Origin of the sequence: Streptomyces sp. NPDC052687 (assembly GCF_040678395.1) — a bacterium.
Lineage (GTDB): Bacteria > Actinomycetota > Actinomycetes > Streptomycetales > Streptomycetaceae > Streptomyces.
In genome coordinates, this window is the sequence record NZ_JBFATR010000001.1 from 412,775 (window position 1) to 468,724 (window position 55,950).

The 55,950-nt window shown below is 72.2% G+C and carries 52 protein-coding genes and 1 pseudogene (1 of these 53 running past the window's edge); 29 read left to right on the top strand and 24 right to left on the bottom strand.

From position 1 onward, the window contains the following. Positions 1-636 precede the first annotated feature (636 nt). The 8 genes from AB0K92_RS01995 to AB0K92_RS02030 all read left to right on the top strand — a co-directional run bounded on the left by AB0K92_RS01995 (position 637) and on the right by AB0K92_RS02030 (position 9,631). A complete protein-coding gene (locus AB0K92_RS01995) occupies positions 637-1,686 on the top strand; it encodes a BMP family ABC transporter substrate-binding protein (protein ID WP_365918444.1) in 1,050 nt (349 codons plus the stop codon). A 295-nt stretch (positions 1,687-1,981) separates the two neighbouring features. After that, the gene (locus AB0K92_RS02000; RefSeq protein WP_365918446.1) at positions 1,982-3,028 is read left to right on the top strand and encodes a BMP family ABC transporter substrate-binding protein; all 1,047 of its coding nucleotides are present in this window, start codon (positions 1,982-1,984) and stop codon (positions 3,026-3,028) included. Positions 3,029-3,190: 162 nt separating this feature from the next. Next, on the top strand, positions 3,191-4,813 hold the full coding sequence (locus tag AB0K92_RS02005; protein WP_365918763.1) for an ABC transporter ATP-binding protein: 1,623 nt from the start codon (positions 3,191-3,193) through the stop codon (positions 4,811-4,813). Then, positions 4,813-5,934, top strand: coding sequence for an ABC transporter permease (locus tag AB0K92_RS02010; protein WP_166001847.1), 1,122 nt, complete (start codon positions 4,813-4,815; stop codon positions 5,932-5,934). Before AB0K92_RS02005 ends, AB0K92_RS02010 begins: the two co-directional genes overlap by 1 nt. Further along, on the top strand, positions 5,931-7,196 hold the full coding sequence (locus tag AB0K92_RS02015; protein ID WP_365918449.1) for an ABC transporter permease: 1,266 nt from the start codon (positions 5,931-5,933) through the stop codon (positions 7,194-7,196). Before AB0K92_RS02010 ends, AB0K92_RS02015 begins: the two co-directional genes overlap by 4 nt. Then, positions 7,193-7,582, top strand: a complete 390-nt coding sequence (locus AB0K92_RS02020; protein ID WP_365918451.1) for a cytidine deaminase — start codon at positions 7,193-7,195, stop codon at positions 7,580-7,582. Before AB0K92_RS02015 ends, AB0K92_RS02020 begins: the two co-directional genes overlap by 4 nt. Before the next feature lie 91 nt (positions 7,583-7,673). Continuing rightward, positions 7,674-8,951 carry a thymidine phosphorylase gene (locus AB0K92_RS02025; protein ID WP_365918453.1) on the top strand — a complete coding sequence of 426 codons (1,278 nt, stop codon included), beginning with the start codon at positions 7,674-7,676 and terminating at the stop codon, positions 8,949-8,951. Between the two features lie 95 nt (positions 8,952-9,046). Beyond that, positions 9,047-9,631, top strand: coding sequence for a Uma2 family endonuclease (locus AB0K92_RS02030; RefSeq protein WP_365918455.1), 585 nt, complete (start codon positions 9,047-9,049; stop codon positions 9,629-9,631). Positions 9,632-9,638: 7 nt separating this feature from the next. On the opposite strand, the gene AB0K92_RS02035 is transcribed toward AB0K92_RS02030, so the two are convergent. Next, positions 9,639-10,559, bottom strand: coding sequence for an AEC family transporter (locus AB0K92_RS02035; protein WP_365918457.1), 921 nt, complete (start codon positions 10,557-10,559; stop codon positions 9,639-9,641). 137 nt (positions 10,560-10,696) lie between these two features. Here AB0K92_RS02035 and AB0K92_RS02040 point away from each other — a divergent pair, with 137 nt between their 5' ends. Continuing rightward, entirely contained in the window at positions 10,697-11,083 is a 387-nt protein-coding gene (locus AB0K92_RS02040; RefSeq protein WP_365918459.1) for an STAS domain-containing protein, read from the top strand. Here the strand turns inward: AB0K92_RS02040 and AB0K92_RS02045 are convergent. Together AB0K92_RS02045 and AB0K92_RS02050 are read right to left on the bottom strand one after the other, a co-directional pair. Further along, entirely contained in the window at positions 10,967-11,980 is a 1,014-nt protein-coding gene (locus tag AB0K92_RS02045; protein WP_365918461.1) for a sigma-70 family RNA polymerase sigma factor, read from the bottom strand. The genes AB0K92_RS02040 and AB0K92_RS02045 overlap by 117 nt on opposite strands. A 214-nt stretch (positions 11,981-12,194) precedes the next feature. After that, positions 12,195-13,466: an MFS transporter gene (locus AB0K92_RS02050; protein WP_365918463.1), complete on the bottom strand. Its 1,272-nt coding sequence runs from the start codon at positions 13,464-13,466 to the stop codon at positions 12,195-12,197. Between the two features lie 63 nt (positions 13,467-13,529). Between AB0K92_RS02050 and AB0K92_RS02055 the strand changes: the two genes are divergently transcribed. Then, positions 13,530-14,480: a LysR substrate-binding domain-containing protein gene (locus AB0K92_RS02055; protein ID WP_365918465.1), complete on the top strand. Its 951-nt coding sequence runs from the start codon at positions 13,530-13,532 to the stop codon at positions 14,478-14,480. Positions 14,481-14,561: 81 nt separating this feature from the next. Here the strand turns inward: AB0K92_RS02055 and AB0K92_RS02060 are convergent, their stop codons facing one another. After that, positions 14,562-15,326, bottom strand: a complete 765-nt coding sequence (locus tag AB0K92_RS02060; RefSeq protein WP_365918467.1) for an alpha/beta hydrolase — start codon at positions 15,324-15,326, stop codon at positions 14,562-14,564. Between the two features lie 113 nt (positions 15,327-15,439). Here AB0K92_RS02060 and AB0K92_RS02065 point away from each other — a divergent pair, with 113 nt between their 5' ends. Both AB0K92_RS02065 and AB0K92_RS02070 read left to right on the top strand, forming a co-directional pair. Further along, positions 15,440-16,603 (top strand): adenosine deaminase, encoded by a 1,164-nt coding sequence (locus AB0K92_RS02065; protein WP_365918469.1) that lies wholly within the window; start codon positions 15,440-15,442, stop codon positions 16,601-16,603. A 160-nt stretch (positions 16,604-16,763) separates the two neighbouring features. After that, on the top strand, positions 16,764-17,120 hold the full coding sequence (locus tag AB0K92_RS02070; RefSeq protein WP_365918471.1) for an ATP-binding protein: 357 nt from the start codon (positions 16,764-16,766) through the stop codon (positions 17,118-17,120). Positions 17,121-17,199: 79 nt separating this feature from the next. Here AB0K92_RS02070 and AB0K92_RS02075 read toward each other — a convergent pair whose 3' ends face one another. The 5 genes from AB0K92_RS02075 to afsQ1 all read right to left on the bottom strand — a co-directional run bounded on the left by AB0K92_RS02075 (position 17,200) and on the right by afsQ1 (position 21,063). Beyond that, the gene (locus AB0K92_RS02075) at positions 17,200-17,412 is read right to left on the bottom strand and encodes a PspC domain-containing protein (protein WP_365918473.1); all 213 of its coding nucleotides are present in this window, start codon (positions 17,410-17,412) and stop codon (positions 17,200-17,202) included. A 71-nt stretch (positions 17,413-17,483) separates the two neighbouring features. Further along, entirely contained in the window at positions 17,484-18,059 is a 576-nt protein-coding gene (locus AB0K92_RS02080; RefSeq protein ID WP_365918475.1) for a VanZ family protein, read from the bottom strand. 129 nt (positions 18,060-18,188) lie between these two features. Then, a complete protein-coding gene (locus AB0K92_RS02085) occupies positions 18,189-18,803 on the bottom strand; it encodes a hypothetical protein (protein ID WP_365918477.1) in 615 nt (204 codons plus the stop codon). Continuing rightward, a complete protein-coding gene (locus tag AB0K92_RS02090) occupies positions 18,803-20,389 on the bottom strand; it encodes a HAMP domain-containing sensor histidine kinase (RefSeq protein ID WP_365918479.1) in 1,587 nt (528 codons plus the stop codon). The genes AB0K92_RS02085 and AB0K92_RS02090 overlap by 1 nt, the downstream gene beginning before the upstream one ends. Next, positions 20,386-21,063 carry a two-component system response regulator AfsQ1 gene (gene afsQ1 / locus AB0K92_RS02095; protein ID WP_166001883.1) on the bottom strand — a complete coding sequence of 226 codons (678 nt, stop codon included), beginning with the start codon at positions 21,061-21,063 and terminating at the stop codon, positions 20,386-20,388. The genes AB0K92_RS02090 and afsQ1 overlap by 4 nt, the downstream gene beginning before the upstream one ends. A 230-nt stretch (positions 21,064-21,293) precedes the next feature. On the opposite strand from afsQ1, the gene AB0K92_RS02100 reads away from it, so the two are divergent. Further along, a complete protein-coding gene (locus AB0K92_RS02100) occupies positions 21,294-22,037 on the top strand; it encodes a SigE family RNA polymerase sigma factor (protein ID WP_365918481.1) in 744 nt (247 codons plus the stop codon). A gap of 133 nt (positions 22,038-22,170) precedes the next feature. Here the strand turns inward: AB0K92_RS02100 and AB0K92_RS02105 are convergent, their stop codons facing one another. Beyond that, positions 22,171-22,773, bottom strand: a complete 603-nt coding sequence (locus AB0K92_RS02105) for a uridine kinase (protein ID WP_365918765.1) — start codon at positions 22,771-22,773, stop codon at positions 22,171-22,173. A gap of 158 nt (positions 22,774-22,931) precedes the next feature. Here AB0K92_RS02105 and AB0K92_RS02110 point away from each other — a divergent pair. Next, positions 22,932-23,346 (top strand): annotated as a pseudogene (locus AB0K92_RS02110) (hypothetical protein). Positions 23,347-23,425: 79 nt separating this feature from the next. On the opposite strand, the gene AB0K92_RS02115 reads toward AB0K92_RS02110, so the two are convergent. Genes AB0K92_RS02115 through deoC form a run of 3 tightly spaced genes read right to left on the bottom strand, consistent with a single transcriptional unit; the run spans position 23,426 to position 26,713 of the window. Next, the gene (locus tag AB0K92_RS02115) at positions 23,426-24,319 is read right to left on the bottom strand and encodes an aldehyde dehydrogenase family protein (RefSeq protein WP_166001889.1); all 894 of its coding nucleotides are present in this window, start codon (positions 24,317-24,319) and stop codon (positions 23,426-23,428) included. Continuing rightward, positions 24,312-25,748, bottom strand: a complete 1,437-nt coding sequence (locus AB0K92_RS02120; RefSeq protein ID WP_365918484.1) for an aldehyde dehydrogenase family protein — start codon at positions 25,746-25,748, stop codon at positions 24,312-24,314. Before AB0K92_RS02120 ends, AB0K92_RS02115 begins: the two co-directional genes overlap by 8 nt. Before the next feature lie 5 nt (positions 25,749-25,753). Beyond that, a complete protein-coding gene (gene deoC, locus AB0K92_RS02125; protein WP_365918767.1) occupies positions 25,754-26,713 on the bottom strand; it encodes a deoxyribose-phosphate aldolase in 960 nt (319 codons plus the stop codon). A 122-nt stretch (positions 26,714-26,835) separates the two neighbouring features. Between deoC and AB0K92_RS02130 the strand changes: the two genes are divergently transcribed. Then, the gene (locus AB0K92_RS02130) at positions 26,836-27,504 is read left to right on the top strand and encodes a PH domain-containing protein (protein WP_365918485.1); all 669 of its coding nucleotides are present in this window, start codon (positions 26,836-26,838) and stop codon (positions 27,502-27,504) included. Positions 27,505-28,562: 1,058 nt separating this feature from the next. Here AB0K92_RS02130 and AB0K92_RS02135 read toward each other — a convergent pair. The 3 genes from AB0K92_RS02135 to AB0K92_RS02145 all read right to left on the bottom strand — a co-directional run bounded on the left by AB0K92_RS02135 (position 28,563) and on the right by AB0K92_RS02145 (position 31,861). Next, positions 28,563-30,197 carry a phospho-sugar mutase gene (locus tag AB0K92_RS02135; RefSeq protein ID WP_365918487.1) on the bottom strand — a complete coding sequence of 545 codons (1,635 nt, stop codon included), beginning with the start codon at positions 30,195-30,197 and terminating at the stop codon, positions 28,563-28,565. A 275-nt stretch (positions 30,198-30,472) separates the two neighbouring features. Next, entirely contained in the window at positions 30,473-31,297 is an 825-nt protein-coding gene (locus AB0K92_RS02140) for a purine-nucleoside phosphorylase (RefSeq protein ID WP_365918489.1), read from the bottom strand. A 126-nt stretch (positions 31,298-31,423) separates the two neighbouring features. Then, positions 31,424-31,861 (bottom strand): gamma-glutamylcyclotransferase, encoded by a 438-nt coding sequence (locus AB0K92_RS02145; protein ID WP_365918491.1) that lies wholly within the window; start codon positions 31,859-31,861, stop codon positions 31,424-31,426. A 106-nt stretch (positions 31,862-31,967) separates the two neighbouring features. Between AB0K92_RS02145 and AB0K92_RS02150 the strand changes: the two genes are divergently transcribed. Beyond that, the gene (locus AB0K92_RS02150) at positions 31,968-33,416 is read left to right on the top strand and encodes an NAD(P)H-quinone dehydrogenase (RefSeq protein ID WP_365918493.1); all 1,449 of its coding nucleotides are present in this window, start codon (positions 31,968-31,970) and stop codon (positions 33,414-33,416) included. A gap of 166 nt (positions 33,417-33,582) precedes the next feature. Next, the gene (locus AB0K92_RS02155) at positions 33,583-34,563 is read left to right on the top strand and encodes a DeoR/GlpR family DNA-binding transcription regulator (protein WP_365918495.1); all 981 of its coding nucleotides are present in this window, start codon (positions 33,583-33,585) and stop codon (positions 34,561-34,563) included. Positions 34,564-34,923: 360 nt separating this feature from the next. On the opposite strand, the gene AB0K92_RS02160 is transcribed toward AB0K92_RS02155, so the two are convergent. After that, entirely contained in the window at positions 34,924-36,699 is a 1,776-nt protein-coding gene (locus AB0K92_RS02160) for a biotin carboxylase N-terminal domain-containing protein (RefSeq protein ID WP_365918497.1), read from the bottom strand. A gap of 372 nt (positions 36,700-37,071) precedes the next feature. Here AB0K92_RS02160 and AB0K92_RS02165 point away from each other — a divergent pair, with 372 nt between their 5' ends. Next, entirely contained in the window at positions 37,072-37,515 is a 444-nt protein-coding gene (locus AB0K92_RS02165; RefSeq protein ID WP_365918499.1) for a hypothetical protein, read from the top strand. Positions 37,516-37,555: 40 nt separating this feature from the next. Here AB0K92_RS02165 and AB0K92_RS02170 read toward each other — a convergent pair whose 3' ends face one another. Both AB0K92_RS02170 and AB0K92_RS02175 read right to left on the bottom strand, forming a co-directional pair. Beyond that, the gene (locus tag AB0K92_RS02170) at positions 37,556-38,164 is read right to left on the bottom strand and encodes a nucleoside triphosphate pyrophosphatase (RefSeq protein ID WP_365918501.1); all 609 of its coding nucleotides are present in this window, start codon (positions 38,162-38,164) and stop codon (positions 37,556-37,558) included. A 126-nt stretch (positions 38,165-38,290) separates the two neighbouring features. After that, complete coding sequence (locus AB0K92_RS02175; protein WP_365918503.1) at positions 38,291-38,419, bottom strand: hypothetical protein; 129 nt, start codon at positions 38,417-38,419, stop codon at positions 38,291-38,293. A 124-nt stretch (positions 38,420-38,543) separates the two neighbouring features. On the opposite strand from AB0K92_RS02175, the gene AB0K92_RS02180 reads away from it, so the two are divergent. Beyond that, positions 38,544-39,800 (top strand): SGNH/GDSL hydrolase family protein, encoded by a 1,257-nt coding sequence (locus tag AB0K92_RS02180; RefSeq protein WP_365918505.1) that lies wholly within the window; start codon positions 38,544-38,546, stop codon positions 39,798-39,800. Positions 39,801-40,034: 234 nt separating this feature from the next. Here AB0K92_RS02180 and AB0K92_RS02185 read toward each other — a convergent pair whose 3' ends face one another. After that, on the bottom strand, positions 40,035-40,244 hold the full coding sequence (locus tag AB0K92_RS02185) for an acyl-CoA carboxylase epsilon subunit (RefSeq protein ID WP_365918507.1): 210 nt from the start codon (positions 40,242-40,244) through the stop codon (positions 40,035-40,037). Between the two features lie 15 nt (positions 40,245-40,259). Then, complete coding sequence (locus tag AB0K92_RS02190) at positions 40,260-41,843, bottom strand: acyl-CoA carboxylase subunit beta (RefSeq protein ID WP_365918509.1); 1,584 nt, start codon at positions 41,841-41,843, stop codon at positions 40,260-40,262. A gap of 110 nt (positions 41,844-41,953) precedes the next feature. On the opposite strand from AB0K92_RS02190, the gene AB0K92_RS02195 reads away from it, so the two are divergent. Then, positions 41,954-42,826, top strand: coding sequence for a biotin--[acetyl-CoA-carboxylase] ligase (locus tag AB0K92_RS02195; protein WP_365918511.1), 873 nt, complete (start codon positions 41,954-41,956; stop codon positions 42,824-42,826). A 211-nt stretch (positions 42,827-43,037) separates the two neighbouring features. Then, positions 43,038-44,156, top strand: coding sequence for an adenylate/guanylate cyclase domain-containing protein (locus AB0K92_RS02200; RefSeq protein ID WP_365918512.1), 1,119 nt, complete (start codon positions 43,038-43,040; stop codon positions 44,154-44,156). Positions 44,157-44,231: 75 nt separating this feature from the next. Here the strand turns inward: AB0K92_RS02200 and AB0K92_RS02205 are convergent, their stop codons facing one another. Further along, positions 44,232-44,738, bottom strand: coding sequence for a hypothetical protein (locus AB0K92_RS02205; RefSeq protein ID WP_365918513.1), 507 nt, complete (start codon positions 44,736-44,738; stop codon positions 44,232-44,234). A gap of 890 nt (positions 44,739-45,628) precedes the next feature. Here AB0K92_RS02205 and AB0K92_RS02210 point away from each other — a divergent pair. From AB0K92_RS02210 to hutH, 3 genes are all read left to right on the top strand, one after another. Further along, positions 45,629-46,429, top strand: a complete 801-nt coding sequence (locus tag AB0K92_RS02210; protein WP_365918769.1) for an enoyl-CoA hydratase-related protein — start codon at positions 45,629-45,631, stop codon at positions 46,427-46,429. Positions 46,430-46,564: 135 nt separating this feature from the next. Next, entirely contained in the window at positions 46,565-47,710 is a 1,146-nt protein-coding gene (locus AB0K92_RS02215) for a GGDEF domain-containing protein (RefSeq protein ID WP_365918515.1), read from the top strand. 68 nt (positions 47,711-47,778) lie between these two features. Beyond that, positions 47,779-49,317 (top strand): histidine ammonia-lyase, encoded by a 1,539-nt coding sequence (gene hutH, locus AB0K92_RS02220; RefSeq protein WP_365918771.1) that lies wholly within the window; start codon positions 47,779-47,781, stop codon positions 49,315-49,317. 54 nt (positions 49,318-49,371) lie between these two features. Here the strand turns inward: hutH and AB0K92_RS02225 are convergent, their stop codons facing one another. Both AB0K92_RS02225 and AB0K92_RS02230 read right to left on the bottom strand, forming a co-directional pair. Then, on the bottom strand, positions 49,372-50,160 hold the full coding sequence (locus AB0K92_RS02225; protein ID WP_365918517.1) for a hypothetical protein: 789 nt from the start codon (positions 50,158-50,160) through the stop codon (positions 49,372-49,374). Positions 50,161-50,216: 56 nt separating this feature from the next. Beyond that, positions 50,217-50,651 (bottom strand): cell wall protein, encoded by a 435-nt coding sequence (locus tag AB0K92_RS02230; protein WP_365918519.1) that lies wholly within the window; start codon positions 50,649-50,651, stop codon positions 50,217-50,219. Positions 50,652-50,760: 109 nt separating this feature from the next. Here AB0K92_RS02230 and AB0K92_RS02235 point away from each other — a divergent pair, with 109 nt between their 5' ends. The 5 genes from AB0K92_RS02235 to AB0K92_RS02255 all read left to right on the top strand — a co-directional run. Continuing rightward, positions 50,761-51,117 (top strand): hypothetical protein, encoded by a 357-nt coding sequence (locus tag AB0K92_RS02235; protein WP_365918521.1) that lies wholly within the window; start codon positions 50,761-50,763, stop codon positions 51,115-51,117. Positions 51,118-51,360: 243 nt separating this feature from the next. Then, the gene (locus AB0K92_RS02240; RefSeq protein WP_166001931.1) at positions 51,361-52,605 is read left to right on the top strand and encodes an Ig-like domain-containing protein; all 1,245 of its coding nucleotides are present in this window, start codon (positions 51,361-51,363) and stop codon (positions 52,603-52,605) included. A gap of 170 nt (positions 52,606-52,775) precedes the next feature. Next, positions 52,776-54,239, top strand: coding sequence for an ABC transporter permease (locus tag AB0K92_RS02245; protein ID WP_365918523.1), 1,464 nt, complete (start codon positions 52,776-52,778; stop codon positions 54,237-54,239). 58 nt (positions 54,240-54,297) lie between these two features. Next, positions 54,298-54,978 carry an ABC transporter ATP-binding protein gene (locus AB0K92_RS02250; RefSeq protein WP_365918526.1) on the top strand — a complete coding sequence of 227 codons (681 nt, stop codon included), beginning with the start codon at positions 54,298-54,300 and terminating at the stop codon, positions 54,976-54,978. 200 nt (positions 54,979-55,178) lie between these two features. After that, on the top strand, positions 55,179-55,950 hold the start of the coding sequence (locus AB0K92_RS02255; protein WP_365918528.1) for a S8 family peptidase. 2,531 nt of this gene lie beyond the right edge of the window; the window shows 772 of its 3,303 coding nt (coding positions 1-772); it begins with the start codon at positions 55,179-55,181; its stop codon lies beyond the right edge, outside the window.

The window sequence follows — 55,950 nt, forward strand, 5'->3', positions numbered from 1 at the left end:
GTGCGGCCTCGGCTGCGCCATCGGCCGCCGTGTTTCCCATCCGCACCGCCCGTGCGGGGTGCGTGGCCGGGTGCGGGTGGCCCCGGTGGGGTGCCCTCGACGTGGCGGCTTTCTGTGCCAGGCGTGCGGGGTGTGTCGGTGTGGGAGCGGCGGCCCGGTGGTCGCCCTCGTTGGCGGGTGGCTCGCCGGTCGGTCCGGGTCGGGTGCCCTTCGCGGGCTGGTGATCAGGTCTCGAGCGCCCGGCTGCTGATGTGACCGGCTGGCTGGGGGCCCAGCCCCCAACCGTCCCCCCGGAGCCGCGGACGCCAACGGCGGAGGCGCCCCACGGGGGCCACCCGCACCCGGCGACGATTGCCGCACGGGTGGTGCGGGTGGGAAACACGTGGGGCGATGGCGCAGCCGAGGCGAGACGCACCGCACCCCACCCACCCCACCCCGCTTGTGCCCAGCGCAGCGCCGTTGCAGCCTGGAAGTGCCCGAGCGCACCTTTCGAGCACGTGGTTCACCTGCACGTAACGACCACCGGCACGAATGGATAACGGCCACAAGGAACCCCGTTCCCTGGAGTGTCTACGCGCGTTAATGTGCGCCGAACCGAGCACCCACTGCGGGGCTTTGGAGAATGGGGAACTTCAGATGCGTCGGATATCCAAACTGACCCGCGTCGCGGTGGGCGTCGCGTCCCTCGCCCTCGCCGCCACCGCCTGCGGCGGCACCAGCGGCGAAGGCGGCGGCGACGGCGAGAAGGAGAACCTCGGCCTCGCCATCGCGTACGACATCGGCGGAAAGGGCGACCAGTCGTTCAACGACGCCGCCTTCGCCGGCCTGACCAAGGCCAAGGACGAGTTCAAGTACAAGACCGCCGACATCGAGCCCACCGAGGGCGAGACGGACGCCGACAAGGAGCAGCGCCTGGCGTCCCTCGCCAAGCAGGGCTACAACCCGGTGATCGGCGTCGGCTTCGCGTACGGCCCCGCGATGGAGGCCGTGGCGAAGGACTACCCCGACACCACCTTCGGCATCGTCGACTCCGTCGTCGAGGGGGACAACGTCACCTCCCTGGTCTTCGCCGAGGAGCAGGCCTCCTACCTCGCGGGCGTCGCCGCCGCGAAGGCCACCAAGACGAACACCGTCGGTTTCGTCGGCGGTGTGGACATCCCGCTGATCCACAAGTTCGAGGCCGGCTACAAGCAGGGCGTCGAGGACACCAGCGGCGGCAAGGTCAAGGTCATCTCCCAGTACCTGACCCAGACCGCCGAGGAGGGTGGCTTCTCCAGCCCGGACAAGGGCAAGGCCGCCGCCGAGGGCCAGATCGAGAAGAAGGCGGACGTCGTCTACCAGGCGGCCGGCCTCTCCGGCCAGGGCGTCATCGAGGCCGCCGCCAAGGCCAAGGTCTGGGCGATCGGCGTCGACTCCGACCAGTACCGGCAGGAAGCCCTCGCGGCGTACAAGGACTCCATCCTCACCTCCGCCCTGAAGGACGTCGGCGGCGCGGTCTACGCCCTCGCCAAGTCCGTCGAGGACGGCAAGCCGCTGACCGGCACCCAGACCTTCGACCTGAAGGTGAACGGCGTCGGCCTGTCCGAGAGCAACCCGCAGTACGCCGAGATCCCGGGCCTGAAGGACGCCGTGGAGAAGGCCAAGGAAGGCATCACCGGCGGCCAGATCAAGGTCAGGACCGAGTAACGGCACGCGTCACGGCCGTACCGCCCACCTGAACGGGCGAATCCGGTCGTACCGGCTCTAAGCGGGTGGGCGCCTCACGCGCCCGCCCGCTTTCCCGTTCCCCCCAGGTCACCCACCGCCACCCCTTGTTTGCGGTCGGCAAGCCTCGGCCCGCGGCTTCCGTGGCGTTGGCCACGGGCGGATAACAAGGTGGACAGAAGGGGTTTTCAGGCAGGTCTACGCGCGTTAATCTGCGGCGAAGCCAGCGCCGATGCTGAACCTCTCGCGGCGCGTTGTACGACAGGAGCACCACACCATGCGCCGGGTTTCCCGCATCGCGGTCGCAGGCGCAGCGACCGCCTCCCTCGCCCTCGCCCTGTCCGCCTGTGGCGGCACCTCCACCGAGAGCAGCTCGTCCTCCGACAGCGACAAGGGCCTCGCCATCGCGTACGACGTCGGCGGCAAGGGCGACCAGTCCTTCAACGACGCCGCGTACGCGGGCCTGGAGCAGGCGAAGAAGGAGTTCAAGTACGAGACGGCCGACATCGAGCCCACCGAGGGCGAGACGGACGCCGACAAGCAGCAGCGCCTGGAGTCCCTGGCCAAGCAGGGCTACAACCCGGTCGTGGGTGTCGGCTACGCGTACGCCGCCGCCGTCAAGGGCGCCGCCGAGAAGTACCCGGACACCACCTTCGGCATCGTGGACGACTCCACGGTCCAGGCGAAGAACGTCGCCGACCTGGTCTTCTCCGAGGAGGAGGCCTCGTACCTGGCCGGCGTCGCCGCCGCCAAGTCCACCAAGTCCAAGGTCGTGGGCTTCGTCGGCGGTGTGGACATCCCGCTGATCCACAAGTTCCAGGCGGGCTTCGAGCAGGGCGTCAAGGACACCGACCCGAAGGTCAAGGTCCTCTCCCAGTACCTGACCCAGACGGCCGAGGAGGGTGGCTTCTCCAGCCCGGACAAGGGCAAGACGGCCGCCGAGGGCCAGATCGAGAAGAAGGCCGACGTCGTCTACGCGGCCGCCGGTCTGTCCGGCCAGGGCGTGATCGAGGCCGCCGCCGCCAACAAGGTGTGGGCGATCGGCGTCGACTCCGACCAGTACAAGCAGGAAGCCCTCGCCAAGTACAAGGACTCGATCCTCACCTCGGCGATGAAGGACGTCGCCAAGGCGGTCTACAACCTGGCGAAGTCGGTCGAGGACGGCAAGCCGCAGACCGGTATCGTTCGTGGCGATCTGAAGTCCGGCGAGGTGAGCCTGTCGAACTCCAACCCGAAGTTCGCCGGTGACGCCGAGGTCCAGGAAGCCGTCGAGACCGCCAAGGAGAAGATCGTCAGCGGCGAGATCAAGGTCAAGAGCAGCTGATCATCCGCTACACCCTGAGCAGCGTGTAACCACGGGGTCGCGCCCGCTCGACGGGGTACGGGGACCTGCTCCCCGTACCCCGTTGTCGCGGTGCGCCGGTCCCCTTGTATGCCGTAGGGGCGCTACGCGCGTAGACGACCCCCGTCCCCAGGAGAGTGCGCCATCAACGCGTCCAGCAGCCCTCCGGCCGGAGCGGCGGTCAACGGTCAGGCGACCGCCGTCGAACTCGCCGGGATCACCAAGCGATTCCCCGGTGTCGTGGCCAACCACGACATCCACCTCACCGTCCGCAAGGGCACCGTCCACGCCCTCGTCGGCGAGAACGGCGCCGGCAAGTCGACCCTGATGAAGATCCTCTACGGCATGCAGAAGCCGGACGAGGGCACCATCGCGATCGACGGCGAGCAGGTCTCCTTCTCGTCCCCGGCCGACGCCATCGCCCGCGGCATCGGCATGGTCCACCAGCACTTCATGCTGGCCGACAACCTGACCGTGCTGGAGAACGTGGTGCTGGGCAGCGAGAAGCTGTACGGCATCGGCGGCAAGGCCCGGCGCAAGATCAAGGAGATCTCCGAGCGCTACGGCCTCGACGTCCAGCCCGACCTGCTGGTCGAGGAGCTGGGTGTCGCCGCCCGCCAGCGCGTGGAGATCCTCAAGGTCCTCTACCGCGGCGCCCGCACGCTGATCCTGGACGAGCCGACCGCCGTGCTCGTGCCGCAGGAGGTCGACGCGCTCTTCGCCAACCTGCGCGAGCTGAAGGCCGAGGGCCTGTCGGTCATCTTCATCTCCCACAAGCTGGGCGAGGTCCTCTCGGTCGCCGACGACATCACCGTCATCCGCCGCGGCACGACCGTCGGCACGGCCGTCCCCTCCGAGATCACCCCGCGCCAGCTCGCCGAGATGATGGTCGGCAGCGAGCTGCCCACGCCCGAGACCGCCGAGTCCACGGTCACCGACCGCCCGGTGCTCACCGTCGACAAGCTGCGCCTCGCGGCCCCCGGCGGCAAGGCGATCCTCGACGACATCTCCTTCACCATCCACGCGGGCGAGGTCCTGGGCATCGCCGGCGTCGAGGGCAACGGCCAGACCGAGCTGGTCGACGCCCTGATCGGCCTGCGGCACGCCGACTCCGGCACCATCACCCTGGAGGGTGAGGAGATCACCGCCTGGGCCACCCGCAAGCGCCGCGAGCAGGGCATCGGCTACATCCCCGAGGACCGCCACCGCCACGGACTGCTCCTGGAGGCCCCCCTCTGGGAGAACCGCATCCTCGGCCACGTCACCGAGCGGCCCAACGCCAAGGGCGTCTGGCTGGACCCGAAGGCGGCCCAGGACGACACCCGCCGCATCGTGACGGAGTACGACGTCCGCACCCCCGGCATCGACGTCACCGCGGCCTCCCTCTCCGGCGGCAACCAGCAGAAGCTGATCGTCGGCCGCGAGATGAGCCACCACCCCAAGTTCCTGATCGCCGCCCACCCCACCCGCGGTGTGGACGTCGGCGCGCAGGCCGCCATCTGGGACCACATCCGCGAGGCCCGCCGCGAAGGCCTGGCCGTGCTGCTGATCTCCGCCGACCTCGACGAGCTGATCGGCCTGTCCGACACCCTCCGGGTGATCTACAACGGCAAGCTCGTCGCGGACGCCGACCCGGCCACCATCACCCCCGAGGAGCTGGGCTCGGCGATGACCGGCGCCGCCACCGGCCACCTGGAACACGAAGAGACCCCCGAGACTCCCGGCCTTCGCACGTCCGACGAGTCTCCGGAAGACGAGGCCCGCTGATGAAGAAGTTCGACAAGGAGCGCGTGCTCCTCGCGGTGGCCGGGCCGGTCATCGCGCTCGCCGTGGCCTTCGCGCTCAGTGCCATCGTGCTGATCGCCTCCGGCAAGAACCCGGTCGAGCCGTTCGCCGTGATGTTCGAGCAGGCCACGTTCTCCGACATCCAGGTCCGGATCCTCAACCAGGCCACGCTGTACTACATCGCGGCCCTCGCGGTGGCCATCGGCTTCCGGATGAACCTGTTCAACATCGGCGTCGACGGCCAGTACCAGCTCGCCGCCATGATGGCCGCCATCGTCGGCGCCCACGCCAACCTGCCGGCCGCCCTCCAGGTGCCGCTGCTGCTGCTGACCGCGCTGCTCACCGGCGCCTTCTGGTCCGGTATCGCCGGTGTCCTGAAGGTCACCCGGGGCGTCAGCGAGGTCGTCGCGACGATCATGCTCAACGCGATCGCCACCTCCGTCATCGCCTACCTGTGGCTGCCGGACGTCTTCGGCGTCAAGGTCGGCAACAACAACACCACCGGCGAGATGCACTCCTCCGGCTGGATCCCCGGCATCGACCTGGGCAAGTCCGGCGAGATCTACGGCCTGGTCGTCCTCGCCGTGCTGCTCGGCATCGGCTACTGGGTCGTCCTCAACCGCACCCGCTTCGGATTCGACCTGCGCGCCTCCGGCGCCTCCGAGACCGCGGCCGCGGCCAGCGGCGTCGACCCCAAGCGCATGGTCCTCACCGCGATGCTCATCTCCGGCGCCATCGCCGGCCTCGCGGGCCTGCCCATCCTGATGGGCGACACCCACACCTACAGCCTGAACTTCCCCACCGGCATCGGCTTCCTCGGCATCGGCATCGCCCTGCTCGGCCGCAACAGCCCCGTCGGCATCGCCTTCGCCGCCCTGCTGTGGGCCTGGCTCGACAAGGCCTCGCCCGAGCTGGACTTCCACGGCTACGACAAGGAGATCGCGGTCATCATGCAGGGCCTGATCGTCCTCTCGGTCGTCGTCTCCTACGAGGCCGTCCGCGAGTGGGGCCTGCGCCGCCAGCAGCGCCGGGTCGGCGCGGAGCTGGCCGCCGGTCACGTCCTCGGCGCCGACAACAACACGAAGGAGGCGGCAGGCCGATGACCACCGCGACCGACGTCAACCAGCCCACCCTCCAGCCCACGGCGCCGGCCGGCCGCCGGATGTCGTGGCCCGTGCTGCTGCTGGTCATCGCCGGAGCCCTGGCGCTGACCTCGCTGGTGCGCATCATCACCGGCGCCGACGGCATCACCAACGTCAGCCAGATGTCCACCGCGCTCCAGCTCGCCGTGCCGATCGGCCTGGCCGGCCTCGGCGGCCTGTGGGCCGAGCGCGCGGGCGTCGTCAACATCGGCCTCGAGGGCATGATGATCCTCGGCACCTGGTTCGGTGCCTGGGCGGGCTTCCAGTGGGGCCCGTGGACCGGTGTCCTCGCCGGCATCATCGGCGGCTGCCTCGGCGGCCTGCTGCACGCCTTCGTCACCGTCACCTTCAACGTCAACCACATCGTCTCCGGTGTGGCGATCAACATCCTCGCCCTCGGCGCCACCCGCTACCTGGCCCCGCTCGCCTTCGTCGGCCACCAGGGCGGCTCCGCCAAGCAGTCCCCGGCGGTCGAGCCGCTCGGCCACTTCACCGTGCCGGGCCTGTCCGACGCCCTCAGGGACCTCAACGACAAGGGCTGGTTCCTGATCTCCGACATCGCCGGCCTGCTCGGCGGCCTGGTCACCAACGTGTCCTGGCTGACCCTGATCGCCGTCGCCCTGGTCCCCGCCACCTGGTGGATCCTGTGGCGGACCGCGTTCGGCCTGCGGCTGCGCTCCTGCGGCGAGAACCCGGTCGCGGCCGAGTCCCTCGGCGTGAACGTCTACAAGTACAAGTACCTCGCCGTGATCATCTCCGGCGGCCTGGCCGGCCTCGGCGGCGCCTTCCTGTCCATCGTGGCCAACCCCTTCTACCTGGAGGGCCAGGTCTCCGGCCGCGGCTTCATCGGCCTCGCGGCGATGATCTTCGGCAACTGGATGCCGGGCGGCCTCGCCCTCGGCGCCGGACTGTTCGGCTACACCGACAGCCTCAACCTGCGCGGCGGCTCCGAGAACGTCCACGCCCTGCTGCTGCTCGGCGCGATCCTGCTGCTCGTCGGCGCGATCTGGCTGGCGGTCCGCAAGAAGTACGTGCACGCCGTGATCACGCTGGTGGTCGGCGCCCTCGTCTTCGCCTGGTACGCCGGCACCAACGAGGTCCCCAACCAGGTCGTCTCCGCCACGCCGTACGTCATCACGCTGGTCGTCCTCGCCCTGTCGGCGCAGCGCCTGCGGATGCCGAAGGCGGACGGACTGCCGTACCGGAAGGGGCAGGGCAAGTGACCGTCGACTGGGACGCCCTGCGGGAGGTGGCGCGGGAGGCCATGTCCCACGCCTACGCCCCCTACTCGGGCTACCCGGTCGGCGTCGCCGCCCTCGTCGACGACGGCCGCACGGTCTCCGGCTGCAACGTGGAGAACGCCTCCTACGGCCTCGGCCTGTGCGCCGAGTGCGGCCTGGTCTCCGAGCTGCAGCGCACCGGCGGCGGCCGGCTGACCCACTTCACCTGCGTCGACGGCAACGGCGACATCCTCGTCCCGTGCGGCCGGTGCCGGCAGCTGCTGTACGAGTTCGGCGGCCCCGACCTCCTGCTGGAGACGCCGGAGGGAATCCTCCGCCTCTCCCAGATGCTGCCCCAGGCCTTCGGCCCGGACCATCTCACCAAGTAACTCCCCGCCGCGGCCCCTCTGACCCGACACCCGATCAGAGGGGCCGCGCACTTCCCGGACACGTCCCGGACCATCGGAAGGAAAGCCAGGCATGGACGTCATCTCCGTCATCCGCACCAAGCGGGACCGCGGTGAACTCAGCGACGAGCAGATCGACTGGGTCATCGACGCGTACACCCGCGGGGAGGTCGCCGACGAGCAGATGTCCGCGCTCGCCATGGCGATCCTGCTCAACGGCATGAACCGCCGGGAGATCGCCCGCTGGACCGCCGCGATGATCGCGTCCGGCGAGCGCATGGACTTCTCGTCCCTGTCCCGCCCGACCGCCGACAAGCACTCCACGGGCGGCGTCGGCGACAAGATCACCCTGCCGCTGGCCCCCCTGGTCGCGGCCTGCGGCGCGGCCGTCCCGCAGCTCTCGGGCCGCGGTCTCGGCCACACCGGCGGCACCCTCGACAAGCTGGAGTCGATCCCCGGCTGGCGCGCGCTGCTCTCCAACGAGGAGATGCTGCACGTCCTGGACAGCACCGGCGCGGTGATCTGCGCGGCGGGCGACGGCCTCGCCCCCGCCGACAAGAAGCTGTACGCGCTGCGCGACGTCACCGGCACGGTCGAGGCGATCCCGCTCATCGCCTCCTCGATCATGTCGAAGAAGATCGCCGAGGGCACGGGCTCCCTGGTCCTGGACGTGAAGGTCGGCTCCGGCGCCTTCATGAAGGCCATCGAGGACGCGCGCGAGCTGGCCTCCACGATGGTGGGCCTGGGCACGGACCACGGCGTGAAGACGGTCGCGCTGCTGACCGACATGTCGACCCCGCTCGGCCTCACGGCCGGCAACGCCCTGGAGGTCCGCGAGTCGGTCGAGGTCCTGGCCGGCGGCGGCCCCGCCGACGTGGTCGAACTGACCATCGCCCTGGCCCGCGAGATGCTCGACGCGGCGGGCGTGAAGGACGCGGACCCCGCGAAGGCCCTGGCCGACGGCTCGGCGATGGACGTCTGGCGCCGCATGATCGCGGCCCAGGGCGGCGACCCGGACGCCCCGCTGCCCACCTCCCGCGAACAGCACGTGATCAAGGCCCCGTCCTCTGGCGTCCTCACCCGCCTCGACGCCTACGACATCGGCATCGCCGCCTGGCGCCTCGGCGCGGGCCGCGCCCGCAAGGAGGACCCGGTGCAGGCGGCGGCGGGCGTCGAGATGCACGCCAAGCCGGGCGACACGGTCACCGAGGGCCAGCCCCTCCTGACCCTCCACACGGACACCCCCGAGCGCTTCGAGTACGCCCTGGAGGCGGTCCGGGGCTCCTACGACATCGCCGCCCCCGGCACGGACTTCACCCCGTCCCCGGTGGTGCTGGAACGTATCGCCTGACCTGCGGTTTCCTCATCCGGGTGAACGGGATCGGTGGACCACCACCGGTCCCGTTCGGCATGCTTGGATCGGCGACGCACCGATAGGAGACCGCCATGAGCGCACTCACCGTCAGCCACGACCCCGGGCAGGGCTGGGACGACCTCGTCCAGTTCTGGGAGGAGGCGGAATGGCCTGAGGGCAGCAAGGTGGAGATCATCGAGGGGATCGTCACCGTGACACCTGCTCCCGCGTCCCGCCACAATTTGATCGCGGCCCGCATTCAGCGTCGCCTCTACTCCGTGCTTCCCGAGCACTTGGAGATGTCCCAGACCCAGGCTGTCGCTGTGCCGTCGCGGATGGGCCTATTCATCCCGGATCTGCTGGTGGCACCGGTGCGGGCATTCGAGGAAGCTGACTCCCACATGTCAGCCGCCCTCGCTGAGCTCGTCGTCGAAGTCACCTCCCAGTCCAACGCCCGGCACGACCGCGTCAGCAAGCCCGCCGCCTACGCGATGGCCGGCATCCCGCTGTACCTCCTCGTCGACCGCTGGGCCCCCGGCGGCCCCACCGTGACGCTCTACGGTGAGCCGAAGGGTGACGTCTACCGGGTCCTGAGCGCGGTGAAGTTCGGCGACCCGATCAAGCTGCCCGAGCCGTTCGGCCTGACCCTCGACACTGGGGAGTTCCCCACCGACTGACCCGGCCTCACCCCAACACCGCCGCCACCACCACCAACCCCGGCACCGACACCACCGTCGACAGCAGGATCGCCTCGCGGGCCAGCACCTCGCCCACCCGGTAGGTGCTCGCGTACGTGTACAGGTTCTGCGCGGCGGGCAGGGCCGAGGTCACCACCACGTCCAGCAGGGCCGCTCCCCGCAGGCCGAAGACGCCCGCCGCCAGTGCCCAGGCGACCACCGGCATGGCCAGGGTCTTGAGTCCCACGGCCAGCAGCACCGGCCCCCTCTCCCCGCCCCGCAGCGGCAGCGTGCTGCCCCGCAGGGAGATGCCGAAGGCGAGCAGCACCGCCGGGACGGACATGTTGCCGATCAGGGTCAGTGGGTCCATGACCGGCCCGGGCACCGAGACGCCCGCCGCCGACACCGCGACCCCCGCCAGCGAGCCCACCGCGATCGGATTGCGCAGCGGAGTCAGCAGCCGCTGCCACAGGGGCCGCTTCGCCCCGCCCGACGCCAGGTCCAGGATCGTCACCGCGACCGGCGTCACCCCGACGAGCTGGAACAGCAGCACGGGCGCCACCAGTGAGGCGTCGCCGAGGACGTACACCGCGATCGGGATGCCGAGGTTGCCGGAGTTGACGTATCCGGCGCACAGCGCGCCGATCGTCGTACGCCCCACCCCCCAGTGGCGTACGACCCCCACCGCCACGAACGCCGCCGCCATCGCCGCCGTGCTGAGCGCGGTCACGAGCAGCCGGTTGGAGAACACCACCGACAGGTCCGCCCCCGCGAGCGTGGTGAACAGCAGCGCGGGGGACGCCACGTGGAAGGCGAGCTTGGTCAGCACCTCCCGGCCCTGTTCGCCGAGGTAGCCGCGCCGGCCTATCGCGTAGCCCACGACGATCACCACCGCGATCACCGCGAACCCGCTCAGCACCCCCTGCACGGCGCCCCCTCGGTGCGGCGGAGCGGCGGACGGCCGGGGCGGCGCGAGGATGATCGATGGGGCATGCACGCAACCTTGGCCACCGTGCCCGCCCCGGTCAATGTGACGCCGACGACCCCACGCGGCGACGCGTCACGATGAGTTCCGCCCGCCCGCCCGGTCTACCGCACGTGGACGCCATGACACCCGCGGTACTCGTGCTGGCCGGACCCGTCACCCGGGACGAGGTGAGGGGCCTGTGCGAGGACGTGCGCGCCCTGCTGGAGGGCGGCGGGGCGTCGGTCGTGGTGTGCGACATCGGCGGGCTCGGACCACCCGGGCTCGCCGTGGTCGATCTGCTCGCCCGGCTCCAGCTGGCGGCCCGGCGCGCCGGCGGGCACATCCGGCTGCGGGACCCGGACCCCGCGCTACCCGCCCTTCTCGACCTGGTCGGTCTCCGCTTCGAGGTGGAGGGGCAGCCCGAACAGCGGGAACCACCGCTTGGTGTCCAGGAAGAAATGGAATCCGGTGATCCGGCCGTCTGATATCTCCAGCACCTGCACCGCCCACGGGACGAAGCCGCCGCCCTCCGGGTCCGGCTTGTAGTGCGCGAAGCCCGGCAGGCCGTTCACCTCGACGGGCCGCAGCCGCGAGCCCGCGCAGGCGGAGCCGAGGGTGGTCATGAAGCCGGTGATGTCCCCCGGACCGCGCAGCCACAGGTCGAACGGCGGCATCGTCATCACGGCGTCCTCGTGCAGCAACGCCGTCAGCGCCGTCATGTCATAGCCCTCGAAGGCCGCCACATAGCGCTCCAGGAGCTTCTTCTGCTCCTCGTCCAGCGGGTCGGCGACGGCCGCGTCGGCGCCCGGCTCGGCGCGCTCGGCGAGCGTCGCGCGGGCCCGCTGCAGGGCGCTGTTCACGGAGGCGACCGAGGTTCCGAGCAGCTCGGCGACCTCGCTCGCCTTCCACGCCAGCACCTCGCGCAGGATCAGCACCGCCCGCTGCTTGGCCGGCAGCCGCTGGAGCGCCGCCATGAACGCGAGCCGCACCGACTCCTTGGCGACCGCCGCCTCCGCCGGGTCCGCGGTGGCCGGCAGCACCCGCGCGTCCGGCATCGGCTCCAGCCAGGTGTGGTCCGGGCGGGGGGAGAGGGCCGCCCGGGCGAGCGGGGTCGCCTCGGTCAGGTCCATCGGCCGGGCCCGCTTGTTGCCCGCCGTCAGCATGTCCAGACAGACGTTGGTCGCGATCCGGTAGAGCCAGGAGCGGAGGCTGGAGCGGCCTTCGAACTTCTCGTGGCTGCGCCAGGCGCGGACCATGGTGTCCTGGACCGCGTCCTCGGCCTCGAAGGAGGAGCCGAGCATGCGGTAGCAGTAGCCGGTCAGTTCGACGCGGTATTTCTCCAGTTCGACGTCGAGGTCCGTCGTCGCCGTGGTGTCGCCCATCGTCCACCCACCCCATGTGGCCGTTCCGTGCCGCGCCTTCGCGCCCCAGCACTTCGGAAGCTACCGCAGCCCACTGACAACGGCCCCCGGAGCGGGAAAAGCCGCAGGTGGAGGGGTTTCCGGGGGCGGCCGCCCGCCGAGGACCGCCCCGTCAGCGAGTGGTCCGGGCGGGCCGCTGCCGCCGTGGCCGGCGGATGGTGGCGCCCAGGCCCGGTCAGGCGGTCCGGGTGACCACCTGGGACCGGCCGCGCGCCGCCGCCAGCGAGCCGAGCACGGTGATGCCGACGACCCCGGCCACCGCCAGCAGCCCGACCCCTACCGTCCCGGCCCAGCCGCCCGCGTGGAAGGCCACCGCGCCCGCCGTGCTGCCCGCGCTGGAGCCGACGTAGTACGCCGACTGGTACAGCGCCGAGGCCTGCGCCCGCCCGTGCGTCGCGGTCTTGCTGACCGCCGAGGACGCCACCGCGTGGCCCGCGAAGAAGCCCGCCGTGATCAGCACCAGGCCCAGCAGCACCAGCGGCAGCGAGTCCGCCAGCGACAGCAGCAGGCCCGCCGCGGTGGTGGAGCCGCCCAGGTAGAGCGCGCCGCGCCGCCCGAGCCGGCCGACCAGCCGCCCCGCCGCCGACGCCGACACCGTGCCGACCAGGTACACCAGGAAGACCGAGCCGACGACGCCCTGCGGCAGCGAGAACGGCGCGTCCGTCAGCCGGTAGCCGATCACCGTGTAGACCCCGCCGAAGACGGTCATGAACAGCGCGCCGATCGCGTACAGCCGGCGCAGCAGCGGGTTCGCGAGGTGGTCGCGGACCGTGCGGGCCAGCACCCGCGGGCGCAGCGAGCCCCGCGTGAAGTGCCGCGGGGCCGGCAGCAGCAGCCGGAAGGCGGCCGCGCAGCCCACCGCGACCAGGCCCAGCGCGCCGAGCGCGACCCGCCAGCCCCATTCCTGGGCGACCCAGCCGGTGATGACCCGGCCGCTCATCCCGCCGACGCTGTTGCCCGCCACGAACAGACCGATCGCGGTGATCAGCGCCCGGGGCCGGACCTCCTCCGCCAGGTACGCCGTCGCCGACGCCGGCACCCCGGCCAGCGCCGCGCCCTGCACCGCGCGCAGCACGACCAGCGCGGTCAGCGAGGACGCGAACGGCACCAGCAGCGCGACGGTCACTGCCACCGCCAGGGACGCGGTCATGACCGTACGGCGTCCGAAGCGCTCGGACAGCGCGCTCATCGGGATGACGAAGAGGGCGAGCCCGCCGGTGGCGGCCGCCACGGTCCAGCTCGCCTCGCTCGCGCTCACCCCGAAGTCACCGGAGATCAGCGGCAGCAGGGCCTGGGTGGAGTACAGCAGCGCGAAGGTCGCCACGCCCGCGAGGAAGAGGGCGAAGCTCATCCGGCGGTAGCCGGGCCCGCCCGGGGCCATACGTGAGTCGGGAACGGTCGATGCGGCGCCCACGGTGGTGGACGCCCCGGTACTGGCGGGAGACATGCTTCGAACGTACGGACCCCCACGCTCATCCGTCCAATGCATGGATTCGCCATAATCGTTCCCATGGCGCATCAGCAGAGGTCACAGGGGCACCTGTCACAGTCCGGTGACACAGAAGACATGGCGATGACGCTCGCCCCACGCCTCGCGTACTTCGCGGGCGTCGCCCGCACCGAGCACGTCACCCGCGCCGCGCGGGAGATGAACGTCCCGCAGTCGACGCTCTCGCGGGCCATGGTCCGGCTCGAACAGGACCTCGGCGTCGAGCTGTTCGCCCGCCGTGGCCGGACCGTCGCCCTCACCCCCGCCGGCCGCACCTTCCTCACCTCCGTCGAGCGCGCCCTCGCGGAGATCGAGCGCGCCGCCGAGGAGGTCCGCGCCGACGCCGACCCGACCACCGGCAAGGTCGCGTTCGGCTTCCTGCACACCATGGGCACCGAGACCGTGCCCGGCCTCATCCGCGCCTTCCGCGCCGACCACCCGCGCGTGCGCTTCGCCCTCGTGCAGAACTACGGCGAGGCCATGATCGAGCGCATGCGCGCCGGCGAACTCGACCTCTGCCTGACCTCGCCCGTCCCCGACGCCCCCGACCTGGTCGCGCGCCGCCTGGACGAACAGAAGCTCCGCCTCGTCGTCCCCGCCGACCACCGTCTGGCCACCCGCCGACGCGTCCGCCTCGCCGAGGCCGCAGACGAGTCCTTCGTCACCCTGGAGCCCGGCTACGGGCTGCGCCGCATCACCGACGCCCTGTGCGCGGAGGCCGGCTTCCGCCCGAAGGTCGCCTTCGAGGGCGAGGAGGCCGAGACCCTGCGGGGCCTGGTCGCCGCGGGCCTGGGCGTCGCCCTGCTGCCCCCGCCCGCCGTCCCCCGCCCCGGCGTGGCGGAGCTGACGGTCACGGCCCCCAGGGCCGTACGGGAGATCGGCGTCGCCTGGATGGCGGGCAGCGTGGACACCCCTCCGGTCGCGGCCTTCAAGAAGTTCCTGTTGTCGAGGAAGGGCAACCTCTTGAACTGACGGCGGCCGTCCTTCCTCGGGGGCGCGGGGAACCGCGCGAGAAACCACCCCCCACCCGCACCCGCGGGACGGCGGGCACCCTCAACGGCGCCGCAGTGACTTCCCGAACCCGGAAGCGAGCGGCATCCGCAGCCCGAGCGGCGGCGGAGCCGCCAGCGCGTCCTCCACCGGCCGCGACAACGGCCGCCCGAACATCGCGCCCATCACGAAGTCCTCGACCAGCGCCCCCACTTCCTCACGGTGCTGCCGCAACCGGTGCCGGTCGGAGTGCACTTCGAACCGGCACACCTCCCGGTTCACCTTCTTCACCCGCGCCGCCAGCCGGAACGACAGCTCCGGATCGGTCCGCTCGTCGTTCGTGCCGTGCACCATCAGCACCCGCCGCCCCGCGAGCTGTTTCACCGGTTCGGGTGGCGCCGCGACATCGTCCTCCGGCAGCCAGGGAGCGATCGCCACCACCGAGTTGACCGCCTCGTGCCCGCCCGCGCGCAGCGCCGCCCGCGCGCCCATGTCGACGCCGGTGAGACACACCGGCACGTCCCCGTACCGCCGGACGATCTCGTCCACGGCCCAGGTCGCGTCGCTCGCCAGCCGCGCGTCGCCGCCGTTCCAGCCGCGATAGCGGTAGTGCACGACGTGGACGGCGAGGCCGTCGCCGCCGCCCGCCCGGGTCAGCCGCCGCCCCAGCGCCCGTACGGACGCGGCCGCCCGGAGGGCGGACGGTCTGCGGTCGGAGGTCTCCTCGCCGCCGGGGAGCAGCAGTACCACACCGCTCACCGCGGTCGGCTCCGGACCGAACGCCCGCCCCAGCCGGGCCCTGCGAACCGCCGTCGCTTGCTGTGCCATGACAGAACAGTGTCAGAAGACGCCGGGTACGCCATCCGTCCGTGCGGTCACCTTTGCGTATCGACGCGGAGGTGCGGAACGCGCTCTACGCGCGTAGGCGTTATGGTGCGCGAATGACGAGCCAGACTGAACGGACGGGGACCACCCCGAGCCCGGACCAGATCCGCCGGGCACCCAAGGTTCTGCTCCACGACCACCTCGACGGCGGCCTGCGCCCCTCCACGGTCGTCGACCTGGCCCGCGAGGCCGGATACGCCCACCTCCCGGAGACCGACCCCGGCAAACTCGGCCTCTGGTTCCGCGAGGCCGCCGACTCCGGCTCGCTGGAGCGGTACCTGGAGACCTTCTCGCACACCGTCGGCGTCATGCAGAGCCGCGACGCGCTGTTCCGGGTCGCCGCCGAGTGCGTCGAGGACCTCGCCGCGGACGGCGTCGTCTACGCCGAGGTCCGCTACGCCCCCGAACAGCACCTCGACGGCGGGCTCGGCCTCGAAGAGGTCGTCGAAGCCGTGAACGAGGGCTTCCGCGAGGGCGAGCGGCGGGCCGGGGAGGCCGGCCGGCGCATCCGCGTGGGCGCGCTGCTCACCGCCATGCGGCACGCCGCCCGCTCCCTGGAGATCGCCGAGCTCGCCAACCGCCACCGCGACGAGGGCGTCGTCGGCTTCGACATCGCGGGCGCCGAGGCCGGCCACCCGCCCACCCGCCACCTCGACGCCTTCGAGTACCTGAAGCGGGAGAACAACCACTTCACCATCCACGCCGGCGAGGCCTTCGGGCTGCCGTCCATCTGGCAGGCGCTCCAGTGGTGCGGCGCCGACCGGCTCGGCCACGGGGTGCGCATCGTCGACGACATCGAGCCGGCCGAGGACGGCACCGTCCGCCTCGGCCGGCTCGCCTCCTACGTCCGCGACAAGCGGATCCCGCTGGAGCTGTGCCCCAGCTCCAACCTCCAGACCGGCGCCGCCCGCTCCTACGCCGAGCATCCCATCGGCCTGCTGCGCCGCCTGCACTTCCGGGTCACGGTCAACACCGACAACCGGCTGATGTCCGGCACGAGCATGAGCCGGGAATTCGAGCATCTTGTCGAGGCTTTCGGTTACACGCTCGACGACCTGCAGTGGTTCTCCGTCAATGCGATGAAATCAGCGTTCATTCCTTTCGATGAACGACTGGCCATGATCAATGACGTCATCAAACCCGGATATGCCGGGCTGAAATCCGAATGGCTGTTTCAGCAGACGGCGTCCACCAGCGGTTCCACCCCTCCGCAGACCTGATTCCGGGCGATCGGGAGACCAGGGCGGCGAAGAGGCTTTCACCATCCGTCCGCATTTCGATGTTTGCGGTGGGCGGGCCCGCGTGTTTACGTTTCTGGACGCCTCTCACAACCCACCGTCATCCCGATTTCTTTCGAGTCAGTCAAGGACGCAATTCACCATGAAGCAGTCTGCTGCCAAGACCCTCGGTGTCGCCGCCCTCGGCGTCGCCTTCGCCGCCGCCGGTGCGGGTGCCGCCAACGCCGCCCCGAGCCTCGCGGACACCACCGGCACGGTCCTGGACATCGCCAACCGCACCCTCCCGGCGGAGAACGTCGACCGGACCGTGCCGGGCGCGAGCGGCGCGCTGGCCCAGGGGCAGACCGTGCTGGAGGCGGGCGGGCGGGCCGCGCAGCCCGCCGCCGAGCAGCTGCTCGCCGAGGGCCCGACCGGTCCCGCCGCCCACCTGCTCGGCGGACTGCCGGTGCAGGGGCTGCCCACGCACGGCCTGCCGGTGAACGGCGTCCCGGTGGGCTGACCGCCTCCCGCACGCCCCGACGGGGCGCACCTCCGGCCTCCCCGGGGTGCGCCCCGTCGCTGTGTCCGCGCCGGCCGGATCACCAGGCCGTACGCGTCGCGCCGCCGGCCTTGCCCTCCGAGGGCAGCAGGATCCACAGCGCGAGATAGAGCAGGAACTGGGGCCCCGGCAGCAGGCAGGAGACCACGAAGATCACCCGCATCGTCCTCGCGGAGGTGCCGAAGCGCCGTGCCAGCGCTGCGCACACTCCGCCGATCATCCGGCCGCTGGTGGGGCGGGCAAGGCGGGACATGGCGACTCCTTCGTGCTCGCGGGGAGCGTCGGGCGAGGCGGCCCGTCCGGCCCCCTCATCTGCCCTCCACGTTACGGAGACGAAGGGGGCAAAGCATCACTCCACGGGGCGATCCCGACCCTGGGAATCGTCGGGGTCCGCCCCTGAGACGGCCCCTCCGGGGAAGCCTGCGGCCGGTGTCCCGCCCGGCGCCGCAGCCACGCCCGCCCGGCCGGCACCACCAGCAGGTGCGCGAGCGCCACGCCCGTGGTGTTCAGCAGCAGCGAGTCCACGTCCACGACCCGCCCCGGCACACCGCTCTGCGCCAGCTCGATGGCCAGCGAGATCAGCACCCCGGCGGCGGTGGTCCGGACGAAGGAGACCAGCGGGGAGGCGGTCAGCCGCCCGCCCGCCATCGGCAGCAGCACCCCGAGCGGCGCCAGCAGCGCCAGCCCCTCCCCGATCCGCCGGGCCGCCTGCGGCCAGCCCAGCGCCAGATCGGCCCGGATGCCGTCCAGCGGACGCAGATTGCCGGGCATCACCCAGGGCAGGTCCAGCGGACGCAGCGTCAGCCAGGCGACGAGCGCGAGGTGCGCGACGAGGAGGACACCCCCTGTCACCCGGATGCGGATCGCGGCGCTGCCGCCCCTGGAGCCTTGACGCTGCACGCCCCCCTAGACGCGGCCCGCGCCGGGATCGGTTCCGCGTTCCCCCGCCCGGCCGCGATGAGGCGTCCACCACACCCGCGGACCGTGACGCCCGGCCGCCCGGCGGGAGCGCGCGGGGCGCGGGCGCCCTCAGTCGTCCGACACGGCCGACGAGGGAGGCTCCGTCGCGCCGGGGTGGGCGCGCAGTTCGTCCGTGCACTCGTAGCGGCGCGGTGCGGTCCCGTCGGGGCCGCCCAGGATGACCGAGCCGTCGCCCTCGGCCGCCGCCGAGTCGGAGAACGTGCAGACGACCTGGGCCAGGGCGGCGCCGGGGAGCGCGGCCGGCGGGGTGCTCAGCCGCAGGGTGTCCTCGGGGTCACCGGCGCGCGGCCCGGTGACCGTCGTCCCGCCGCGCACGTCCGTCTGGTAGCCGGCCTCCGTCTCGGCCGGCGACGGCGCCTTCGCCAGCTCGTCCAGCAGCCCCTGGGCCACCAGCACCCGCCGCTCGGCGTCCGTCGCGCCCTCCGCGACCCGCACCGTCCGGTCCACGGTCACCAGCGACGACCCGCACAGCAGGAACACCTGCACCGGCATCCCGCGCGACGCCTGCGTCGTCACGTCCGGCGCGGTGAGCGAGCAGTGCGCGCGCGACGGCGCGGGCCCGAAGTCCGTCGGCACCTCGGTCGCCCGGATCCCGCACCCGGCGAGCAGCCCGGCGGCCACCCCGGCGAGCAGTACGGCCCTCAGCGGACGGCCTCCGTTCATCAGGCACCCTTCCCCTTCGCGCCGCCGTCGCCCGCGTTCCGCGCGGCCTTCTCGGAGTCCTGCCGCGCCAGCTCCGAGGCGTCCTTCGGCAGCCGCAGCGTGAACACCGCGCCCCCCTCGGGCGAGTTCTCGGCGGTGATCTCACCGCCGTGGATGTGCGCGTTCTCCAGCGCGATGGACAGGCCGAGCCCGCTGCCCTCGGAACGCGGCCGCGAGGCGCTGGCCTTGTAGAACCGGTCGAAGACATGCGGCAGCACGTCCTCGGGGATGCCCGGCCCGTGGTCGCGTACGGCGATCACCACCGCGTCGTCCGTCTCCCGCACCGACACCCGCACCGGCGACCCGCCGTGCTTGAGCGCGTTGCCGATCAGGTTGGCGAGTATCACGTCCAGGCGGCGCGGATCCAGCCGGGCGTGGACGCCGCGCTCGGCGTCCAGCTCCACCGCGTCCAGCCAGGCCCGCGCGTCGATGCACGCGGTGATCTGATCGGCTATGTCGACGTCGTCGCAGACCAGCCGCGCGGTGCCCGCGTCGAAGCGGGTGACCTCCATCAGGTTCTCGACCAGGTCGTTCAGCCGCCGTGTCTCGCTGACCACCAGCCGTACCGCCGGCTCGATCATCGGGTCGATGCCGCCGGCCTCGGAGTCCAGCTCCTCCTCCAGCACCTCCGTCACGGCCGTGATCGCCGTCAGCGGCGTCCGCAGCTCATGGCTCATGTCCGCGACGAACCGCCGCGACGCCTCGTCCCGCGCCGCCATGTCCGCGACCCGCTTCTCCAGCGCCTCGGCCGCCTTGTTGAACGTCCGCGACAGATCGGCCAGTTCGTCGGTGCCCGACACCCGCAGCCGGGTGTCCAGCTTGCCCTCCCCGAGCCGCCGCGCGGCGACCCCCAGCCGGTGCACCGGCTTCAGCACGGTCGTCGCGGCGGCCTGCGCGAGCAGCGCCGAGCCGATCAGTGCCAGCCCGGTCGCGATCCCCAGCGACCAGGCCAGCGAGTTGAGGTCCTTGGCCTCCGGCTCCAGCGACTTGAGCATGTACCCGGTCGGCCCGCCCCCGATCACCCGGGTGCCCGCCACCAGGTACGGCGTGCCGTCGTCCACGGTCCGCTGCCAGTACAGGTGGTACGGCGACTTGTTGCCGGAGGTGAGCGGCTGCTCCTTGTTCACCGCCTCGCGCAGCGACGCGGGCACGTCCGCGATCGAGAAGCCGTTCAGACCGCCCGAGCTGCCGTACACCGTCCGCCCGGCATGGTCCTCGGCGACCAGCAGCACCGTGAACTGCTGTCCCCCGGCGGCCATCTGACCGGCCGTGTGCTGCAGCTCGTCGCGCCCCGGATGCTCCGGCAGCGCGCCCGCGCGGTTCTGCATCTCCTGCTCGAAGTCCCGCAGCACCGCGTCCTGGGTACGGCTGAGCACCGCCTCCCGGTTGAGCCAGTACGCGATCGCCGACGCCGACACCGCGGCCGTCAGCGCGACCAGCCCGAACACCACCACCAGCCGCAGCCGCAGACTGGTGAAGCGCAGCCCGGACAGAACTCCCTTGCGTGCCGCGGCCCAGCCGCGGAAACCCCCTCGCCGGTCCGTCACTGAGGCGGGTCCAGCCGGTAGCCGACACCACGGACGGTACGGATGAGCGTCGGCGACGACGGCACGTCCTCCACCTTCGCGCGCAGCCGCTGCACACACGCGTCCACCAGGCGCGAGTCGCCCAGGTAGTCGTGCTCCCACACCAGCCGCAGCAGCTGCTGCCGGGACAGCGCCTGGCCGGGACGGCGGCTCAGCTCCAGGAGCAGCCGCAGCTCGGTCGGCGTGAGCTGCAGGTCCTCCCCGTTCTTCGTCACCGTCATCGCCGCGCGGTCGATCACCAGGCTGCCGAAGGTCGCCGAGTCGTTCGACTCCCGCTCCCCGCGCCGCAGCACCGCCCGGATCCGGGCGTCGAGCACCCGCCCCTGCACCGGCTTCACCACATAGTCGTCGGCACCGGACTCCAGGCCCACCACCACGTCGATGTCATCGCTGCGCGCGGTCAGCAGAATGATCGGCAACTGGTCCGTGCGCCGGATGCGCCGGCACACCTCGAACCCGTCGATGCCGGGCAGCATCACATCCAGCACGATCAGATCCGGCCGCTGCTCACGCAGCAGCTTCAGACCGTCCTCACCGCTGGCAGCGGTCGCCACCCGGTGTCCCTGGCGCGTCAGGGAGAGCTCCAGGGCCGTACGGATGGCGTCGTCGTCCTCGATCAGCAACAGGGAAGGCACGGGCCTCATTCTGGCCCATGGCGGTGCGGGATTCGACACTCGGGCAACCGCGTAGCCGTACCGCTCGTCTCTGTGACCGCGCCGTGTTCTCCCCGGTTCTTCCCGCGGGGGACCCCTGTGACAGGTCTGTGACAGTCGGCGGACACGGCGATGAAGTCCCCCCGGCAGAGTTGTGGACACCAGCACGGAAGCAGGACCGAACACCGGAAGTCCACGACGGGGGGCGCGAGATGAACACGCTGCACGGCACCAGCACCAGCGCAGTGATCACGCGTCTGCACGACGTGCACATGCACCGGGGTTCCGAGAAGTCCGGTGCTGTGAGCGGGCGGGGGTGCGCTCGCGGCACCGGGCGTCAGCACACCGCGATCATGACGGTGGTTGACGGTTTCACGGGGGAAACCAACGGGGGAACCGCGTACAGGGAGGAATCGGGGGAGCGCCGCTCGCTGTCGGAGGCCGAGTTCACGGCCTACGTCCAGGAGCGCCGCGCCTCCCTGTACGCCACCGCCTACCACCTCACCGGCGACCGCTTCGAGGCCGAGGACCTGCTGCAGAGCGCGCTGTTCTCGACCTACCGGGCGTGGGACCGGATCAGCGACAAGGCGGCGGTCGGCGGGTACCTCCGCCGCACCATGACCAACCTGCACATCAGCGCCTGGCGGCGCCGCAAGCTCAACGAGTACCCGACCGAGGAACTGCCGGAGACGCCCGGCGACACGGACGCCATGCGCGGCACCGAGCTGCGCGCCGTCCTGTGGCAGGCGCTCGCCCGGCTGCCCGAACTCCAGCGCACCATGCTGGTCCTGCGCTACTACGAGGGCCGCACGGACCCGGAGATCGCGGACATCCTCGGCATCAGTGTCGGCACGGTGAAGTCCAGCATCTGGCGGTCGCTGCGCCGGCTGCGCGAGGACGAGGTCCTCAGCTTCGGCCGTGACGAGGAAGACGCCTTCGGGGAGCTCGTCGCCTGAAGGTCCGGGGGGACCACGGGGGGAACACGGGGGATCCTGGGGGGGATCTCCACGGGGGAAAAGGAGCGGGGCTGGAGGGCCGGGGGGTCCGTCCAGTCCCGTTCCGCTGTGCGCGCCCTCCCCGCCGGTGGCGCTACGCCGCCGTACGGGCCGTGACGCAGCGCCCGGCCGCCGCGGCGGCCAGCCGGCCCATCGCCTCGTCCCGGTCGCAGGCGTGGGCGCCCAGCGCGGTCTGGCGGGCCACGATGGACCGCTCGTCGCGCATCAGCCGCCAGCCGCGGCGCAGCAGGAACGGCACCGACTTGCGGCCCTCCTTCAGATCCCGCAGGAAGCGTCGGCGGAACGTCGTCACCGGACCGCGGCTCAGGCACAGCGCGTCGGCCAGCACGCCCAGTTCCCGGCAGCGGGCGACGATCTCGGCGGCGAAGATGCCCTCCGCGATGAACAGCGGGGTCCGCCCGATGTCGATCGCGTCGGCGCCGGTGCGGGCGCTCAGCGAGATGTCGTAGACGGGAACGTTCGTACGGCCGGTGCGGCACAGTTCCTCGATCGCGGCGACCGCGGCGTCCGCGTCCCACGAGCCGGGGTGGTCCCAGTCGATGTCGGAACTCCCCGCCACCAGCGGCAGCGTCGGGTCGGTTCCCTCCTTGTAGAAGTCGTCGAGGCGCAGCACCGGAAGGCCGGAGCGGGCCGCGAGAAGGGACTTGCCGGAGCCGGACGGGCCGCAGAGCAGCACGACGCGCGTGGGTATGGGCGGATGGGAACTCACGGGTCACCAGTGTGCGGCATCGGGCGGCCCCCGAACGACCCCGCGGGTCGGCTTTGAAGCACGCGTCACACGTCAACTACCCTTTGCAGCCGTTCCGCTGCCCTGAGTAGTAGAAGGCGGCAGCGATGGCCCGACACGACTCCTCCCAGACCCCGACCGGTGGCCGCGCCCTGGTCGCCCTCGCGACCGCGGGGTGGCGCTGGGAGCCGGCGCGGGCACGGTCTGCGCGGACACCGAGACGATCGCGGGCGTGACGCACACCCGGCCCACCTCGCTCGGCACGATCGACCCGCGGCCGGACTCCAGGCGCTGACCGGCACGGTCGGCTACGTCACCGGCCCGGTGGCGGGGCTCAAGCCCAACCCGCTCGCCGGCACCGGCGTCGACCCGCTCGACAACGGCGCCGCCACCCAGCTCGCCGACTACCAGCCGCTGACCTCCCAGGCCCTGACCCAGCCGGTGGCCCAGGCGCAGTGCCTCGGCAGCGTGCCGGTGGCGGGGGAGGCGACGAGGCTGCTGGGCGCCGTCCAGCCGGGCTGAGTCCGCGCACCGGACAGAGGGCCGCGGCTCCCCCGGACGGAGGGGAGGCGCGGCCCTCTGCGCTGTGGTGGCTCCCGTGTCAGTACGACGAGCCGGACGCGCCGAGCGAACCCGTCGGGTGCCAGACCGTCTTGGTCTCCAGGAAGGCCGTCATGCGGTCGGTGCCCGGGGTGGCGAACCAGCCGGACTCGTCCACAGGCTGTGGACGCAGCACGCGCTTGAGGTTGTCCGCCGCGGCGATCTCCAGCTCCTTCGCCAGCGCCTCGTCGGCGCCCGCGAGGTCGATCGCGTTGACGTCCTGGTGCGCGGCCAGGGGCGCCGCCAGTTCCGCCGTACGGCCGGACAGGACGTTCACCACGCCGCCGGGGACGTCGGAGGTGGCCAGGACCTCGCCCAGGGACAGGGCGGGCAGCGGGGAGCGCTCGGAGGCGATCACGACCGCCGTGTTGCCCGTCGCGATCACCGGGGCGACCACGGAGACCAGGCCGAGGAACGACGACTCCTGCGGGGCGACGACCGCCACCACACCCGTCGGCTCCGGCGAGGACAGGTTGAAGAACGGGCCCGCGACCGGGTTGGCGCCGCCGATCACCTGGGCGATCTTGTCGGTCCAGCCCGCGTACCACACCCAGCGGTCGATCGTGGCGTCCACGACCGCCGCCGCCTTGGACTTCGACAGGCCCTCCGCGTCCGCGACCTCGCGCGTGAACTGCTCCCGGCGGCCCTCCAGCATCTCCGCGACGCGGTAGAGGACCTGGCCCCGGTTGTACGCCGTCGCGCCCGACCAGGCGCCGAACGCCTTGCGGGCCGCGACCACCGCGTCCCGGGCGTCCTTGCGGCTCGACTGCGGCGCGTTGGCCAGCCAGTTGCCCTTGGAGTCCGTCACCTCGTACACCCGGCCGCTCTCCGAACGCGGGAACTTCCCGCCCACGTACAGCTTGTAGGTCTTGAACACACTGAGACGGTCAGACATCGAGGTACGCCTCCAGGCCGTGGCGGCCGCCCTCGCGGCCGAAGCCCGACTCCTTGTAGCCGCCGAACGGCGAGGTCGGGTCGAACTTGTTGAACGTGTTGGACCAGACGACGCCCGCGCGGAGCTTGTTCGCCACGGCGAGGATCCGCGAGCCCTTCTCCGTCCAGATGCCCGCCGACAGGCCGTACTGCGTGTTGTTGGCCTTGGCGACGGCCTCGTCCGGGGTGCGGAACGTCAGCACCGACAGCACAGGGCCGAAGATCTCGTCGCGGGCGATGGTGTGCGCCTGGGTGACGCCCGTGAACAGCGTCGGGGCGAACCAGTAGCCGCTCTCCGGCAGCTCGCAGGCCGGCGACCAGCGCTCGGCGCCCTCCGCCTCGCCCCGCTCGGCGAGCGCGGTGATCCGGGCCAGCTGCTCGGCGGAGTTGATCGCGCCGATGTCGGTGTTCTTGTCCAGCGGGTCGCCGAGGCGCAGGGTGGACAGGCGGCGCTTGAGGGAGTCGAGCAGCTCGTCGTGGATCGACTCCTGCACCAGCAGACGGCTGCCCGCGCAGCAGACCTGGCCCTGGTTGAAGAAGATGCCGGTGACGATGCCCTCGACGGCCTGGTCGATGGGGGCGTCGTCGAAGACGATGTTGGCGCCCTTGCCGCCCAGCTCCAGCGTGAGCTTCTTGCGGGTGCCGGCGACCGTGCGGGCGATCTCCTTGCCGACGGCGGTGGAGCCGGTGAAGGCGACCTTGTTCACGTCGGGGTGGGCGACGAGCGCGGCGCCGGTGTCGCCGTAGCCCGGGAGGATGTTGACGACGCCCTTGGGCAGGCCCGCTTGGCGGCAGATGTCCGCGAAGAACAGGGCCGACAGCGGGGTCGTCTCGGCGGGCTTGAGCACGACCGTGTTGCCCGTCGCCAGGGCCGGGGCGATCTTCCACGCCAGCATCAGCAGCGGGAAGTTCCAGGGGATGACCTGGCCCGCCACGCCCAGCGGGCGGGGGTCCGCGCCGAAGCCCGCGTGGTCGAGCTTGTCGGCCCAGCCCGCGTAGTAGAAGAAGTGCGCGGCGACCAGGGGCAGGTCGGCGTCGCGGGTCTCCTTGATCGGCTTGCCGTTGTCCAGGGTCTCCAGGACCGCCAGCTCGCGGCTGCGCTCCTGGATGATCCGGGCGATACGGAACAGGTACTTGGCGCGCTCGCTGCCGGGCAGCGCCGACCACTTCTCGAAGGCCTTGCGGGCGGCCCTCACCGCGCGGTCCACGTCCGCCTCGCCGGCCTGCGCGACCTCGGAGAGCACCTCCTCGGTGGAGGGGCTGACCGTCTTGAAGACCTTGCCGTCGGCCGCCTCGGTGAACTCGCCGTCGATGAACAGGCCGTACGAGGGGGCGATGTCGACGACCGAGCGGGACTCGGGGGCCGGTGCGTAATCGAATGCCGATGCCATGGTGATCAATCCACCGTCACGTAGTCGGGGCCGGAGTAGCGGCCGGTGGCCAGCTTCTGACGCTGCATCAGCAGGTCGTTCAGGAGCGAGGACGCACCGAAGCGGAACCAGTGGTTGTCCAGCCAGTCCTCGCCGACGGTCTCGTTGACCAGGACCAGGAACTTGATGGCGTCCTTCGAGGTGCGGATACCGCCGGCCGGCTTCACGCCGACCTGGACGCCGGTCTGCGCGCGGAAGTCCCGCACGGCCTCCAGCATCAGCAGCGTGTTCGCGGGGGTCGCGTTGACGGCGACCTTGCCGGTGGAGGTCTTGATGAAGTCCGCCCCGGCCAGCATGCCGAGCCAGCTCGCGCGGCGGATGTTGTCGTACGTCGACAGCTCGCCGGTCTCGAAGATGACCTTCAGGCGGGCGTCCGCGCCGCAGGCCTCCTTCACGGCGACGATCTCGTCGTACACCTTCAGGTAGCGCCCCGCGAGGAACGCGCCGCGGTCGATGACCATGTCGATCTCGTCGGCGCCCGCGGCGACCGCCTCGCGGACGTCGGCCAGCTTCACCTCCAGCGGGGCGCGGCCCGCGGGGAAGGCGGTGGCGACCGAGGCGACCTTCACCGAGGAGCCGGCCACGGCCTCCTTCGCGGCGGCCACCATGTCGGGGTAGACGCAGACCGCGGCGGTGGCGGGCGTGGAGCGGTCGGTGGGGTCCGGGTGGACCGCCTTGGCGCCGAGCGCCCGGACCTTGCCCGGGGTGTCCGCGCCTTCCAGCGTCGTCAGGTCGACCATCGAGATGGCCAGGTCGATGGCGTACGCCTTGGCGGTCGTCTTGATGGAACGGGTGCCGAGAGACGCGGCGCGCGCCTCCAGGCCGACCGCGTCGACGCCGGGCAGCCCGTGCAGGAAACGGCGCAGCGTGCTGTCGGACGCGGTGACGTCACTCAGTGCGTGTGCGGCGGGGGCAGTAGTGGGCATGGTCACCAGACGAGCATATCTACGCGCGTAGCTGCTGTACACCCCCCGGCGCTCATCCATGCTCGATCGGGTGCGCGGCCCCACGGATGAGCGTGGCCGCGGGCGTCGGGCAGAATCGGGCCATGACCTCCACCGAGTCCAAGGACCGGATCTACCGCTCGCCCGCGGGCATCGCCGGCGGTGTGCTGCTGCTCGGCCTCGCCGCGTGGCTCGGCATCGACGCGATCGTCGCCGGTGAGGGGCGCACGCCCTGGCTGGCGCTCGCGGCGCTGCTGCTGATCGTGCCGCTCGTGACCGCCTTCACGCTGCGGCCCGCCGTGTCCGCCGACGACGACCGGCTGCGCGTCCGCAACCCGTTCCGGGTCGTCGTGCTGCCCTGGGGGGAGGTCGCCTCGCTGCGGTCCGGGTACTCGAACGAGGTCGTCGCCAAGTCCGGGAAGAAGTACCAGCTGTGGGCCATCCCGGTGTCCCTGCGCGCGCGGAAGAAGGCGGCGCGGCGGGAGGCCCGGCGGGGCGTCGGGGCGGCCGGGGCGTCCGGAGCGCCCGGTGTCTTCGGAGGCCGGGAGCGCGGGCTCGGGGGGCTCGCCGGGTTCGGCGGCGGGGCCGCGGTGCCGGAGGGGCCGGTGCGGGCTCAGTCCGACCAGATCATGGACGAGCTGCGGGAACTGCTGGAGGCGCGCGAGAAGGCCGAGAGCGCGCAGGGGCAGGTCACCGTGCGGTGGGCCTACGAGATCGCGGCACCCGCGGTGGCGGGGGCGGTGTTGCTGGCGGTGCTGATCGGATTGGGCTGAGGGGGCGTTGGGGGCGCTGAGTGGCTGTGCTGAGCGGGCCCGGCTGGTTGGACGGGCTGGGCTGAGCGGGCTGGGCTCATTGGGTCGGGCTGAGTGGTCCGGCTGAGCGGTCTGGGCTGGGCTGGTTCGGCCGGGCTGAAGCGGGGCCTCCGGTGTGCTGCCGGGGGCCTTTGGCGTGGCATGGAAGGGACAGCTCCGCGGGGTCCGTACCGAGCGGCTGGCTTTACGGTGCTGGGCAGGGCTGGGCGGGCTGGCCTCATGGGGCTGGGATGAGCGGGCCGGGCTCATGGGCCGCGCTGGGCCGGCTGGGCCGGCCGGGGGTGGGGCAGCTGACCGGGCAGGGCTGACGGCTGGGTTCGATTGGGCCGGGCTGACGCGCTGCCGGGGTGCGCTGGACTGGCCAGGGCAGGTCCCGCCGGGCGGGCCTGACCGCGCAGATCGCGGTGGGCCGGCCGGGACAGGCCGATGGCTGGGCAGGCGGGGCGAGGTCGGCCGGCCGAGCCTGGCGGGCTGACGGCTGGGCTGAGCGGGCTGGGCTGGCCCAGACGGGCCGAGGCCGAACCGGGCTGGGCGGGCCCCGATGGGTCCAGGCCGGGCTGGGCGGGCTGGCCTCATGGGGCTGGGATGAGTGGGCCGGGCTCATGGGCCGCGCTGAGCCGGCTGGGCCGGCCGGGGGTGGGTGAGCTGACCGGGCAGGGCTGACGGCTGGGCCGAGCGGGGCGGGGGCGGGCCGGGGATGGGTCGAGGCCGAACCGGGGTGAGCGGGCTGGGCTGGCCCAGAGGGGGCGAGGCCGAGCCGGGCCGGGCTGGCCCAGACAGGTCAAGGTCGGACCGGGCTGGACTGGCCCAGAGGGGGCCAGGCCGAGTCGCGCCTGGGCTGCGCTGAAGGGTCGCGCAGGTCGAGTCGGGCCGGCCGGGATGGTCGACTGGTCGGGCGGGCCCGGCTGGCGGGCTGCCTGAGCAGGCCGGCCGGCTGGGCCGGCCGAGTGAGGCTGATCGGGGTGTGCTGAGGGTGGGCCGGGGGTGCCGCGGGGGCACCCCCGGGGGTGTGGAGGCGTTCAGATGCCCGCTGCGGTCGAGAGGTCCTGCTTGATCGCCGCCAGCAGCTGAGTCGCCTTCGTCCGGGCGGCCGGGAGGTCGGCGTGGGTCGCCACCGGGACGACGACCTCCAGGTAGCACTTCAGCTTCGGTTCCGTGCCGCTGGGGCGGACGATGACGCGGGCGCCTTCGAGCGTGTAGCGCAGACCGTCGGTGGGCGGGAGCTTGTCCGTGCCCTGGGTCAGGTCCTCGGCGTTCGTGATGGGCAGGCCCGCGAGCTCGGTCGGGGGCTGCTCGCGCAGGCGGCGCATCGCGTCCGCGATGAGGGAGAGGTCCTGCACACGGACCGACAGCTGGTCCGTGGCGTGCAGGCCGTGCTCCACGGCGAGGTCGTCGAGGAGGTCGAGCAGGGTGCGGCCCTGCTCCTTGAGGACCGAGGCGAGTTCCGTGATCAGCAGGGCCGCGGTGATGCCGTCCTTGTCGCGGACGCCCTCCGGGTCGACGCAGTAGCCGAGGGCCTCCTCGTAGCCGTAGCGCAGGCCCTCGACGCGGGCGATCCACTTGAAGCCCGTCAGGGTCTCCTCGTACGGCAGGTGCGCCTTCTCGGCGATGCGGCCGAGGAGGGAGGAGGAGACGATCGACTCCGCGAAGGTGCCGCGGGCTCCGCGGGTCACCAGGTGGGCGGCGAGGAGCGCGCCGACCTCGTCGCCGCGGAGCATGCGCCAGTCGCCGCCGTCCTTGACGGCCACGGCGCAGCGGTCGGCGTCCGGGTCGTTGGCGATCACCAGGTCGGGCTCGGTTTCGCGGGCCTTCGCGAAGGCCAGGTCCATCGCGCCGGGCTCTTCCGGGTTGGGGAAGGCGACGGTCGGGAAGTCCGGGTCGGGGTCGGCCTGCTCGGCGACGAGGTCAGGGGTGGGGAAGCCGGCACGGGCGAAGGCGGCGAGGAGGGTGTCCTTGCCGACGCCGTGCATGGCCGTGTAGACCGTGCGGGCCGTGCGGGGGGAGTCCGGCGAGAGGACGGCGTCGGTGCGCGCCAGATAGGCGTCGAGGACGCTGTCGTCGAGGGTCTCCCAGCCCTCGGTGGGGCGGGAGACCGTGGTGAGGGACGGGATCGCGGCGATCTCCGCGGCGATGTCCGCGTCCGCGGGCGGGACGATCTGGGAGCCGTCGCCCAGGTACACCTTGTAGCCGTTGTCGCGGGGCGGGTTGTGGCTGGCCGTGACCTCCACGCCGGCGACCGCGCCGAGGTGCCTTATGGCGAAGGCGAGGACGGGGGTGGGGAGGGGGCGGGGCAGCAGCGCCGCGCGCAGGCCGGCGCCGGTCATGACGGCGGCCGTGTCGCGGGCGAAGTCCGCGGACTTGTGGCGGGCGTCGTAGCCGATGACGACGAGGCCGCCGGTGTGGCCGTTCTTGTTCAGGTACGCGGCGAGGCCGGCGGCGGCTCGGATGACGACCGAGCGGTTCATGCGCAGGGGGCCGGCGCCGAGTTCGCCGCGGAGGCCGGCGGTGCCGAACTGGAGGGTGCCGCTGAAGCGGGCGGTGAGTTCCTGGACGTCGTGGGCCTCGATGAGCTCGGCGAGTTCGTCGCGGGTCTCCGCGTCGGGGTCCTCGGCCAGCCATGCCTTGGCGCGGGCGATGAGGTCGTCGGTCGTCACGTCGGGTCGCCTCTCGGTCGTCTTGCTACGTCGTCGTGGGGGCGGGTGCCGGTGCCTGCGGCGGCTGTGCAGGTGCGTGGGGGTGCTGTGGCGCCGCCTGCCGGATGGGGGTCGGGGCCGTGCCGGGGGTGTCCGTCCTCGGTCCGGCGGTGCCGTCCCTCGCAGAGTGACCGGTGCTGGACGCCGGCCGCTGTCGGGCGGACACCCCCGGCACGTCCCCTTCCCGCCGTCGGCGGCCGGCCGTGCGCGGGGGTACCCGGGTACCCCCGTCGCGCTTACAGGCGGCCCAGCACCTGGGCCAGCAGGGAGCCCATGCGGGCGGCGGAGTCGCGGCCGGCCTGGAGGACTTCCTCGTGGTTGAGGGGCTCGCCGGTCATGCCCGCGGCGAGGTTGGTGACCAGGGAGATGCCCAGGATCTCGGCGCCGGCCTCGCGGGCGGCGATGGCCTCCAGGACGGTCGACATGCCGACGAGGTCCGCGCCGATGACGCGGGCCATGCGGATCTCGGCCGGGGTCTCGTAGTGCGGGCCGGGGAACTGCGCGTAGACGCCCTCCTCGAGGGTGGGGTCGATCTCCTTGCACAGGGCGCGCAGGCGCGGGGAGTACAGGTCGGTGAGGTCGACGAAGTTGGCGCCGACGATCGGGGAGGTGGCGGTCAGGTTGATGTGGTCGCTGATCAGGACCGGCTGGCCGGGGCGCATGCCCTCGCGCAGGCCGCCGCAGCCGTTGGTGAGCACGATGGTCTTCGCGCCGGCGGCGACTGCGGTGCGCACGCCGTGCGCGACGGAGGCCACCCCGCGGCCCTCGTAGTAGTGGGTGCGGCCCAGGAAGACCAGGGCGCGCTTGTCGCCGATCCGGTAGGAGCGGATCTTGCCGCCGTGCCCTTCGACCGCCGGCGGCGGGAAGCCGGGGAGCTCGGTGACCTGGAACTCGGCTGCGGGGGCGCCCAGCGCGTCCACGGCCGGCGCCCAGCCGGAGCCCATCACGAGGGCGACGTCGTGGGACTCGGCGCCGGTGAGTTCGCGCAGGCGCGCGGCGGCGGCGTCGGCGGCGGCGTAGGGGTCGCCCTGGATGTCGTCCGGAAGAAGAGATGCGTTCACGCGGTCGAGGGTAGCCGAGCATTGCCTACGCGCGTAGATGACGGAGCTCACGGGATCGCGATCGTTGTCTTGTCGTTTCCGACGAACGGCGCGGACGGTGGGGGCGGCGGGGTGCCGGTGAGCCGGTCAGCAGGGGCGTTTGCGCAGTTCCATGACGTAGTCGTGGGGGGCTCCGGCGGATTCGGCGGCGTCGGCGATCTCGCCCAGATAGCGGGCCGAGGGCAGGCCGCCCTCGTAGCCGTTGAGGACGTACACCCAGGCCTGTTCCTCGCCGTCGAGGGTGTGGACGCGGACCTGGAGGCGGCGGTAGACGTCCAGGTCCACGCCGACCCAGCGGTCCAGGGACTCCTCGTCCATCGGGGCGATGTCGTAGAGCGCGACGAAGACCTGGGACAGGGGGTCCTCGACGATCGTGGCCAGGGCGCCCTCCCAGCCGAGCTGTTCGCCGCCGAAGGTCAGCCGCCAGCCGTTCAGCCAGCCCGTGGCGCGCAGCGGCGAGTGAGGAGCGCGGCGCGTCATGAGCCGCGCGTCGAGATTGCCGGCGTAGGCGGCGTAGAGCGACATGGGGAGAGGGTACGGCAGTCGGCTCGGCCGTCACTTTCTTCGCCGGGGCATCTGTGGTACTCCGGGCGGGCCCCCGGGGCAGTCGCATCTTGAAGCGTGCGGGACAATGGAGTACGTGACTCGGATCGTGATCATCGGTGGCGGACCCGGCGGATACGAAGCGGCGCTGGTCGCCGCTCAGCTCGGTGCGGAGGTGACCGTCGTCGACTGCGACGGTCTGGGCGGTGCGTCGGTCCTGACCGACTGCGTGCCGTCGAAGACGCTCATCGCGACGGCCGAGGTGATGACCACCTTCGACTCGTCGTACGAGGAGCTGGGGATCATCGTCGCGGACGACACCCCGCACATCGACACACCCGCCCGGGTGGTGGGCGTCGACCTCGGCAAGGTCAACCGCCGGGTGAAGCGGCTGGCGCTCGCCCAGTCGCACGACATCACGGCGTCCGTGACGCGGGCCGGCGCCCGGGTGATGCGCGGGCGCGGGCGGCTGGCGGGGCAGCAGGCCCTGGACGGCTCGCGCAAGGTCGTGGTCCGGGCCGCCGACGGGACCGAGGAGACGCTCGTCGCGGACGCGGTGCTGATCGCGACGGGCGGGCATCCGCGCGAGCTGGCCGACGCCAGGCCCGACGGCGAGCGGATCCTGAACTGGACGCAGGTGTACGACCTGAACGAGCTCCCCGAGGAGCTGATCGTGGTCGGGTCCGGTGTCACGGGTGCCGAGTTCGCCGGCGCCTACCAGGCGCTCGGCTCGAAGGTCACCCTGGTGTCGTCGCGGGACCGGGTGCTGCCCGGCGAGGACCCGGACGCCGCCGCCGTGCTGGAGGACGTGTTCCGGCGGCGCGGCATGAACGTCATGGCGCGCTCGCGCGCCCAGTCCGCCAAGCGGGTGGGCGACCGGGTCGAGGTCACGCTCGCCGACGGACGGGTCATCACCGGTACGCACTGCCTGATGGCCGTCGGCGCCATCCCGAACACCGAGGGGATGGGGCTGGAGGAGGCCGGGGTCAGGCTGCGGGACTCCGGGCACATCTGGACCGACAAGGTCTCGCGGACGACCGCGCCCGGTGTGTACGCCGCCGGTGACGTGACGGGTGTCTTCGCGCTCGCCTCGGTGGCCGCCATGCAGGGCCGGATCGCCATGTACCACTTCCTGGGCGACGCGGTGGCGCCGCTGAACCTGAAGACCGTCTCGTCGAACGTCTTCACGGACCCCGAGATCGCGACCGTCGGCTACACGCAGGCCGACGTGGACGCCGGGAAGATCGACGCCCGCGTCGTGAAGCTGCCGCTGCTGCGCAACCCGCGCGCGAAGATGCAGGGCATCCGGGACGGTTTCGTCAAGATCTTCTGCCGGCCCGGCACCGGGATCGTGGTCGGCGGTGTCGTCGTGGCGCCGCGCGCCTCGGAACTGATCCATCCCATCTCGATCGCCGTCGACAACAATCTGACGGTCGAACAGATCGCGAAAGCCTTCACCGTGTATCCCTCCCTGTCGGGCTCGATCGCCGAGGTGGCCCGGCAACTGCACACCCGCAAGGCGGGCGACGGCGGCTGACGGCCGAAACCACATCCCCGCTGGTCACGGTGAGTTGCCGACAGTGCGGGTGGCATAGGCGGCGGGAGTGGGCTCTATACCACTTCCGTCCCTACTGTGCGAACAACTTCTGTTATTCGGCGCATACTGCTGAAACCAGACGGTCGTTGGGGTTACTGTCAGTTTCGTGTTCGCTGCAGAACGTCGCCAATTGATCCTCGAAATGGTGCGAGCGAACGGGGCCGTGTCGCTCCGTGAGCTCGCCCGCGTCGTCCAGACCTCCGAAGTGACCGTACGACGGGACGTGCGCGCGCTGGAGGCAGAAGGACTCCTCGACCGCCGGCACGGCGGTGCGGTACTGCCGGGCGGGTTCACGCGGGAGTCCGGCTTTCCGCAGAAGTCTCATCTCGCGACCGCCGAGAAGACGGCCATCGCCGACCTCGCCGCCAACTTCGTCGAAGAGGGCGAGGCCATCGTCGTCGGGGCGGGCACCACGACGCAGGAGCTGGCCCGCCGGCTCGCCCGGATCCCGGGGCTGACCGTCGTCACCAACTCGCTGCTGGTGGCGCAGGCCCTCGCGCACGCCAACCGGGTGGAGGTCGTGATGACCGGCGGCACGCTGCGCGGGTCCAACTACGCCCTCGTCGGCTCCGGCGCCGAACAGTCCCTCCAGGGCCTCAGGGTCTCCCGGGCCTTCCTCTCCGGGAGCGGGCTCACCGCCGAGCGCGGGCTGTCCACGTCCAACATGCTCTCCGCCTCCGTCGACCGCGCGCTCGTGCAGGCCGCCGCGGAGGTGGTGGTCCTCGCCGACCACACCAAGCTCGGCACGGACACCATGTTCCAGACCGTGCCGACGGACGTCATCACCCGCCTCGTCACCGACGAGCCCCCGCCGCACGACGACCGCGCGGCCACCGAGCTGCAGGCCCTCGCCGACCAGGGCGTCCAGATCGCCGTCGCGGGCACCGGCACCCCGGGAAATTCCGGGGGCCACGGCAGCGCGGGAGGTGACGCGCCGGGGCGTCAGCAGCGCCGGGACGTGCCCGTTCCGGGGCCGCGCCGTGGCCAGGTCCCCGGCGGTCAGCTGCGCTCGGCCGCGGTCATGGGCACGGACCAGCCGCCCGGGGCCGAGCGCGGCGCGCGCGTGGCCGATCTGCGGCGTCGGTGAGGCGCGCGGCGGACCGGGCGTAGGGCGGCGCCGCCGCTCCGGCGGTCATGGTGTCGCTTTCCGCGGTCGGGGTGCCGGTAGCGCTCGGGTGCCGCTCCCGGCGGTCTGGGTGCCGCTCCCGGCGGACGGGGGTCGCTTCGAGTGGTCCCCGGTACCGCTCCCGGCGGACGGGGGTCGCTTCGAGTGGTCCCGGTACCGCTCCCGCGGTCGCAGGGGCCGCTCCCCGCTGTCGGCTGCCGCTTTCTGCGCGGCCCCTGTCCGTCGTAGGGCGACGACTGCTCGTCGTACGGCCGGGAACGCCGTGCGCCCGGCGGAGGGAACCCCGCCGGGCGCGTGACGAATCTCCGGACGCCGTCCGGGTCAGTCCTTGATCTCGCAGATGGCGGCGCCCGAGGTGATGGAGGCGCCGACCTCGGCGGTGAGGCCCTTGATGGTGCCCGACTTGTGGGCGTTCAGGGGCTGCTCCATCTTCATGGCCTCCAGGACGACGACGAGGTCGCCCTCCTTCACCTCCTGGCCCTCCTCCACGGCGATCTTGACGATCGTGCCCTGCATGGGGGAGGCGAGGGTGTCGCCGGAGGCGACGGGGCCGGACTTCTTCGCGGCGCGGCGCTTGGGCTTGGCGCCGGCGGCGAGGCCGGTGCGGGCCAGGGACATGCCGAGCGAGGAGGGCAGGGAGACCTCCAGGCGCTTGCCGCCGACCTCGACGACGACGGTCTCGCGGCCGGTCTCCTCGTCGGCCTCGGCGGTGTCCGCGGGGGCCGTGAACGGCTTGATGTCGTTGACGAACTCGGTCTCGATCCAGCGGGTGTGGACCGTGAACGGGTCGGTCGAGCCGGTCAGCTCCGGCGCGAAGGCCGGGTCGGTGACCACCTTGCGGTGGAACGGGATGGCGGTGGCCATGCCCTCGACCTCGAACTCGGCCAGCGCGCGGGAGGCCCGCTCCAGGGCCTCCTTGCGGGTGCGGCCGGTGACGATGAGCTTGGCGAGCAGCGAGTCCCAGGCGGGGCCGATGACGCTGCCGGACTCCACGCCCGCGTCCAGGCGCACGCCCGGGCCGGAGGGCGGGGCGAACTTCGTGACGGTGCCGGGGGCGGGCAGGAAGTTGCGGCCCGGGTCCTCGCCGTTGATGCGGAACTCGAAGGAGTGGCCGCGCAGCACCGGGTCGTCGTAGCCGAGCTCCTCGCCGTCGGCGATGCGGAACATCTCGCGCACCAGGTCGATGCCCGCGACCTCCTCGGTGACGGGGTGCTCGACCTGGAGACGGGTGTTGACCTCCAGGAAGGAGATCGTGCCGTCGACGCCGACGAGGAACTCGACGGTGCCGGCGCCGACGTAGCCGGCCTCCTTCAGGATGGCCTTGGAGGCGCGGTACAGCTCGGCGAGCTGCTCCTCGGAGAGGAACGGGGCCGGGGCCTCCTCCACCAGCTTCTGGTGGCGGCGCTGGAGGGAGCAGTCACGGGTCGAGACGACGACCACGTTGCCGTGCTTGTCGGCGAGGCACTGGGTCTCGACGTGGCGCGGCTTGTCGAGGTAGCGCTCGACGAAGCACTCGCCGCGGCCGAAGGCGGCGACCGCCTCGCGCACGGCCGAGTCGTACAGCTCGGGGACCTCTTCGAGGGTGCGGGCGACCTTCAGACCGCGGCCGCCGCCGCCGAAGGCGGCCTTGATCGCGATGGGCAGGCCGTGCTCCTTGGCGAACTCCACGACCTCGTCCGCACCGGAGACCGGGTCGGAGGTGCCCGCGACGAGGGGGGCGCCGGCGCGCTGGGCGATGTGGCGGGCGGCGACCTTGTCGCCGAGGTCGCGGATCGCCTGCGGGGGCGGGCCGATCCAGATCAGGCCCGCGTCGAGGACGGCCTGGGCGAACTCGGCGTTCTCCGAGAGGAAGCCGTAGCCCGGGTGGACGGCGTCGGCGCCGGATTCCTTGGCGGCCTTCAGCACCTTCTCGATGTCCAAGTAGCTGGTGGCCGGAGTGTCACCGCCCAGAGCGAACGCCTCATCCGCGGCGCGGACATGCAGAGCGTCCCGGTCCGGGTCGGCGTAGACGGCCACGCTCGCGATACCGGCGTCCCGGCAGGCCCGGGCAACGCGGACAGCGATTTCGCCACGGTTGGCGATGAGCACCTTGCGCACGATGAGGCTCCCTCCTTGAAACAAGCCGAGTTTAGGGACTGCCGACACGGCACTTCGACCCGTCCCCAATGGTGAGCTTGCCCACACGGAGCGTGATTCGAGGCTCGCTCGACCCGCGAAATCCCTTGTCGCACCGTGGTACGCAGGACTCCTGCGGGAAACCCTAGCCGTCCGCTGTGGTCAAGGTCTCTGTCATCAGGTGCTGCGGGCCACTCAGTTTCTTTGTCGAGTCCCTACGAATGGCCCAATGGTTCTTTGCCTCGCGCGGAAGTCTTGTCCCTTGGTTTACCCGTTAGTAGCGTTCGCGGTGTCCATACCGTACTTGGGGTAACAGCAGCCTTGCTCCGGCGAGGGTCGAAGGTGGGTGGAACCGTGGTGCGCAGGCCGGTGGCATGGATCGTGGCGGTCGTGCTCTTCGCCGAGGCGCTGGGCATCGCGGGGCTGAACTGGTTCCTCGGGGTGGTGGTCGACCGCCAGGACATGTCGCTTGCCGGGCTCGATCCCGACGTCATGGCGACCTCGTCGAAGATCGGCGGCGTGGTCTTCGGCCTCTACTTCGCCCTGTGCGGCCTCGTGGCCCTGCTCGTGGCCCTCCGCGACCGCCCCGCCGCGGGCCTCGGGCGCGTCCTGCTGATCAGCGCGGCCGTGGTGCACGGACTGCTGGGCGCGTTCGTGTGGGGGCTGGTGGGGTGGCCGGCGTTCCTGTTCATGGTGCTGGTGCTCGGCCTGATCGTGCTGCTGCTGATGACGTACGACGGGCGGGGGGCGAAGTCCGCGGAACCCACGCTGCCGGAGGGCGGCGCGGCGACGGCCTGAGCGCCCTCCACGGCCGGGACCGCGGGTCACGGGCCCGGCGTCACGTCCACAGGTCCGTGATGTTGACGCCCAGCTGGGCCAGCAGCTTGCGGACGAGCGGCAGGCTGATGCCGATGACATTGCCGTGGTCGCCGTCGATGCCGTCGATGAAGGGGGCCGAGCGGCCGTCGAGGGTGAAGGCGCCGGCGACGTGGAGGGGCTCCCCGGAGGCGACGTAGGCGGCGATCTCCTCGTCGCTCGGGTCGCCGAAGCGGACGACGGTGGAGGCGGTGGCGGAGGCGTAGCGGCCGGACGCGGTGTCGTAGACGCAGTGGCCGGTCTGCAGGGTGCCGGCCCGGCCGCGCATCGACTTCCAGCGGGCGGTGGCCTCCTCCGGGTCGCCGGGCTTGCCCAGCGCCTGGCCGTCCAGGTCGAGGACCGAGTCGCAGCCGATCACGAGCGCGCCCATCACCTCGGGCCGCGCCGCGACGACGGAGGCCTTGGCCTCGGCGAGGGCGAGGGCCAGTTCGGCGGGGGTGGGGGCGGTGACGGCGTCCTCGTCGACGCCGCTCACGATCACCTCGGGGTCGAGCCCCGCCTGGCGGAGCAGGCCCAGGCGGGCGGGGGACTGGGAGGCGAGCACGAGTCGGCGGCGCGGCTGATCGGTCATGCCGTCAGGTTAACGGCGTGGCCGCCCCCGGTTCATCCGTCCCGCCGGTCCCGACCCGTCCCGCCGGTCCCGGCCCGTCTCACCGGTCCCGGCCCGTCTCACCGGTCCCGACCCGTCCCGCCGGTGTCACCCGAGCCCGATGACGATCATCGCGAGCACCATGGCCAGCGCCATGAGAACGCCCAGTCGCCGCAGCATCGCCTGCGTGTCGCGCAGTTCCTGGGGCGGTTCGTTCTCGGGGTCGGACCACAGCATGCCTGCCATCGTCCGGCGGTCCGCTCGGGCGGCGCCTGAGTACGCGTACTCAACTTTCACCTAAAGGGCCTGAAGTTCCATTAAGCTAAAGGAACATCAGTCCCGTTTGGAAGGGTCGTGTGTCATGAGCGCTGCCGACTTCACCACAGGCTCCACCGCCGGCTTCACCACCGCCTGGACCGCCGCGCCCCAGGCTCCCAGCGAAGGCTTCACCCCCAACTGGTCCCGGGAGGGCTTCTGGCGCCAGTCCGTGCGGCAGGTGGTCCGGGTCACCGCGGGCGGCGGCAGGGTGCGGATCCGGCTGTCGAACGCGTACGGCACCTCCCCGCTGCACCTGGCCGGTGCCTCCGTCGCCCGTACGGCGTCCGGTGCGGGCGTGGAGCCCGGCTCGGTGCGGCGCCTCACCTTCCAGGGGGCGCACGAGGTCGCGATACCGGCGCGCGGTCAGATCGTGAGCGATCCGGCCGAACTCGTCGTGGCCGCCGGGGAGCCGGTGACCGTCACCCTGTACTTCGAGGCCGCCACCGGACCGGCCACCTTCCACGCCCAGGCCTTCACCCGCAGCCACCGCGGTCCGGGCGACCTGCTCGCCGACGTCACCGGCGCGGGCTTCGACGCCGTCACCGAGTCCTGGTACGTCCTGTCCGCGGTCGAGACCGACGCGGGCCGCGCGGACGGTGTCGCCCTGTTCGGCGACTCCCTCACCGACGGATTCGGGTCCACGCCGGGCGCCGACCGCCGCTGGTCCGACGCGCTCGCCCGGCGCACCGGGCGCCCCGTCCTCAACGCCGGGATCGGCGGGAACCTGCTGCTCAACGACTCCGCGTGGTACGGCGAGAAGGGCGTGCGCCGGCTCGCCCGCGACGTCCTCGACCACTCCGGCGTGGACACCCTCGTCGTGCTGATCGGGCTGAACGACATCGGCTTCAGCGAGACGGACGAGCAGCCCACGTACCATCCGGCGCCGGTCGTGGAGGCCGGCGAGCTGATCGCGGGCCACCGGGAGCTGATCCGGCAGGCGCGCGGGCGGGGCCTGCGGGTGATCGGCGCGACCCTGGTGCCGTTCGGCGGGTCCGACCACTGGGGAGAGCACGCGGCGAAGGTGAACCGCGAGCTGAACGAGTGGATCCGCGGCGCGGGCGAGTACGACGCCGTGCTCGACTTCCAGCGGCTGCTGGCCGACCCGTCGGACCCGGACCGGCTGCACCCGTCGTACGACTTCGGCGACCACCTGCACCCGAACGACGCGGGCTACGAGGTGATGGCCGAAGCGGTCGCGCACGTACTGGACCAGGGCCAGGACCAGGAGCAGGACCCGAACCCGGCCTGTGACCGGGGACCGGCCCGGGCCCTCGCTCCGCGCCCCGCGGTCACGGCCTGACCCGCGGGCCCGGCCCGGCCGGTACGTGCGCGCGCTGAGCGCCGCACGTGCGCGCGCCGGGCACCGGGCCGGCCGGTGCCGCCGGGCCCGCGGCGGGCCGGCCGGACGGGCGTACGGGTTCGGCCACCGCCTGCACCCGGACGGAGCCGGGGTTCGAGGTGGTGGCCGACATCGTGGTGGGCGGACCTGGCCAGCGCCCGGCCCCGGTCCTCGGGCAGCGCGCCCGCCCGGTCGTCAGCCGGGCCAGTACGTGCGGGACCACGTCGCCGGGCCCGGGTGGGGGAGGCGGCGGGTGGCGATGCGGGACGGGTCGGACCAGGAGTCGCGGGGGGCGGGCGCGCCGGGCGGCGTGGCGGCCGCCGCCGCGGCGCGGACGCGGACCACCGCCAGTGCGGCGGCCAGCTCCTCCGGGGTCGGGTTGCCCCGTACGACCTTGATGTTCATGACCGCTCCAGCGACCTAGAGGGGGATGTTGCCGTGCTTCTTCGGAGGCAGGGATTCCCGCTTCGTCCGCAGCTGACGCAGACCGCGGACGATGTGCCGACGGGTCTCCGACGGCATGATCACCGCGTCGACGTAGCCGCGCTCGGCCGCGATGTAGGGGTTGAGGAGGGTGTCCTCGTACTCCTGCATCAGCCGGGCGCGGGTCGCCTCCGGATCGTCCGATTCCGCGATGGTGCGGCGGTGCAGGATGTTGACCGCGCCCTGCGCGCCCATGACCGCGATCTGGGCGGTGGGCCACGCCAGGTTGAGGTCGGCGCCCAGGTGCTTGGAGCCCATCACGTCGTACGCCCCGCCGAACGCCTTGCGGGTGATGACGGTGATCAGCGGGACGGTGGCCTCGGCGTAGGCGTAGATCAGCTTGGCGCCGCGCCGGATGATGCCGGTGTGTTCCTGGTCCACGCCGGGGAGGAAGCCCGGCACGTCCACGAAGGTCAGGACCGGCACGTTGAACGCGTCGCAGGTGCGCACGAACCGCGCCGCCTTCTCGGACGCGTCGATGTCCAGGCAGCCCGCGAACTGCATCGGCTGGTTGGCGACGATGCCGACCGGACGGCCCTCGACCCGGCCGAAGCCGGTGAGGATGTTCGGCGCGAACAGCGGCTGCGTCTCGAAGAACTCCCCGTCGTCGAGAACGTGCTCGATGACGGTGTGCATGTCGTACGGCTGGTTCGCCGAGTCCGGGACGATGGTGTCCAGCTCGCGGTCCTCGTCCGTGACGGACAGGTCCGCCTCCTCCGGGAACGCCGGCGGCTCGGACAGGTTGTTGGACGGCAGGTACGACAGCAGCTGCTTGACGTACTCGATGGCGTCCTTCTCGTCGCCCGCCATGTGGTGGGCCACACCGGAGGCCGTGTTGTGGGTCCGCGCGCCGCCCAGCTCCTCGAAGCCGACGTCCTCACCGGTGACGGTCTTGATGACGTCCGGGCCGGTGATGAACATGTGCGAGGTCTGGTCGACCATCACCGTGAAGTCGGTGATCGCCGGGGAGTAGACCGCGCCGCCCGCGCACGGGCCGACGACGAGGCTGATCTGCGGGATGACCCCGGAGGCGTGGGTGTTGCGGCGGAAGATCTCGCCGTACGCCCCGAGCGAGGCCACACCCTCCTGGATGCGCGCGCCGCCGGAGTCGTTGATGCCGATGACCGGGCAGCCGGTCTTCAGCGCGAAGTCCATCACCTTGACGATCTTCTGGCCGTAGACCTCGCCGAGGGCGCCGCCGAAGACGGTGAAGTCCTGCGAGAACACGGCCACCGGACGGCCGTCGACGGTGCCGTAACCGGTGACGACACCGTCGCCGTAGGGGCGGTTGGCGTCCAGGCCGAAGTTGGAGGAGCGGTGCCGGGCGAACTCGTCCAGCTCCACGAAGGAGCCCTCGTCCAGCAGCAGATCGATCCGCTCACGAGCCGTCAGCTTGCCCTTGGCGTGCTGCTTTTCCACGGCGCGGGCGGAACCGGCGTGCGTCGCCTCCTCGATGCGGCGCTGGAGATCCGCGAGCTTCCCCGCGGTCGTGTGAATGTCGATCTCTTCCGGCTCGGACATCGGGATGCGGCTCCCTGCCTGCTCAAAAGGGGGGACGGTTACTCATCCGTACAGTAGTGGCGGACCCACCGGTCGGCAGTGCGGTGTTTCCCACACCTAGGGTGGCTTGCATGACGCCGCGAGATGCATCAGGAGACACGCCGGGAGACAGCCGCTGGTCGGACCTGGACCGGCCGCCCCTCAACGCCGCCGCGCTGCGCCGGGCGCTGGTCCGCGAGGGCGGTCTGTGGTCGGACGTGGAGGTCGTGCAGCGCACCGGCTCCACCAACAGCGACCTGGTGGCCCGGGCCGCCGCGGGCGACACGCCCGAGGGCGTGATCCTCGTCGCCGAGGAGCAGACCTCCGGGCGGGGCCGCCTCGACCGCCGGTGGACGGCCCCGCCCCGCTCCGGGCTGTTCTTCTCCGTACTGCTGCGGCCCGCCGAGGTGCCGGTGGCCCGCTGGGGCTGGCTCCCGCTGCTCACCGGCGTCGCCGTGGCCACCGGCCTGTCCCGCACGGCCGGCGTCGACACGGCCCTCAAGTGGCCCAACGACCTGCTGGTGACCGTGGGCGGCGAGGAGCGCAAGGCGGGCGGCATCCTCGCCGAGCGGGCCGGCGCGGACGGCGTCGTCATCGGCGTCGGCATCAACGTCACCCTGCGCGCGGAGGAGCTGCCCGTCCCGCATGCGGGCTCACTGGCGCTCGCCGGGGCCGCCGGCACGGACCGCGACCCGCTGCTGCGCGGCATGCTGCGGTCCCTGGAGGACTGGTACGGCCGCTGGCGCGCGGCCGGTGGCGACCCGGGGGCCTGCGGTCTCCAGGACACCTACGCGGCGGGCTGCGCGACCCTGGGCCGGGTGGTCCGGGCGGAGCTGCCGGGGGACCGGTCGGTGGTGGGGGAGGCCGTGGCGGTGGACGGCGACGGCAGGCTGGTGATCGCGACGCAGGACGGCGTGCAGGAGCCGGTGGGCGCCGGAGACATCGTGCACCTGCGACCCGCGTGAGGGGGGCGCCCCGCAAGGGGCCGCGGGCCTGTGTCGATGTGCGGCTCCGCCGCGTGGGCGCGACCAGCCACGGACAGCGCGCACCCGGCGGACGACAGGAACCCACCACCTGCGCCGCCCCGCTCGGCCCGACGGAGTGAGCTGGCGCACATCTGCCGTAGAGTTGAGGCCGGTCGATACCTGACCGTGGCAGATCGGAAGGGCAACAGGCGTGACCGTCGACGACACGGGCTCCGGCATGGGTCGTAACCCAGCGCCCGACGGCACCGACCCCGGTGAGGATCCCCTCGCACTCCGCCTCGAACAGCTCATCCTCGGCGCCGAACGCCGCTACACCCCCTTCCAGGCGGCCCGCAGCGCCGGTGTCTCCATGGAACTGGCGTCCCGCTTCTGGCGGGCCATGGGTTTCGCCGACATCGGGCAGGCCAAGGCCCTCACCGAGGCGGACGTCCTCGCCCTGCGCCGCCTGGCCGGTCTGGTCGAGGCGGGCCTGCTGAGCGAGGCGATGGCGGTGCAGGTGGCCCGGTCGACGGGCCAGACCACCGCCCGTCTGGCCGAGTGGCAGATCGACTCCTTCCTGGAGGGCCTGACCGAGCCGCCCGAGCCCGGCATGACCCGCACCGAGGTCACGTATCCCCTGGTGGAACTGCTGCTGCCCGAGCTGGAGGAGTTCCTGGTCTACGTCTGGCGGCGGCAGCTGGCCGCCGCGACGGGCCGGGTCGTCCAGGCCGCCGACGACGAGGAGATGGTGGACCGGCGGCTGGCCGTCGGCTTCGCCGACCTCGTCGGCTTCACCCGGCTGACCCGCCGGCTGGAGGAGGAGGAGCTGGGCGAGCTGGTCGAGGCCTTCGAGACCACGGCCGCCGACCTGGTGGCCGCGCGCGGCGGCCGGCTCATCAAGACGCTCGGCGACGAGGTGCTGTACGCCGCCGACGACGCGGGCGTCGCCGCGGAGATCGCGCTGCGGCTGATCGAGACCATGGCGAACGACGCGACGATGCCCGAGCTGCGCGTGGGCATCGCCTTCGGCACGGTCACGACCCGAATGGGTGATGTCTTCGGTACGACGGTGAACCTCGCCTCCCGGTTGACGTCGATAGCCCCCCGGGACGCCGTGCTGGTCGACAGCGCCTTCGCCGAGGAGCTGATCCGCACCGGGGAGGCCCCGGCCTCCGAGGCGGCGGCGGCGGAGGCCGCGGCCGCCGCGGAGAAGGAGGGCGAGCAGCCGCCGGCGTACCGCTTCGCGCTCCAGCCGATGTGGCAGCGGCCGGTGCGTGGGCTGGGCGTGGTGGAGCCGTGGCTGCTGACGCGGCGGGATCCGTCGGCGTAAGGCGCGCGCAGTCGCAGTCGCGGGCGCAGTCGCGGGCGCGGGCGCCGGCGCGGTGGCGGAGGGGCGCTTCCCGCTTCAGTCAAGCCCGCCCAGGCAGAAGTCGATGACCGGCAGGCACAGGCCCGGGTCGTCGGGGTGGTCCGGCGCGGGGGAAGTGGTCGTCGGGTCGGGGGTGGCGGTCGGCTTGGGCTTGGGCCCCGGAGCCGGTTTCTGCGGTGATGCGGGGTCCGGCCGAGGGGCGTTCGTGGCCTTCGGGGGCGCGGGGGCGGGCGGGTTCGGGGCCTGCGGGTTCGTCGTGGTGCCGGGTACGGCGATGCCGGTGTGCGCCGGGGAGGCGGTCGCGGTGGGGATCGGCACCGCGCCGGCCGCGCCGTCCGTACCGCCCAGCGCGGAGGGCGCGGAGGGGGCGCGCTCGGGGGCGGTGGCGAGGTGGGGGGCGGCCGTGGACGGGGCCTGCGCCCGGTCGGTGCCCGCGTAGCTGCTGCCGTTGCCGTTGCCGCTTTCGTCGGCCGTTGCGGGGTTCGTGCCGGCGGGGTCGGTGTGCGTGGTGCCGAATCCGCCGATCACGCCCGTGTCCGGCATGAGCCGTACGAGGCTCAGCACGCCGGCGGCGACGGCGAGCCCGGCCGCGACGAGCAGCAGCTTGCGGGGGCGGGGGCGCCGGTGACGGCCACGGGTGAGGGGCTTGTCGCTTCTCGGGGTGGCGGGGGTGGGGGTTCTCGCGGGTGTGGCGGCCCTCGGGGGTGCGCTGGTCCGTGGGGGTGTGCTGGTCCGTGGGGATGCGCTGGTCGTCGGGGGCTTGGTGGGGCCGGGGATCCTGGCGGCCGCAGAGGTCGTGGGCGCCCCGGCGGTCCTGGCGGTTCCGGTGGTCGCGGGCGCTCCGGTGGGCGCAGGCCTTCCAGCGGTCCTGGCGGCTCTCGCGGGTGTGGCGGCCTTGGCGGCCGTGCCGGACGTCCTAGTGGGCTTGGGCGTGGGCGTGGGCGTGGGCGTGGGCATGGGCGTGGGTGTGGGCCTGGGCGTGGCGCTTCCGCGCGCCGCGCCGACGGTGCCCGCCTTGCCCGCCGTACCGGCCCTACTCGGCGTAGCGGCCCTGCCCGGCGTACCAGCCCTCGGCGTGCCCGCCCTGCCCGCGCCGCCCGGCGTGCCCGCCCTGCCCGCCAGGCCGGCCGTACCCGCCGTGCCCTTCGTGTCGGTGTTCGTTTCGCGCGCCATGCGATCGATCCCTCCCCGATGAGTGCGCCCCCGGTGCGCCGTGGCGGAGCACGTTAGGCGCTCCCTGGGGAGCGGGGGCGGGAGTCGGCGGGATGTCACTCGAACGGGGTGTCGGCCTCGGGGACGGGCCGGGGTCGGGTCGGGGGTGGATCAGGGGTGAGTGAGGGTGGGCGGCCCTTTTCCCGGCAGGGCGGGGCTGCGATGATCGGGGGAGTGCTGTTAACCCGCGTTAACCGGAGGGTGTCGTGAGCGAGGACGTTGTGAGCGAGGAGCGGTTCGGGGAGTTCGTGCTGGTGCGGCGGTACGAGGCCGGCCATGTCGCGGAGCTGGCACTCGACCGGCCCAAGGCGATGAACGCGGTGTCGACGGAGATGGCGCGGTCGATCGCGGGGGCGTGCGCGGCGCTGGCCGCGGACCGGGACGTGCGGGTGGTCGTGCTGACGTCGACGCACGAGCGGGCGTTCTGCGTCGGCGCGGACCTGAAGGAGCGCAACTCCTTCACGGACGCGGACCTGGTCCGCCAGCGCCCGGTCGCGCGCGGGGCGTACACCGGCGTGCTGGAGCTGCCGGTGCCGACGATCGCGGCGGTGCACGGCTTCGCGCTGGGCGGAGGGTTCGAGCTGGCGCTGTCCTGCGACGTGATCGTGGCGGACCGTACGGCGGTGGTGGGCCTGCCGGAGGTGTCGGTCGGCGTGATCCCCGGGGGCGGCGGTACGCAGCTGCTGCCCCGCAGAGTGGGTGCGGCCCGCGCCGCCGAGCTGATCTTCACGGCGCGCCGGGTGGAGGCGCCGGAGGCGCGGGAGCTGGGGCTGGTCGACGTCCTGGTGGACGAGGGGCGCGACCGTGCGGAGGCCCTGTCCCTGGCCTCCCGCATCGCCGCCAACTCGCCGGTCGGCCTCCGCGCGGCCAAGCGAGCCCTGCGCCTCGGGCACGGCCTCGACCTTTCGGCCGGTCTGGAGGTCGAGGACGCCGCCTGGCGCTCGGTGGCCTTCTCCGGCGACCGGGCGGAGGGAGTGGCCGCCTTCAACGAGAAGCGGAAGCCGCAGTGGCCCGGGGAGTGAGAGCGGCGGCGCCCCGTCGGCCCTCTTACACCCCAGAGGTCCCCTCGTTCCCGGAAACACCACGCTCCTCACCGTGATCACTCCATGCGCCGCTTCAACGTCCCACATCGGGCGGAACCTCCCTAGCCTGGAGCAATGGGTGAGGACAAGCGGCTCGCGGATGTCGTCGCGCTGGCGCAGGGGATGGCGGCGGCGCGCACTCCGCGGGAGTCGTGGCGGGCGGCGGCGGTGGGGGCGTGCCGGGCGCTGGACGGGAGCTTCGCGGCGCTGTCGGTGTGGGAGCGGGAGCTGGGTCGGCTGCGGGTCCTGGTGAACGTGGGGGACCGGGCACCGGACGAGGCGGAGTTCCCCGAGGACGAGACCTATCCGGTGCACCAGTTCGCCGAGATCACCGAGTTCCTGCACGAGCAGTGGGCCTCCGGGGGCGAGCCGGACGCCTGGGTGGAGACCGCCGACGGGCCGACCGAGGGGCGCGCGGGATTCGTGCACGAGCGGGTCGCGGCCCTGCGCCGGCGCGGGCGCGGCTCGTGTGTCGTCGCGCCGATCGTGCTGCACGGGCGGGCGTGGGGTGAGCTGTATGTGGCCCGCCCGGCCGGGACGCCGGTGTTCGGCCGGGACGACGCGGACTTCGCGACCGTGCTGGCCGCCGTGGTCGCGGCGGGCATCGCGCAGACGGAACGGCTGGAGGAGGCGCGCCGGCTCGCCTTCACCGACTCCCTCACCGGCCTGGCCAATCGCCGTGCCGTCGACATGCGGCTGGACGAGGCCGTGGAGCGGCATCGCAGGGAAGGGGTGGTCGTCAGTCTCGTGGTCTGCGACCTGAACGGGCTCAAGCGGGTCAACGACACGCTGGGGCACGCCGTCGGGGACCGGCTGCTGGAGCGGTTCGGCTCGGTGCTGTCACTGTGCGGGGCGATGCTTCCCAACACCCTCGTCGCCCGGCTCGGCGGGGACGAGTTCTGCCTGCTGGCGGTCGGCCCGCCCGCCGGGGACGTGGTGAAGGTGGCCGACGAGCTGTGCCGCAGGGCGTCCGAGCTGGAGCTGGGCGAGGGCGTCGCCTGCGGGGTGGCCTCCACCGAGGAGCCGATCGGCACCGTGCGCTCCGCCCGCCGCCTGTTCCGGCTGGCCGACGCGGCCCAGTACCGCGCCAAGGCGGACCGCTCCGACCGCCCGGTGGTCGCCGGGCGCGAGGGCCCCGACGACCCCGTCGTGCGCCTGGCCGACGAGCCGTCGCACGAGTCGGGTCGCGAGCGGCGGCGGTTCCGGGGGCGGGACGTGTGAGTAAGGGGTGAACGCCGACTCCACTGGTGACATTTTCGAATTCACTGCGTACGCTCCTGAATATGGATATGCACACTGTGGTGGTGGGGACGTCCGGCGTCACCGCGTCCGACGTCCTCGCCGTGGCCCGCGGCGGCGCCCGCGTCGAGCTTTCCGGGGAGGCGGTGGGCGCACTCACCGCGGCCCGCGGGATCGTGGACGCGCTGGCGGCCAAGCCGGACCCCGTCTACGGCGTCTCCACCGGCTTCGGCGCTCTCGCGACCCGGCACATCGGCCAGGAGCTGCGCACTCAGCTCCAGCGCAACATCGTCCGCTCGCACGCCGCCGGCATGGGCCCGCGCGTCGAGCGGGAGGTGGTGCGGGCCCTGATGTTCCTGCGGCTGAAGACCGTCTGCTCCGGACACACCGGCGTGCGGCCCGAGGTCGCGCAGACCATGGCGGACGTCCTCAACGCCGGTATCACCCCGGTCGTGCACGAGTACGGCTCCCTGGGCTGCTCCGGCGACCTCGCCCCGCTCTCCCACTGCGCCCTCACGCTCATGGGCGAGGGCGACGCCGAGGGCCCGGACGGTGCCGTACGGCCCGCCGGGGAGCTGCTCGCCGAGCACGGCATCGCCCCCGTCGAGCTGCGCGAGAAGGAGGGCCTCGCCCTCCTCAACGGCACCGACGGCATGCTCGGCATGCTGATCATGGCCCTGGCCGACCTGGAGACGCTCTACAAGTCCGCCGACGTCACCGCCGCCCTCAGCCTCGAAGCCCTGCTCGGCACCGACAAGGTGCTCGCGCCCGAGCTGCACGCCATCCGCCCCCACCCCGGGCAGGGCGACGCCGCCGCCAACATGCTCGCCGTCCTCAAGGGCTCCGGCCTCACCGGCCACCACCAGGACGACGCGCCCCGCGTCCAGGACGCCTACTCGGTGCGCTGCGCCCCGCAGGTCGCCGGCGCCGGCCGTGACACCCTCGCGCACGCCCGCCTGGTCGCCGAGCGCGAGCTGGCCGCCGCCGTCGACAACCCCGTCGTCCTCCCCGACGGACGGGTCGAGTCCAACGGCAACTTCCACGGCGCCCCGGTGGCGTACGTGCTGGACTTCCTCGCCATCGCCGCCGCCGACCTCGCCTCCATCGCCGAGCGCCGCACCGACCGGCTGCTGGACAAGAACCGCAGCCACGGCCTGCCGCCGTTCCTCGCCGACGACGCGGGCGTGGACAGCGGCCTGATGATCGCCCAGTACACCCAGGCGGCGCTGGTCAGCGAGCTGAAGCGGCTGGCCGTCCCGGCATCGGCGGACTCCATCCCGTCCTCCGCGATGCAGGAGGACCACGTCTCCATGGGCTGGTCGGCGGCGCGCAAGCTGCGCACGGCCGTGGACAACCTGACCCGCGTCCTCGCCATCGAGCTGTACGCCGCCACCCGCGCCGTCGAGTTGCGCGAGGGTCTGACCCCGGCCCCGGCGACCCGCGCCGTCCTGGACGCGGTCCGCGCCGCGGGCGTCGAGGGCCCCGGCCCCGACCGCTTCCTCGCCCCCGATCTCGCGGCGGCCGACGCGTTCGTGCGCGAGGGCCGGCTGGTCGCGGCGGTGGAGACGGTCACCGGACCCCTCCGCTGACGCGAAGGGCCCCGTCCGGCACTGCGGACGGGGCCCCTCACACCACGACGACGGCTACGTGAGCTTGCCCGCCTGGGCCTCGACGAGCGGGGCCGGCACGTCGTACTCCTTGCCGGTCATCATCGCGCCGATGTTCATCGTGTAGTAGGCGGCGACGTTGTTGCCGTGCCGCACGACCTCGCCGTGCACGACGCCCGGCTGGCCGTCCATGTCGCCGGTCGCGGCGAACGCGATCGACTCGTCACCCGTGCCCGAGGCCTTGGTCTCGGCGACCTTCGTGAACTTCTGGTCCTCGCCGCCGGAGCCGACCGTGAAGCCGCCGGCGCAGGCCGCGACGGCGTCGGAGACGGTCTTGAACGTCTTCTCGGCGCCGTCACCGTCGTAGGACGACAGGCCGACGACCGTGACGTTCAGGTTCATCGAGTCGCCGAGCGCGTCCTCGAACTCGCCCTCGGTCAGCTCGTCCAGGGACTTCGAGGCGGTGTCGGTGGGCGACTTCTCCTCCGTCGCCATGGTGTTGGTCTCGGCCGCGGCGTCGCCCGGGGCCAGACCGCTCATCACGTACGCGAGCGGCTTGCACTGCTCGTCGCCCGTGACGGCCTTCTTGTCGGCCGGGAAGTCGGCCTGCTGCACGCCGCTGAACGCGAACCCCTCGACATCGCCCTTGGCGACGATGCGGTCCTTCAGCTCCGCCGCGGTGAGCGCCTTCGCGGCCTCGGCCTGCGAACCCGAACCGGTGTCCTTCTCGTCGTCCGACCCGGAGCCGCAGCCCGTGACGAGGGCGAGCGACAGAGCGCCCACAACAGCTGTGGCGCCCAGTCGCGCGCCCGATGATCTCTTCATGAGCGGACTATGAACGCCACGTCAAGAAAACGTCAAGCCGGATTGTCTTCCCGGACTTACAGCCCAAGACGTTCCCTGCGCACCGAATACACCACGAACCCGGCACCCACCGTCAGCGAGAGCGTGCCGCCGACGACATACGGCGTGCTGTCGAAGCTGCCGGTGTCCGCGAGCCGGGTCTCCCCCTCGGACGTCGTCGTCAGCGACGCCGCCTCCACCTGGGTGGTGTGCGCCGTCCGCGCGTCCTGCGCGCCCTGCTCCTCCCGCGAGACGCGCACGGCCTGACCGGCCTGGTCGATCTGGCGGCCCTCGGTGACCTGACCGGCGTGACCGGGCTGGCCGGCCTCACCTGCCTGGGTGGCCTGGGTGGCCGAATCCTGCTGTCTGACCGCTTCGTCCGAGGTCGCGTTGGCGGAAGGGACGAACCACAGGGCACCCAGCAGGGTCCCCGCGGCGGTGGCGGTCAGCAACGGACGGCGAGCGGATGACACGGAATATCGATCCCCTTGTGGCGCTGGCGAATTGGCCGTGTGGGGCGATGTTAGTGAAAGGCGCGGGTCACGGGAAAGTCACGGGCGCCCCGGGCCGTACGCTCCGGGCATGAGCACTGCAGAGACATCACGTTTTGTACGGCTTCGCGTGGAAGTCGTCGTCGAGGTCGACGACGCCGACGCGGTCACCAAGGCCGCGCTGCGCCGGATCGCCGCCGAACCGGATATGCCCGCCGAGGAGCGGGTACACGCCGAGAGTGCCGTCACGGAGGACACCGCGGAGGCCCTGGCCTATCTCGTGGACCCGTTCGACCTGGTCGGCGAGGTGCCGGGAATCGAACTCCAGCAGGCCTCCTGGAGCAGCGAGCGAGTGGACTACGACCCGGACGCGCCGGAATGGGACGCCGACGACGACGATGCCGACGACGATGCCGACGACGAGGAAGAGAACCCGGACGAGACGTAGGGCGGCCGGGCGCCCGGGGAAGGCACGGGAAAAATAGTGACCCCGGGGGGCAACCGCCGCCCGGGGTTCGTTCGTCTCAAGGGGCGCACTGACCGACACCCGCACCCGGCCGGCCCGGCGGCGGACGTGGTGTGCCCCACACATCCAGGGAATGTGGAACGGGACGAACCGGTCGTAGCGTTGAAACCTTGTAACGGGGACTCTCGGGGTTCTGGGGAATCGGCAACGATGGAGAAGCGTGTGATGACGAACAGTAAGCGGCGCAAGGGCCTGACGGTCGCGTCCGCACTGCTCGGCGGTGTGCTGGTGCTCTCGGCCTGTACCGGCGAGGATGCCTCCGGCAACGAGGGCAACGACACCTCGCAGGCGAAGGTCGACGAGGCGGCGGCGCAGAAGACCTCCGAGGCCCAGATCAAGATCACGCCCAAGGACGGCTCCAACAACGCCTCCATCAACAACTCCGCCACGGTGACGGTCGGCAAGGGCACGCTCACCGAGGTGAAGATGACCACCGCGGACGGCACGGCCGTCGCCGGTGAGATATCCGCGGACAAGACCAGCTGGAAGCCCAGCACCCAGCTGGAGCGCGCCACCACCTACAAGATCGCGGTGACCGCGAAGGACGCCGACGGCCGGGAGGCGCACGAGAACGCCTCCTTCACCACGGTCTCCCCGGCCAACAGCTTCATAGGCTCCTTCACGCCCGAGGACGGCTCCACCGTCGGCGTGGGCATGCCGGTGTCGATCAACTTCGACAAGGCGATCACCAACAAGGCGGAGGTCCAGAAGGGCATCACCGTCTCGACCACCAGCGGCCAGGAGGTCGCCTGCCACTGGTTCAACGCCAACCGCATGGACTGCCGCCCGGAGGAGTACTGGAAGGAAGGCTCCAAGGTCACCCTGAAGCTGGCGCTCGACGGCGTCGAGGGTGCCGAGGGTGTCTACGGCGTCCAGCAGAAGACGGTCTCCTTCACCATCGGCCGCAACCAGGTCTCCGTCGTCGACGCGGAGACCAAGCAGATGAAGGTCATGCAGGACGGGAAGGTCATCCGGACCATCCCGATCTCCGCCGGCTCGCCCGAGAACAAGACGTACGAGGGCCAGATGGTGATCTCCGAGAAGTTCAAGGAGACCCGGATGAACGGCGCGACGGTCGGCTTCACCGACGACGACGGCAAGGGCGAGTACGACATCAAGGACGTGCCGCACGCCATGCGTCTGTCGACGTCCGGCACCTTCATCCACGGCAACTACTGGGGCGCGAAGTCCATCTTCGGCAGCGTGAACACCAGCCACGGCTGCGTGGGCCTGTCCGACACCAAGGGCGCCGACGACCCGAACACGCCGGGCGCCTGGTTCTTCAACAACTCGATCGTCGGTGACGTCGTCGTGGTGAAGAACACCGGCGACAAGACCATCGCCCCGGACAACGGCCTGAACGGCTGGAACATGGACTGGGCGCAGTGGAAGGCGGGTTCCGCCATCTGACGCGGGCTCACCCCTCACCCTGACGCGACGGATGCCGCTTCCCCTCCGGGGGAGGCGGCATCCGCGTATCTCCGGGTCTTCTCATCCTGCTCTCGTTCACCCCGCTCTTCTCATCCTGCTCTTATCGCTGCCTTATCCCCTCATCACGCGCCCTCCCTAGCTTGCGGCGCATGTTCTTCACCTACTTGAGGCGCGAGCTGCGCCGCCGCAGAAAGGCGGCCCTCGTCGTCGCCTCCGGTCTCGCGCTGGGCATCGCGCTGGTCATCGTGGTCGACTCCGTCTCCTCCGGCATGGGCAGGGCGCAGGAGAAGGTCCTGCGGTCGCTGTACGGGCTGGGCACGGACATGACGGTCACCAAGGCCGCCGACCCCGCCGAGCAGGGGCAGGTCCAGCGGCCCCGGTTCCGGTTCGACGCCGGGGAGGAGGGCTCCGGCGAGGAGCAGAGCAGCGACCGGGTGATGGTTCAGGGCTTCGAGACCCTGCCGAGTTCCACCGTCGAGAAGGTCGCCGCGCAGGACGGCGTCGCGGACGCGGTGGGCGGGCTCAGCCTCCAGGTCGTCAAGGTGAGCGGCGAGTTCACCCGCGGGCAGATCCAGCAGCAGCCCGGCGGCGGACAGGACGGCGGCGGTCAGGGGAGCGGACCGGGCGGCCGAACCGCCCAGCCCGAGGGGCGGGTGCAGGGCGGCGGCGCCGACTTCGACGTCGACAGCCACTCGGTCTACGGCACCGACGTCACCGAGCCGGCCCTCGGCCCGCTGACCACCTCGAAGATCACCAGCGGGCGTACGTTCCGGACCTCCGAGACCGACGCGAAGGTGGCCGTCGCGGACGCCTCGTACGCCAAGGAGAAGAAGCTCGCCGTCGGCGACACCGTCACCGTCAAGGGCGTGACGTTCGAGGTCGTCGGCATCGCCACCCCGGACAGCGGGGACGCCGCGGCCGACCTCTACATCCCGCTCCAGCAGGCCCAGAAGCTCGCCGACGCCGCGGACGAGGTCACCACGATCTACGTCAAGGCGACCGACTCGCAGCGGATCGACGCGGTGAAGTCGCGGATCCAGAAGAACATCGAGGGGACGACGGTCACCACCTCCGCCGACCTCGCCGAGACGGTCTCCGGCTCCCTCTCCACGGCCTCCGAGCTGGCCACCAAGGTCGGCACCTGGCTCTCCCTCGCGGTGCTCGTGGCCGCGTTCCTGGTGGCCGGGCTGCTCACCTCATCGGCGGTGTCCCGGCGGGTGCGGGAGTTCGGCACGCTGAAGGCGCTGGGCTGGCGGTCCGGCCGGGTGACCCGGCAGGTGGCCGGTGAGGCGATGGTGCACGGGCTGGCCGGCGGCGCGCTCGGCATCGCGCTGGGCCTGGCGGGGGCGTACGCGGTGACCGCGGTGAGCCCGACCCTCCAGGCGCGGCTGGGCGGTGCGACGGCCGGCACCGGCGGCGGCCGGATGCTCGTCGGGCCCGGCCGGCAGCCCGCGTCCCGCACCCTCGACGTCGCGCTCACCGCGCCGGTCAGTACGACGACCATCGCCCTGGCGGTGGGCCTCGCGGTGGGCGGCGGACTGGTCGCCGGCGCGTTCGGCGCCTGGCGGGCATCCCGGCTGCGCCCGGCGGACGCCCTGCGGCGCGTCGAGTGACCCACGACCCCACGCCCCACACCCTCACCTCCACCCCGTTCGACCCCCAGGAGCCCCCATGTACGAACTCAATGCCGTCACCAAGCGCTACCGGCGAGGCAGGGAGACCGTCGACGCGCTGGCCGGTGTCGACCTGACCATTCCCGACGGTGACCGGCTGGTCATCCAAGGGCCCACCGGCGGCGGCAAGTCGACGCTGCTTCAGATGCTGGGCGGCCTCGACCGGCCCAGCTCCGGGCAGGTCGTGCTCGACGGCACCGACCTGGCCCGGCTGCCCGAGGCCCGGCTCACCCGGGTGCGCAGCGAGAACATCGGCTTCGTCTTCCAGAGCTTCAACCTCATCCCCACGCTCACCGCGCAGGAGAACGTCGAGACCGCCCTCGTACCGCTCGGGCTGAAGCCGCGGGAGCGGCGGGAGCGGGCCGCCGAGGCGCTCGCGTCGGTGGGCCTCGGAGAGCGGCTCGCACATCTGCCCGGCGAGATGTCCGGCGGCCAGCAGCAGCGGGTGGCCATCGCCCGGGCGCTGGTGAAGCAGCCGAAGGTCCTGCTCGCCGACGAGCCCACCGGCAACCTCGACGAGTCGACCCGCGACGAGATCATGGACGTACTCGAACGCATGTGGAAGGAGCTGGGGCTGACGTTCGTCATGGTCACCCACGACTCCGTGCTGGCGGGGAAGGCGCCGCGGCTGGCGACGATCCAGAAGGGAACGATCACGGTCAAGGAGAACAACTGCTGAGAAACCGTGCCCGACGAGCCCGATCCGGCGCGTTTCTATAGCGAACTCGTGACACAAGCCCCTCTTGAGCGGGCTGATCGCCCCCCGGCATACTCCAAGGTCCGGGGGGATGCACGAGCGTGTGTGCGGGACCACCCCCGGCCGGGTGAACGGGGAATTCGCCCGGTACCTCAACTCCAGGGGGAGTTTTGCGCAGACAAGTGAAGAAAGCGGGCGCCGCCGCGGTCGCGACCGCGGCCGCCGTGGCTCTCGCCGCGGGACTGACCACCCCGGCATCGGCGAAGCCCGCCCAACCCGCTCACGGCAGCGCCAAGCTGACGTCCCAGCACCACATCACCCTGATCACCGGTGACCGGGTCACCGTGGACGCCAAGGGTCGTGTCGTCGGCATCGAGCCGGCGAAGGGACGCGAAGACATACCCGTACAGATCCGCAAGGCCGAAGGCCACACGCTCGTCATACCCGCCGACGCGGCCCGCCTGGTCGCCACCGGCAAGCTCGACCAGCGGCTGTTCGACATCACCGAGCTGAACAAGTCCGCCACCCGCAAGGCCCAGCAGAAGGGCCTGAAGGTCATCGTCGGCTACCAGGGCGCCGCCGGTGCCACGAAGGCCGACGTCCGGGACGCGGGCACGCTGCGCCGCACCCTGAAGTCCCTCAACGCGGACGCCGTGCAGACCCCGTACGCGGACACGCACGAGCTGTGGGACGCGGTCACCAACGGCGACCGCACCGCCGCCGGCATCGCGCACGTCTGGCTCGACGGGGTCCGCAAGGTCACCCTCGACAAGTCCGTCGCGCAGATCGGCGCCCCGAAGGCCTGGGCAGCCGGCTACGACGGCAAGGGCGTCACGATCGCCGTCCTGGACACCGGTGTCGACGCCGGCCACCCGGACCTGAAGGACCAGGTCGTCGCGTCGAAGAACTTCACCAAGGCGCCCGACGCCGGGGACAAGTTCGGCCACGGCACGC

Excerpts from the sequence above, each read along its gene's own strand:
- AB0K92_RS01995 (WP_365918444.1), top strand. The coding sequence starts at position 637 with ATGCGTCGGATATCCAAACTGACCCGCGTCGCGGTGGGCGTCGCGTCC.
- AB0K92_RS02050 (WP_365918463.1), bottom strand. The coding sequence starts at position 13,466 with ATGTCTCCCGCCAGTACCGGGGCGTCCACCACCGTGGGCGCCGCATCG.
- AB0K92_RS02100 (WP_365918481.1), top strand. The coding sequence starts at position 21,294 with ATGAACACGCTGCACGGCACCAGCACCAGCGCAGTGATCACGCGTCTG.
- AB0K92_RS02240 (WP_166001931.1), top strand. The coding sequence starts at position 51,361 with ATGACGAACAGTAAGCGGCGCAAGGGCCTGACGGTCGCGTCCGCACTG.
- AB0K92_RS02150 (WP_365918493.1), top strand. The coding sequence starts at position 31,968 with ATGGAGTACGTGACTCGGATCGTGATCATCGGTGGCGGACCCGGCGGA.
- AB0K92_RS02250 (WP_365918526.1), top strand. The coding sequence starts at position 54,298 with ATGTACGAACTCAATGCCGTCACCAAGCGCTACCGGCGAGGCAGGGAG.
- AB0K92_RS02045 (WP_365918461.1), bottom strand. The coding sequence starts at position 11,980 with ATGGGCGACACCACGGCGACGACGGACCTCGACGTCGAACTGGAGAAA.
- AB0K92_RS02175 (WP_365918503.1), bottom strand. The coding sequence starts at position 38,419 with ATGCTGTGGTCCGACCCCGAGAACGAACCGCCCCAGGAACTGCGCGAC.
- AB0K92_RS02145 (WP_365918491.1), bottom strand. The coding sequence starts at position 31,861 with ATGTCGCTCTACGCCGCCTACGCCGGCAATCTCGACGCGCGGCTCATG.
- AB0K92_RS02185 (WP_365918507.1), bottom strand. The coding sequence starts at position 40,244 with ATGAACATCAAGGTCGTACGGGGCAACCCGACCCCGGAGGAGCTGGCC.
- AB0K92_RS02225 (WP_365918517.1), bottom strand. The coding sequence starts at position 50,160 with ATGAAGAGATCATCGGGCGCGCGACTGGGCGCCACAGCTGTTGTGGGC.
- AB0K92_RS02195 (WP_365918511.1), top strand. The coding sequence starts at position 41,954 with ATGACGCCGCGAGATGCATCAGGAGACACGCCGGGAGACAGCCGCTGG.
- AB0K92_RS02075 (WP_365918473.1), bottom strand. The coding sequence starts at position 17,412 with ATGTCCCGCCTTGCCCGCCCCACCAGCGGCCGGATGATCGGCGGAGTG.
- AB0K92_RS02070 (WP_365918471.1), top strand. The coding sequence starts at position 16,764 with ATGAAGCAGTCTGCTGCCAAGACCCTCGGTGTCGCCGCCCTCGGCGTC.
- AB0K92_RS02065 (WP_365918469.1), top strand. The coding sequence starts at position 15,440 with ATGACGAGCCAGACTGAACGGACGGGGACCACCCCGAGCCCGGACCAG.
- AB0K92_RS02055 (WP_365918465.1), top strand. The coding sequence starts at position 13,530 with ATGGCGCATCAGCAGAGGTCACAGGGGCACCTGTCACAGTCCGGTGAC.
- AB0K92_RS02180 (WP_365918505.1), top strand. The coding sequence starts at position 38,544 with ATGAGCGCTGCCGACTTCACCACAGGCTCCACCGCCGGCTTCACCACC.
- AB0K92_RS02115 (WP_166001889.1), bottom strand. The coding sequence starts at position 24,319 with ATGTCTGACCGTCTCAGTGTGTTCAAGACCTACAAGCTGTACGTGGGC.
- AB0K92_RS02040 (WP_365918459.1), top strand. The coding sequence starts at position 10,697 with ATGAGTTCCGCCCGCCCGCCCGGTCTACCGCACGTGGACGCCATGACA.
- AB0K92_RS02120 (WP_365918484.1), bottom strand. The coding sequence starts at position 25,748 with ATGGCATCGGCATTCGATTACGCACCGGCCCCCGAGTCCCGCTCGGTC.
- AB0K92_RS02060 (WP_365918467.1), bottom strand. The coding sequence starts at position 15,326 with ATGGCACAGCAAGCGACGGCGGTTCGCAGGGCCCGGCTGGGGCGGGCG.
- AB0K92_RS02000 (WP_365918446.1), top strand. The coding sequence starts at position 1,982 with ATGCGCCGGGTTTCCCGCATCGCGGTCGCAGGCGCAGCGACCGCCTCC.
- AB0K92_RS02085 (WP_365918477.1), bottom strand. The coding sequence starts at position 18,803 with ATGAACGGAGGCCGTCCGCTGAGGGCCGTACTGCTCGCCGGGGTGGCC.
- AB0K92_RS02245 (WP_365918523.1), top strand. The coding sequence starts at position 52,776 with ATGTTCTTCACCTACTTGAGGCGCGAGCTGCGCCGCCGCAGAAAGGCG.
- hutH (WP_365918771.1), top strand. The coding sequence starts at position 47,779 with ATGCACACTGTGGTGGTGGGGACGTCCGGCGTCACCGCGTCCGACGTC.
- AB0K92_RS02010 (WP_166001847.1), top strand. The coding sequence starts at position 4,813 with ATGAAGAAGTTCGACAAGGAGCGCGTGCTCCTCGCGGTGGCCGGGCCG.
- AB0K92_RS02130 (WP_365918485.1), top strand. The coding sequence starts at position 26,836 with ATGACCTCCACCGAGTCCAAGGACCGGATCTACCGCTCGCCCGCGGGC.
- AB0K92_RS02025 (WP_365918453.1), top strand. The coding sequence starts at position 7,674 with ATGGACGTCATCTCCGTCATCCGCACCAAGCGGGACCGCGGTGAACTC.
- AB0K92_RS02170 (WP_365918501.1), bottom strand. The coding sequence starts at position 38,164 with ATGACCGATCAGCCGCGCCGCCGACTCGTGCTCGCCTCCCAGTCCCCC.
- deoC (WP_365918767.1), bottom strand. The coding sequence starts at position 26,713 with ATGCCCACTACTGCCCCCGCCGCACACGCACTGAGTGACGTCACCGCG.
- AB0K92_RS02190 (WP_365918509.1), bottom strand. The coding sequence starts at position 41,843 with ATGTCCGAGCCGGAAGAGATCGACATTCACACGACCGCGGGGAAGCTC.
- AB0K92_RS02215 (WP_365918515.1), top strand. The coding sequence starts at position 46,565 with ATGGGTGAGGACAAGCGGCTCGCGGATGTCGTCGCGCTGGCGCAGGGG.
- AB0K92_RS02205 (WP_365918513.1), bottom strand. The coding sequence starts at position 44,738 with ATGCCGGACACGGGCGTGATCGGCGGATTCGGCACCACGCACACCGAC.
- AB0K92_RS02015 (WP_365918449.1), top strand. The coding sequence starts at position 5,931 with ATGACCACCGCGACCGACGTCAACCAGCCCACCCTCCAGCCCACGGCG.
- AB0K92_RS02235 (WP_365918521.1), top strand. The coding sequence starts at position 50,761 with ATGAGCACTGCAGAGACATCACGTTTTGTACGGCTTCGCGTGGAAGTC.
- AB0K92_RS02030 (WP_365918455.1), top strand. The coding sequence starts at position 9,047 with ATGAGCGCACTCACCGTCAGCCACGACCCCGGGCAGGGCTGGGACGAC.